This window comes from Phaeovulum molybdatiresistens (assembly GCF_023544865.1).
Taxonomy (GTDB): domain Bacteria; phylum Pseudomonadota; class Alphaproteobacteria; order Rhodobacterales; family Rhodobacteraceae; genus Pontitalea.
This window is the reverse complement of the sequence record NZ_JAMJFX010000013.1, coordinates 1-56304: the sequence shown is the minus strand read 5'-3', so window position 1 is coordinate 56304 and position 56304 is coordinate 1. Positions and strand designations below refer to the sequence as shown.

The 56304-nt window shown below is 64.4% G+C and carries 51 protein-coding genes, 3 tRNA genes and 1 pseudogene (1 of these 55 only partly in view); 27 read left to right on the top strand and 28 right to left on the bottom strand.

Annotated features, from left to right (window positions below):
* The 8 genes from MXB90_RS10515 to nadC all read left to right on the top strand — a co-directional run.
* A protein-coding gene (locus MXB90_RS10515) for a TRAP transporter permease (protein WP_250044486.1) crosses the window boundary here: on the top strand, positions 1-451 show its end. Its footprint begins 1622 nt before the window's first position; only the last 451 of its 2073 coding nucleotides appear in the window; its start codon lies beyond the left edge, outside the window; the stop codon is at positions 449-451.
* Positions 448-810: a DUF1850 domain-containing protein gene (locus tag MXB90_RS10510; protein WP_250044396.1), complete on the top strand. Its 363-nt coding sequence runs from the start codon at positions 448-450 to the stop codon at positions 808-810. Before MXB90_RS10515 ends, MXB90_RS10510 begins: the two co-directional genes overlap by 4 nt.
* A 2-nt stretch (positions 811-812) precedes the next feature.
* Complete coding sequence (gene lhgO, locus MXB90_RS10505) at positions 813-2012, top strand: L-2-hydroxyglutarate oxidase (RefSeq protein WP_250044395.1); 1200 nt, start codon at positions 813-815, stop codon at positions 2010-2012.
* Positions 2009-3784, top strand: coding sequence for a sensor histidine kinase (locus MXB90_RS10500; protein WP_250044388.1), 1776 nt, complete (start codon positions 2009-2011; stop codon positions 3782-3784). The genes lhgO and MXB90_RS10500 overlap by 4 nt, the downstream gene beginning before the upstream one ends.
* Positions 3781-5085, top strand: a complete 1305-nt coding sequence (locus MXB90_RS10495; RefSeq protein ID WP_250044385.1) for a sigma-54-dependent transcriptional regulator — start codon at positions 3781-3783, stop codon at positions 5083-5085. The genes MXB90_RS10500 and MXB90_RS10495 overlap by 4 nt, the downstream gene beginning before the upstream one ends.
* A gap of 108 nt (positions 5086-5193) precedes the next feature.
* Entirely contained in the window at positions 5194-6246 is a 1053-nt protein-coding gene (nadA, locus tag MXB90_RS10490; protein ID WP_250044383.1) for a quinolinate synthase NadA, read from the top strand.
* Positions 6243-7805, top strand: coding sequence for an L-aspartate oxidase (locus MXB90_RS10485; RefSeq protein ID WP_250044381.1), 1563 nt, complete (start codon positions 6243-6245; stop codon positions 7803-7805). Before nadA ends, MXB90_RS10485 begins: the two co-directional genes overlap by 4 nt.
* Positions 7802-8647: a carboxylating nicotinate-nucleotide diphosphorylase gene (nadC, locus tag MXB90_RS10480; RefSeq protein ID WP_250044379.1), complete on the top strand. Its 846-nt coding sequence runs from the start codon at positions 7802-7804 to the stop codon at positions 8645-8647. Before MXB90_RS10485 ends, nadC begins: the two co-directional genes overlap by 4 nt.
* Before the next feature lie 12 nt (positions 8648-8659).
* Here nadC and MXB90_RS10475 read toward each other — a convergent pair whose 3' ends face one another.
* From MXB90_RS10475 to rsfS, 6 genes are all read right to left on the bottom strand, one after another.
* The gene (locus tag MXB90_RS10475; RefSeq protein WP_250044378.1) at positions 8660-9145 is read right to left on the bottom strand and encodes an RNA pyrophosphohydrolase; all 486 of its coding nucleotides are present in this window, start codon (positions 9143-9145) and stop codon (positions 8660-8662) included.
* Between the two features lie 57 nt (positions 9146-9202).
* Entirely contained in the window at positions 9203-10558 is a 1356-nt protein-coding gene (locus tag MXB90_RS10470) for a S41 family peptidase (RefSeq protein WP_250044375.1), read from the bottom strand.
* 3 nt (positions 10559-10561) lie between these two features.
* A complete protein-coding gene (locus MXB90_RS10465; protein WP_250044374.1) occupies positions 10562-11707 on the bottom strand; it encodes a murein hydrolase activator EnvC family protein in 1146 nt (381 codons plus the stop codon).
* 2 nt (positions 11708-11709) lie between these two features.
* Complete coding sequence (gpmI, locus tag MXB90_RS10460; RefSeq protein ID WP_250044373.1) at positions 11710-13230, bottom strand: 2,3-bisphosphoglycerate-independent phosphoglycerate mutase; 1521 nt, start codon at positions 13228-13230, stop codon at positions 11710-11712.
* Between the two features lie 123 nt (positions 13231-13353).
* Positions 13354-13821 carry a 23S rRNA (pseudouridine(1915)-N(3))-methyltransferase RlmH gene (gene rlmH, locus MXB90_RS10455; protein ID WP_250044372.1) on the bottom strand — a complete coding sequence of 156 codons (468 nt, stop codon included), beginning with the start codon at positions 13819-13821 and terminating at the stop codon, positions 13354-13356.
* Positions 13821-14192, bottom strand: coding sequence for a ribosome silencing factor (gene rsfS / locus MXB90_RS10450; RefSeq protein ID WP_250044371.1), 372 nt, complete (start codon positions 14190-14192; stop codon positions 13821-13823). Before rsfS ends, rlmH begins: the two co-directional genes overlap by 1 nt.
* A gap of 68 nt (positions 14193-14260) precedes the next feature.
* On the opposite strand from rsfS, the gene MXB90_RS10445 reads away from it, so the two are divergent.
* From MXB90_RS10445 to MXB90_RS10425, 5 genes are all read left to right on the top strand, one after another.
* Entirely contained in the window at positions 14261-14548 is a 288-nt protein-coding gene (locus MXB90_RS10445) for a hypothetical protein (RefSeq protein ID WP_250044370.1), read from the top strand.
* Between the two features lie 72 nt (positions 14549-14620).
* Complete coding sequence (gene leuC / locus MXB90_RS10440) at positions 14621-16039, top strand: 3-isopropylmalate dehydratase large subunit (protein WP_250044369.1); 1419 nt, start codon at positions 14621-14623, stop codon at positions 16037-16039.
* A 12-nt stretch (positions 16040-16051) separates the two neighbouring features.
* Positions 16052-16657 (top strand): 3-isopropylmalate dehydratase small subunit, encoded by a 606-nt coding sequence (leuD, locus tag MXB90_RS10435; protein WP_250044367.1) that lies wholly within the window; start codon positions 16052-16054, stop codon positions 16655-16657.
* A gap of 292 nt (positions 16658-16949) precedes the next feature.
* Positions 16950-17750 (top strand): hypothetical protein, encoded by an 801-nt coding sequence (locus tag MXB90_RS10430; RefSeq protein WP_349665903.1) that lies wholly within the window; start codon positions 16950-16952, stop codon positions 17748-17750.
* A gap of 11 nt (positions 17751-17761) precedes the next feature.
* Positions 17762-18751: an endonuclease/exonuclease/phosphatase family protein gene (locus MXB90_RS10425; protein WP_250044364.1), complete on the top strand. Its 990-nt coding sequence runs from the start codon at positions 17762-17764 to the stop codon at positions 18749-18751.
* Here MXB90_RS10425 and MXB90_RS10420 read toward each other — a convergent pair.
* Positions 18738-19595: a Rossmann-fold NAD(P)-binding domain-containing protein gene (locus MXB90_RS10420; protein ID WP_250044363.1), complete on the bottom strand. Its 858-nt coding sequence runs from the start codon at positions 19593-19595 to the stop codon at positions 18738-18740. The two genes, MXB90_RS10425 and MXB90_RS10420, sit on opposite strands and share 14 nt — an antisense overlap.
* Positions 19596-19818: 223 nt before the next feature.
* On the opposite strand from MXB90_RS10420, the gene leuB reads away from it, so the two are divergent.
* Positions 19819-20925, top strand: a complete 1107-nt coding sequence (gene leuB, locus MXB90_RS10415) for a 3-isopropylmalate dehydrogenase (RefSeq protein ID WP_250044362.1) — start codon at positions 19819-19821, stop codon at positions 20923-20925.
* A gap of 48 nt (positions 20926-20973) precedes the next feature.
* On the opposite strand, the gene MXB90_RS10410 is transcribed toward leuB, so the two are convergent.
* Positions 20974-22518 (bottom strand): Na/Pi cotransporter family protein, encoded by a 1545-nt coding sequence (locus MXB90_RS10410; RefSeq protein ID WP_250044357.1) that lies wholly within the window; start codon positions 22516-22518, stop codon positions 20974-20976.
* A 141-nt stretch (positions 22519-22659) separates the two neighbouring features.
* On the opposite strand from MXB90_RS10410, the gene MXB90_RS10405 reads away from it, so the two are divergent.
* Positions 22660-22736: transfer RNA gene (locus tag MXB90_RS10405), tRNA-Pro, on the top strand.
* Positions 22737-22794: 58 nt separating this feature from the next.
* On the opposite strand, the gene mtgA is transcribed toward MXB90_RS10405, so the two are convergent.
* The 7 genes from mtgA to MXB90_RS10370 form a co-directional block, all read right to left on the bottom strand.
* The gene (mtgA, locus tag MXB90_RS10400) at positions 22795-23529 is read right to left on the bottom strand and encodes a monofunctional biosynthetic peptidoglycan transglycosylase (protein WP_250044354.1); all 735 of its coding nucleotides are present in this window, start codon (positions 23527-23529) and stop codon (positions 22795-22797) included.
* Between the two features lie 30 nt (positions 23530-23559).
* Positions 23560-24486: a Hint domain-containing protein gene (locus MXB90_RS10395; RefSeq protein ID WP_250044351.1), complete on the bottom strand. Its 927-nt coding sequence runs from the start codon at positions 24484-24486 to the stop codon at positions 23560-23562.
* Positions 24487-24643: 157 nt separating this feature from the next.
* Complete coding sequence (gene gltB / locus MXB90_RS10390) at positions 24644-29185, bottom strand: glutamate synthase large subunit (RefSeq protein ID WP_250044349.1); 4542 nt, start codon at positions 29183-29185, stop codon at positions 24644-24646.
* A 9-nt stretch (positions 29186-29194) separates the two neighbouring features.
* Positions 29195-29911, bottom strand: a complete 717-nt coding sequence (locus MXB90_RS10385; protein ID WP_250044347.1) for a hypothetical protein — start codon at positions 29909-29911, stop codon at positions 29195-29197.
* 60 nt (positions 29912-29971) lie between these two features.
* Positions 29972-31405, bottom strand: coding sequence for an NAD(P)-dependent oxidoreductase (locus tag MXB90_RS10380; RefSeq protein ID WP_250044343.1), 1434 nt, complete (start codon positions 31403-31405; stop codon positions 29972-29974).
* A 147-nt stretch (positions 31406-31552) separates the two neighbouring features.
* Positions 31553-32350: an undecaprenyl-diphosphate phosphatase gene (locus tag MXB90_RS10375; protein ID WP_250044340.1), complete on the bottom strand. Its 798-nt coding sequence runs from the start codon at positions 32348-32350 to the stop codon at positions 31553-31555.
* Complete coding sequence (locus MXB90_RS10370) at positions 32351-33340, bottom strand: complex I NDUFA9 subunit family protein (RefSeq protein WP_250044338.1); 990 nt, start codon at positions 33338-33340, stop codon at positions 32351-32353.
* 161 nt (positions 33341-33501) lie between these two features.
* Here MXB90_RS10370 and MXB90_RS10365 point away from each other — a divergent pair.
* The 3 genes from MXB90_RS10365 to cysN all read left to right on the top strand — a co-directional run bounded on the left by MXB90_RS10365 (position 33502) and on the right by cysN (position 36732).
* Positions 33502-33586 (top strand) — tRNA-Leu (locus MXB90_RS10365).
* A gap of 294 nt (positions 33587-33880) precedes the next feature.
* A complete protein-coding gene (cysD, locus tag MXB90_RS10360) occupies positions 33881-34810 on the top strand; it encodes a sulfate adenylyltransferase subunit CysD (RefSeq protein WP_250044336.1) in 930 nt (309 codons plus the stop codon).
* Complete coding sequence (gene cysN / locus MXB90_RS10355) at positions 34810-36732, top strand: sulfate adenylyltransferase subunit CysN (RefSeq protein ID WP_250044334.1); 1923 nt, start codon at positions 34810-34812, stop codon at positions 36730-36732. The genes cysD and cysN overlap by 1 nt, the downstream gene beginning before the upstream one ends.
* A gap of 45 nt (positions 36733-36777) precedes the next feature.
* On the opposite strand, the gene msrA is transcribed toward cysN, so the two are convergent.
* Together msrA and msrB are read right to left on the bottom strand one after the other, a co-directional pair.
* The gene (gene msrA, locus MXB90_RS10350) at positions 36778-37284 is read right to left on the bottom strand and encodes a peptide-methionine (S)-S-oxide reductase MsrA (protein WP_250044314.1); all 507 of its coding nucleotides are present in this window, start codon (positions 37282-37284) and stop codon (positions 36778-36780) included.
* A complete protein-coding gene (gene msrB, locus MXB90_RS10345) occupies positions 37281-37733 on the bottom strand; it encodes a peptide-methionine (R)-S-oxide reductase MsrB (protein WP_250044313.1) in 453 nt (150 codons plus the stop codon). The genes msrA and msrB overlap by 4 nt, the downstream gene beginning before the upstream one ends.
* 252 nt (positions 37734-37985) lie before the next feature.
* Between msrB and MXB90_RS10340 the strand changes: the two genes are divergently transcribed.
* The 7 genes from MXB90_RS10340 to MXB90_RS10310 all read left to right on the top strand — a co-directional run bounded on the left by MXB90_RS10340 (position 37986) and on the right by MXB90_RS10310 (position 42703).
* Complete coding sequence (locus MXB90_RS10340; protein ID WP_250044312.1) at positions 37986-38600, top strand: ribonuclease D; 615 nt, start codon at positions 37986-37988, stop codon at positions 38598-38600.
* Positions 38581-39546, top strand: a complete 966-nt coding sequence (locus tag MXB90_RS10335; RefSeq protein WP_250044311.1) for a KpsF/GutQ family sugar-phosphate isomerase — start codon at positions 38581-38583, stop codon at positions 39544-39546. The genes MXB90_RS10340 and MXB90_RS10335 overlap by 20 nt, the downstream gene beginning before the upstream one ends.
* Positions 39546-40151, top strand: coding sequence for a hypothetical protein (locus tag MXB90_RS10330; protein WP_250044310.1), 606 nt, complete (start codon positions 39546-39548; stop codon positions 40149-40151). Before MXB90_RS10335 ends, MXB90_RS10330 begins: the two co-directional genes overlap by 1 nt.
* 7 nt (positions 40152-40158) lie before the next feature.
* Positions 40159-40644, top strand: coding sequence for a lipopolysaccharide transport periplasmic protein LptA (gene lptA / locus MXB90_RS10325; RefSeq protein ID WP_250044309.1), 486 nt, complete (start codon positions 40159-40161; stop codon positions 40642-40644).
* Positions 40644-41405: an LPS export ABC transporter ATP-binding protein gene (lptB, locus tag MXB90_RS10320; protein ID WP_250044308.1), complete on the top strand. Its 762-nt coding sequence runs from the start codon at positions 40644-40646 to the stop codon at positions 41403-41405. The genes lptA and lptB overlap by 1 nt, the downstream gene beginning before the upstream one ends.
* A 224-nt stretch (positions 41406-41629) precedes the next feature.
* Positions 41630-42205: a ribosome hibernation-promoting factor, HPF/YfiA family gene (gene hpf / locus MXB90_RS10315; RefSeq protein WP_250044302.1), complete on the top strand. Its 576-nt coding sequence runs from the start codon at positions 41630-41632 to the stop codon at positions 42203-42205.
* Between the two features lie 33 nt (positions 42206-42238).
* Positions 42239-42703 (top strand): PTS sugar transporter subunit IIA, encoded by a 465-nt coding sequence (locus tag MXB90_RS10310; protein ID WP_250044295.1) that lies wholly within the window; start codon positions 42239-42241, stop codon positions 42701-42703.
* On the opposite strand, the gene MXB90_RS10305 is transcribed toward MXB90_RS10310, so the two are convergent.
* From MXB90_RS10305 to cysQ, 9 genes are all read right to left on the bottom strand, one after another.
* A complete protein-coding gene (locus tag MXB90_RS10305; protein ID WP_250044293.1) occupies positions 42691-44085 on the bottom strand; it encodes a sulfotransferase family 2 domain-containing protein in 1395 nt (464 codons plus the stop codon). The genes MXB90_RS10310 and MXB90_RS10305 overlap by 13 nt on opposite strands.
* A gap of 4 nt (positions 44086-44089) precedes the next feature.
* The gene (locus tag MXB90_RS10300; RefSeq protein WP_250044291.1) at positions 44090-45787 is read right to left on the bottom strand and encodes a beta-1,6-N-acetylglucosaminyltransferase; all 1698 of its coding nucleotides are present in this window, start codon (positions 45785-45787) and stop codon (positions 44090-44092) included.
* A 10-nt stretch (positions 45788-45797) separates the two neighbouring features.
* The gene (locus MXB90_RS10295; protein ID WP_462982282.1) at positions 45798-46784 is read right to left on the bottom strand and encodes a glycosyltransferase family 2 protein; all 987 of its coding nucleotides are present in this window, start codon (positions 46782-46784) and stop codon (positions 45798-45800) included.
* A gap of 72 nt (positions 46785-46856) precedes the next feature.
* Entirely contained in the window at positions 46857-48080 is a 1224-nt protein-coding gene (locus MXB90_RS10290; protein ID WP_250044288.1) for a glycosyltransferase family 4 protein, read from the bottom strand.
* On the bottom strand, positions 48070-49056 hold the full coding sequence (gene galE, locus MXB90_RS10285) for a UDP-glucose 4-epimerase GalE (protein WP_250044287.1): 987 nt from the start codon (positions 49054-49056) through the stop codon (positions 48070-48072). The genes MXB90_RS10290 and galE overlap by 11 nt, the downstream gene beginning before the upstream one ends.
* Positions 49057-49060: 4 nt before the next feature.
* A complete protein-coding gene (gene galU, locus MXB90_RS10280) occupies positions 49061-49954 on the bottom strand; it encodes a UTP--glucose-1-phosphate uridylyltransferase GalU (RefSeq protein ID WP_250044286.1) in 894 nt (297 codons plus the stop codon).
* 150 nt (positions 49955-50104) lie between these two features.
* Entirely contained in the window at positions 50105-51346 is a 1242-nt protein-coding gene (locus MXB90_RS10275; RefSeq protein ID WP_250044284.1) for a glycosyltransferase family 2 protein, read from the bottom strand.
* On the bottom strand, positions 51343-52143 hold the full coding sequence (locus tag MXB90_RS10270) for a 3-deoxy-manno-octulosonate cytidylyltransferase (RefSeq protein WP_250044484.1): 801 nt from the start codon (positions 52141-52143) through the stop codon (positions 51343-51345). Before MXB90_RS10270 ends, MXB90_RS10275 begins: the two co-directional genes overlap by 4 nt.
* Positions 52143-52937, bottom strand: a complete 795-nt coding sequence (gene cysQ / locus MXB90_RS10265) for a 3'(2'),5'-bisphosphate nucleotidase CysQ (protein WP_250044283.1) — start codon at positions 52935-52937, stop codon at positions 52143-52145. The genes MXB90_RS10270 and cysQ overlap by 1 nt, the downstream gene beginning before the upstream one ends.
* A 138-nt stretch (positions 52938-53075) precedes the next feature.
* On the opposite strand from cysQ, the gene MXB90_RS10260 reads away from it, so the two are divergent.
* Positions 53076-53897: an ABC transporter permease gene (locus MXB90_RS10260; RefSeq protein WP_250044282.1), complete on the top strand. Its 822-nt coding sequence runs from the start codon at positions 53076-53078 to the stop codon at positions 53895-53897.
* Positions 53898-53920: 23 nt separating this feature from the next.
* On the opposite strand, the gene MXB90_RS10255 is transcribed toward MXB90_RS10260, so the two are convergent.
* On the bottom strand, positions 53921-54952 hold the full coding sequence (locus tag MXB90_RS10255; protein WP_250044281.1) for a LacI family DNA-binding transcriptional regulator: 1032 nt from the start codon (positions 54950-54952) through the stop codon (positions 53921-53923).
* Between the two features lie 225 nt (positions 54953-55177).
* Between MXB90_RS10255 and MXB90_RS10250 the strand changes: the two genes are divergently transcribed.
* Positions 55178-55254: transfer RNA gene (locus MXB90_RS10250), tRNA-Arg, on the top strand.
* A 340-nt stretch (positions 55255-55594) separates the two neighbouring features.
* Here MXB90_RS10250 and MXB90_RS10245 read toward each other — a convergent pair.
* A pseudogene (locus MXB90_RS10245) lies at positions 55595-55879 on the bottom strand (IS5/IS1182 family transposase); the annotation flags it as partial.
* Positions 55880-56304: the final 425 nt, after the last annotated feature.

Here is a 56304-nt window from a genome sequence, read left to right as displayed (position 1 = left end):
GCACATGTTCGTGTTCTACTTCGGCATCCTTGCCGATCTGACGCCGCCGGTGGCCCTGGCCTGTTTCGCGGCGGCACCGATTGCCAAGGAAAACGGCCTTCGCATCTCGCTTGAGGCGATCAAGGTCGCGGCGGCCGGTTTCGTCATCCCGTTCATGGCGGTCTATACCCCGGCTTTGATGCTGCAACCCGGCGGCCCCTTGGCCGAGGCCATCGGCTTTGCGCCTGCGGTGGCCTACATTGTGTTGAAGGCCGTGCTGTCGATCGGGCTTTGGGGTGCTGCTGTGATCGGTTGGCTGGGTCGCGATCTTGCCTTCTGGGAACGTTCGCTGGCGATGGCGGGGGCGTTCACCTTGGTCGCGGCGATGCCGATTACCGATGAAATCGGCTTTGCCCTTGTTGCCCTGTTTGCCGCGGCGCTTTGGTTCCGGCGCGGTCGCGTGGCGGCATGACCGCCTGCCTGATGATCGGGGCCACGCTTCTGTCGCTGTCGGGCGATGCTTTCACGCTGGAATGGGAACATTCGGTGGAAAGGATCGCCTGGCAAGAAGCGTGGCAGATCACGCCAGTTGGCCTGAAGCTGACCCGCGCCGCCGTGAAAGGTTCTGGCGCGGGGATGGATCCGGGCCCCGACGCCCGCCTGGTCGATGGCTGGTGGGTCTGGGCCCCGTCCCTGCCGCCGCTGCCAACCCTGACGCTTGCCGCCTCTGGCGCAACGCGGGCAGGGTGGCGGCTGTGTGACGGGGATGACTGTCGCGAACTGGGCGCAGCCCCCGGCGATGCAATCACGCTTGCCCCCTGCGGAGGCTAGATATGGAAACGGCGGATTTCGTGGTGGTCGGCGGCGGCATCGTGGGGCTTGCCACGGCCTTGCGCCTTCAGGCGCTGCACCCGCGCGCGCGCATCCTTTTGCTGGAAAAAGAGGGGGCGGTCGCCCAGCATCAGACCGGGCGCAATTCGGGCGTGATCCATGCCGGTGTCTACTATGCCCCCGGCAGCCTGAAGGCGCGGTTCTGCCGCGATGGCGCCGCGGCCACGCGCGTCTTTTGCGACGAACACGGCATTGCGCATGAAACCTGCGGCAAGCTGATCGTCGCAACCGACCCCGCGGAACTGCCACGCATGCAGGCGCTGTTTCAACGCGCCAGCGCCAATGGCATCCGCATCGAGCAAATCCCGGGTGACACCGCCCGCAAGTGGGAGCCGAACATCCACAGCCTGGCTGCGCTATGGTCCCCAGATACCGGCATCGTCGATTTCGGCGCGGTCGCGGCCCATATGGCGCGCCTGTTTGCCGAACGCGGCGGCACAATCCGCCTGGGTGTCCGTGTCCTTGGTGGAGTTGAAGCGGAAACGGGCGTCACGATCCGCACAAAAACAGGCTCTATTTCTGCAGGAAAGGCCGTTTTCTGCGCGGGGCTGCATGCCGACAGGATGGCCGGTGCCTTTGGCCTCGACCCGCAATTCCGTATCATCCCGTTTCGTGGTGAATATTTCCGTATTCTGAACCAGCCCAAGGATCTGGTGCGTCGGCTGATCTATCCGGTGCCCGATCCGGAACGCCCCTTCCTTGGTGTGCATCTGACGCGCAAGATGGATGGCGGGTTTACAGTTGGGCCGAATGCGGTGCTGGCGATGAAGCGCGAAGGCTATGGAAAGATGGATGTTTCGCCATCCGATCTGGCACAAAGCCTTGCCTGGCCGGGGTTTTGGCGGGTGTTGGCCCGCAATTTCGGACCGGCGATGGGGGAACTTGCCGCCTCGGTCGCGCGCCCGTTGTATTTGCGCAAGGTGCGGCGTTATTGCGACCGGATCGGATTGCGCGATCTTGCGCCATATCGTGCCGGGGTGCGCGCGCAGGCCGTCGCCCGCGATGGCCGCCTGATCGACGATTTCCTGTTCATGGACGGGCGCCACAGCCTTCATGTCTGTAACGCGCCCTCACCCGCGGCCACCTCGGCCATTCCGATCGCGGATCATATCGTCGCGCGTCTGCTTGGGCCGGGCGGATGATGGCGCGGCGCGGCATCCTTTGGCTGTTTCTGGCGGTGGCGGTGCTTGCCGTCCTGGCCTTTGTGACCGCGCAACGAATTGGCATGTCACAGCTGGACCTGCGGCTGGATCAGTCGTTGATCCTGACCGCCCGCGCCGTTGAAAGCGAGATTGAGCGGTTCCGATCCCTGCCCGCCGTCGCGGCCGAGGATGCGCGTATCCGCGATGCGATCCGCGCGCCCGAAAGCCCCGCGGCGATTGATGCCGCAAACCGCTATCTGGAAACGCTGGTGCGGCACACCGGGGCCACGCATCTGTATCTGATGGATGCGCAGGGCCGGACCCTTGCGGCCTCGAACTGGGATCAGGCGGATAGTTTCGTGGGCCAGGATTACGGCTTCCGCCCCTATTTTACCGATGCCTTGGCCAATGGCCGCGGTGGTTTCTATGCCATCGGCGTGACCACACGCTTGCCGGGATATTTTTTGTCCACACTGATTGAGGGTGGCGCGCGCGGTCCCGGGGTTCTGGTGGTCAAGATCGACCTGATGCCGCTGCAACAAACCTGGGCCTCGGCGCGGTCATCAACCGCGTTGGCGGATGCCGATGGCGTGGTCTTTCTGTCGGGCGACCCGTCCTGGCTTTATCGCCCGCTGCGCCTGCTGGGGTCGCAGGCGCAGGCGCGGTTGGCCGAACAGCGCACCTATGATGGCACCGATCCCGCCAGCGCCGCACCGCTTCTGGTCGGTGCGGCGGATGCATTTGCGCTGCGGGACGGGGTGGGCCGCATGATGCGCGTGCGCACCGCCGATATTCCCGGTGAAGGCTGGCAGCTGCTGGCGGCCGGTCCGGTCGCGCCGGTGCAGGGTGCTGCGGCGGCCTGGGCGCTGGCTGTGGCTGTTCTGGCTTTGATCGCTGCTGGTGTCGCGAAAATTCAGCGTCAGCGCAGGCAGTTGGTCGCACTGCGCCTGCGCCAATCGGACCTGCTGGAGGAAAAGGTGACCGAACGAACCCGCGCCCTTGCCCGCGAGATTGAGGCCCGCCGCCAGACCGAAGCCAGTCTGCGATCGGCGCAAGAGGTGTTGGTCCATTCCGAAAAAATGGCCGCGCTGGGCCGCATGTCTGCCGCGATCGTCCATGAAATCAGCCAGCCACTTGCGGCGATGGAGGCGACGCTTGCCGCCGCCGAAATGTCCCTGCCGCAGGGCGATACCGCGCGCACCGCCACGCGCATCGAAACCGCGCGCGGGCTGATCCGCCGGATGCAGCGCACGACCAAGCATCTCAAGACCTTCAGCCGGAAAGAGCCGAATACCCTGGACGTCATTGCGCTTGCGGCCCCGGTGGAAAACGCGCTGGAACTGGTGCAGCCCCGTGCCCGCGCGGTTGGGGTCTACCCCACGTCTTCTGGCGGAACAGAGCCTGTTTTGGTGCGGGCCGGGGCGGTCCGGCTGGAACAGGTCTGTGTCAATCTGCTTCTGAACGCGCTGGACGCGGTCGATGGCCGAGCCGATGGCGCGGTATCCATCGGCATCACGACGACCGGGCCCGAAGCCCGCATCACCGTGCAGGATACCGGCGCCGGGATCGCGCCCGATCACCTGAAACGCGTGGCCGAGCCGTTCTTTTCCACCAAGGAAAGCGGCGAGGGGCTTGGCCTTGGGCTTGCCATCTCTCAGGCAATCATTGCCGAATTCGGCGGCCGCATCGAGATTAAATCCACCTTGGGCGTCGGCACCACGGTCACGGTAATCCTGCCGCGCGCACAATCCGGCCAGGAGGCCGCCGAATGAACGCGCTTGTCCATGTTGTCGATGATGATGCCGACCACCTGGCCGCCCTGTGCGATCTGATCGAGGCGGGCGGCCATCGGGTGCAGGGGTTCACATCCGGCGCGCAGGCCCTGGCGGCCCCGGATCACCCCGATGCGCTGATCACCGATCTGCGGATGCCCGGCATGGACGGGTTCGCCCTGCTAGAGGCACTTCGCGCCCGCGGTGGCGACCTGCCCGTCATCATGCTGACCGGGCATGGTGATGTGCCCCATGCGGTGCGCGCGATCCGCATGGGCGCCGAGGATTTTCTGGAAAAGCCCTATGATGCGGCCCATCTGCTGATGGTGCTGGATCGCACCCTGCGCGCCCGCGCCACGCGCGAAGAACTCGCGCGCCTGCAGGATGCGGTGCGGGTTCGGGAAAGCGGCGCGATCCTGGGTGACTCTGCGGCGATCATCGCCCTGCGCGACCGTGTTGCCGCGCTGGCCGTGCTGGATGTTGATGTCGTCGTCACCGGGGAAACGGGCACCGGCAAGGAACTTGTGGCGCGCGCCCTGCACAGCCAGGGCCCCCGTGCCCAGGGCCCCTATGTCGCGATCAACTGCGCCGCCCTGCCCGAAGCACTGTTTGAATCCGAAATGTTCGGCCATGCCGCCGGTGCCTTTCCCGGGGCGCCGGAAAAGCCGGGCAAGCTTGAGTCGGCGCACGGCGGCACCCTGGTTCTGGATGAGGTCGAAGCCCTGCCGCCCCCGCTTCAGGCCAAGTTGCTGCGCGCGCTGCAGGAACGTCAGGTGGAACGGCTGGGCGAAAACCGTCTGCGCCCGCTGGCGCTTCGGGTCGTGGCAACGTCCAAGGCCGACCTGCGGGCGATGACGCTGGACGGCAGTTTTCGCCCGGATCTTTTCTACCGCCTGGCGGGTGCCGAAATCGCCACACCCGCGCTGCGCGAACTGGGGGATGATATCACCCTGATCTTTGCGCATTTCGCCCGCCTTGCCGCAAGCCGCTATGGCCGCCCCTTGCCTGACCTTCCCTTTGCCTTGCGTGGGGCCCTGCTGCGCCGACCCTGGCCCGGCAATGTGCGCGAACTGAAGGCAGCCGCCGAACGTTTTGCGCTGGGCCTGGACCTGCCCGATGTGCCGCCCGCCGCGGCCGCGCCCGCCGAAACGCTGGCCGATCGGGTGGCACAGTTTGAGGCGCGCGAAATCCGCGCCACGCTGGAACGCTGCCGCGGCAATACCGAACGCGCCGCGCAGGCGCTTGGGATGCCGCGGCGGACGTTGAACGACAAGATGAACCGCTATGGAATTCGTGCCTGACCGTGCCCGCCCGGCAGAAAAGTGACCCAAGGTGCACTTTTCCCGTGGAACTCGGCCCCCGCAATCCTTAAATGGCATCCGTCTTCGGTCTTGGGGGGAGGATTACCCATGCTGGACTTCGCCACGATGCGCGCCACCCTGGCCGAGGCCTATGACCTCGCGCCCTCTGTCACGCTGGCCGAGGAGATGCGCGACATCCATGCGCGCATGGATCGCGTGGTTCCGTTCCCGGATTTCGCCCGTTACGCGCCCTATATCCGGGCGATCAACGCCCTGAAACGGGATCGCAATGCCGTGATCCTGGCCCATAACTACATGACGCCGGAAATCTTTCACGGCGTTGCCGATGTGGTGGGCGACAGCCTGCAGCTTGCGATCGAGGCGACCAAGGTCGAAGCCGATGTGATCGTGCAGTGCGGCGTGCACTTCATGGCCGAAACTTCCAAGATCCTGAACCCCGCAAAGACGGTTCTGATCCCGGACATGGAGGCCGGCTGTTCGCTGGCGGAATCGATCACTGCCGAAGGCATCGCCGAAATGCGCGCCAAATACCCCGGCGCGCCGGTGGTGTCCTACGTCAACACCACCGCCGAGGTGAAGGCCGCGTCTGACATCTGTTGCACCTCCTCCAATGCCGCGCAGATCGTGGCGGCAATGGAAAGCGATCTGGTGATCATGACGCCTGACCAGTACCTGGCGCAGAACGTGGCCAAGCAGGTGCCGCAGAAAAAGGTCGTCTGGTGGGCCGGGTCCTGCATCGTGCATGAACAATACACCCCCCAGGACCTGCGTGATTTTCGCAGCCACTGGCCCGACACCCGCATCATTGCACACCCCGAATGCCCCCCCGATGTGGTGGCCGAGGCGGATTTTTCCGGCTCGACCTCGGGCATCATCGACTATGTGCACCGCGAAAAGCCGGGCCGGGCGATGCTGGTGACGGAATGTTCGATGGCCTCGAACATCGCCGACGCCCTGCCCGAGGTGGAATTCGTCGGCCCCTGCAACATGTGCCCCTACATGAAAAAGATCACGCTGGAGAAAATCCTGTGGTCGCTGCACACGATGACCGAAGAGGTCGTCGTCGATCCCGCGATTTCGGAAAAAGCCCGCATTTCGGTGCAGCGGATGATTGACCTGTCGCGGAACCTGTCCAAGTGACCACGATCCGCACTGATCGCGTGATCATCGTGGGCGCAGGTCTGGGCGCGCTTTATGCCGCGCTGAAGCTGGCGCCCCATCCGGTTCTGGTTATCTCGCCGGAAATTCTGGGTGTCGGGGCCTCATCCGCCTGGGCGCAGGGGGGTGTTGCCGCCGCGATGGCCGCTAACGACACGCCCGAGGCCCATGCCCAGGATACCGTGCGCGCCGGTGCCGGCACGGTGGATGCGGCAATCGCGCAGATGGTCACCGCCGAGGCGCGCCAACACATCCTTGACCTGACCGATCTGGGCACCCCCTTCGACCGGGATGCCAAGGGCGGCTATGTCATGTCGCGTGAGGCTGCCCATTCGACCGCGCGCGTGGTCCGGGTCAAGGGCGATCAGGCGGGGCATGAAATCATGCAGACGCTGATCGCCGCGGTTCGGGAAACCCCGTCCGTGCAGGTCGCCGAAGGTGTCCTCGCCTCGGGGCTGGACCTGCGCGATGGCCAGGTGGCCGGGGTATGGGTCGAACGTGCCGGGTTCCCGTCGGGACGGATTCTGGTCGAAGGCACCGCGGTGCTGCTGGCGGGTGGCGGTTCCGGCGGCTTGTTCGCGGTGACCACCAATCCGCCGCGCATCCGGGGCCAGGTGATCGGCATGGCCGCCCGTGCCGGTGCCGTCATTGCCGATGCGGAATTCGTCCAGTTCCACCCCACCGCGATCGCCTCGGGCGAAGATCCCGCCCCCCTGGCGACCGAGGCGTTGCGCGGCGAAGGGGCCACGCTTATCAACAGCGCGGGTGAACGCTTCATGCTGACGGTCCACCCCGATGCCGAACTTGCCCCGCGCGATATCGTTGCCCGCGCGGTCTATAGCGAAACACAGGCCGGGCGGCGCCCCGCGCTTGACACACGTTCCGTGCTGGGCGCCGAGGTTCTGACCCGCTTTCCCGCGGTTGCCGAAGCCTGCAAAAGGGCCGGAATAGACCCTGTTTCGCAGCCCATTCCCGTCGCCGCAGCCGCGCATTACCACATGGGCGGCGTTGCGACAGACCCGCAGGGCCATGCCAGCCTTGGCAATCTTTGGGTCTGTGGCGAGGCCTCATCCACGGGGCTGCACGGGGCGAACCGGCTTGCGTCCAACGGCTTGCTGGAGGCGCTGGTTTACGCCCGCCGCTGCGCGCTGGACATTGCCGCGATGCTTCCCGCCCCGGTCGATGCGCCGCCGGTTGTGCTGGATTTTCCGCAAGGCGGCGCGGCGGTAGATGAGGTCGCCGTGGCTCGGTTGCGTCAGGCGATGACCGATGGTGTCGGGGTCGTGCGCACCGCACAGGGCCTGCGCCAGGCGCTTTCTGTCATTGCCGAGATTGAGCTCAACGCGACCTCGGAAACGTTGCGCAATATGACCGCTACCGCTACGCTGATCGCCGCCGCCGCCTATCTGCGCCGCGAAAGCCGGGGCGGGCATTTCCGCGCCGATTATCCGCAGGCCGATCCGGCGCAGGCGCACCGTTCGCGCCTGACCCTTGCCGAGGCGTTGCAAATCCGCGCCCAAGCCCTGGAGGAAACCGCATGACCGCCCCCCTGCCCGATTTCCTGCTGGAACCGCTGGTCCGCGCCGCGCTGACCGAAGATCTGTCGCCGATGGGCGATGTCACCACCCGCGCGGTGGTTCCCGCGGGCGCGCGCTACAAGGCGCGGCTGAACGCACGCGAACCGGGCGTGGTGTCGGGCATGCAGATCGCGGCGCTTGCGTTCCGGCTGATCGATCCGGTGCTGCAAATCCGCGTGCTGGTTGCCGACGGCCAGCCCTGCACCCCCGGCGCGACCCTGATGGAGATTGAGGGCGCGGCCAGCTCGATCCTGATGGCGGAACGGGTCGCGTTGAATTTCGCGGGGCGGCTTAGCGGCATTGCCACCCTGACCGCCGCGTTCGTGGCGCAGACCAAGGGCACCAAGGCCCGCATCACCTGCACCCGCAAGACGACGCCGGGCCTGCGCATGGTGGAAAAGCTGGCGGTGCAGCATGGCGGCGGGTCGAACCATCGCTTTGGCCTGTCGGATGCGATCCTGATCAAGGACAATCACATCGCTGCTGCCGGCGGGGTGCGTCAGGTTCTGCAGGCTGCCCGTGCCGCCCGCAGCCACATGATGCGGGTTGAGCTGGAGGTGGACAGCCTGCGCCAGTTGGAAGAGGCGCTTGGCGTCGGCGGGGCCGATGTCATCTTGCTGGATAACATGGACACCCCCACCCTGCGCGCCGCCGTCGCCATCAACGCCGGTCGCTTGGTGCTCGAGGCGTCGGGCAACATGCGCCTGGACCGCATCGCCGAGGTTGCCGCGACCGGGGTCGATTACATCTCCAGCGGGGCGCTGACCCATTCGGCGCGCACGCTGGACCTTGGTCTGGATTTCTGAACCCCTGCCCGGTCAGGCCAGGTGGTCACGAAAGGCGCCGACCACCTGTTCATAAACCGATCGCTTGAACGGCACGATTGAGGCGACCATGTCGTCGGCGTCGATCCAGCGCCATGTGGAAAATTCCGGGTGGTCGGTGTCGATGCGGATCTGGTCGTCGCGGCCAAGGAAGCGGAACAGAAACCATTTCTGCCGTTGGCCACGGTATTTCCCGCCCCAGACCTTGCCCAGAAGGTCGGGCGGAAGGTCATAGGTGACCCATTCCGGCGTCTTGGCGACGAATTCCACCAGGTCGTCGGTGACGCCGGTTTCTTCCCACAATTCGCGCAGCGCCGCCGCGCGGGGCTTTTCACCATCATCAATACCGCCCTGGGGCATCTGCCAGGCGGGTGTCGGGCTGTCGATGCGCTGACCGGCAAAGATCAGTCCCACGCGGTTCATCAGAACCACGCCGACACAGGGACGATAGGGTAGCAAGGTCGGGTCGGTCTTGGTCATCACGTTCTCATGGCTGTAAAAAAGGGGGCCCTGCGGCCCCCTTGGCGTTCAGGTTGGTTACTTGCCCTGGCTGTAGGCGGGGGCAAGTGCGCTGAATCCGCGCAGGATATCCAGTGCATAGGCCAACTGATAATCCTGTTCGCGCAGCTTTGCCGCGGCCTCGGCGCGCGCAAGCTCCTCATCGGCCAGACGCTTTTCATCCTCGGTCATGGAGTCGTTGGACAGTGACCCGCGCAGATCCGCCTCGGACCGGTCATGCGCCCCGTTCGCCTCATCGGTTTCCTCCTCGCCTGTGACGGGCGGGCGAACCGGCTGTTGCACGATGATGTCGGGGGCGATCCCCATCGCCTGGATCGACCGCCCCGAAGGCGTGTAATACCGCGCGGTGGTCAGGCGCATTGCCGCCTCGCCCCGGATCGGCATCACCGTCTGAACCGATCCCTTGCCGAAGCTTTTCGTGCCCACGACAATGGCGCGGCGGTGATCCTGCAGCGCCCCGGTGACGATTTCCGAAGCCGAGGCCGAGCCGCCGTTGATCAGCACCACGATCGGCTTGCCTTCGGCCAGGTCCCCGGGTGTTGCGTTGAAACGTTCGCTTTCCTCGGGGTGCCGGCCGCGGGTTGAAACGATTTCGCCCGCGTCAAGGAAGGCGTCGGACACCTCGATCGCCTGGTTAAGCAGGCCGCCGGGGTTGTTGCGCATGTCCAGAACAAAGCCATTGACCTTGTCCATGCCGCCGACCTCATCCACGGCTTTCTTCAGGCTTTCCTGAAGGTTGGCAAAGGTCTGGTCGTTGAAGGTGGTGATGCGCAGCACAACGGTTTCACCCTCGGTCCGGCCGCGCACGGCGGTCAGCTTGATCGTGTCGCGGATGATCGACACGTCAAAGGGCTCTGCCACGCCTTCGCGGACCACGGTGATGATGATTTCCGACCCGACCGGACCGCGCATCCGGTCCACCGCCTGATCCAGCGTCAGGCCCAGAACGGATTCGCCATCGACATGGGTGATGAAATCGCCCGCCTGGATGCCCGCCGCCGCCGCTGGCGTTTCATCCATGGGCGCCACGACCTTGACGAAACCTTCTTCCTGGGTGACCTCAATCCCCAGACCGCCGAACGATCCGCGGGTCTGGACGCGCATGTCATCGTAATCTTCGGGCGGCAGATAGCCGGAATGCGGGTCAAGCGAGGACAGCATCCCGTTGATCGCCGCCTCAATCAGCTCGGCCGCATCCACCTCTTCGACATAATCGGCGCGGACGCGTTCAAAGATGTCGCCGAAAAGGTCCAGCTGTTCATAAACCGAGGACGGCTTGGTCGCTTCCTGCGCCAGCAGCGGGGCCGCCACCTGTGTGGTCATCAGCGCCCCGGCGACGGTTCCGCCCAACGCGGCCATGAGGAATTTTTTCATCGTCTAACCCTGGTCTTCCCTTGTTTCGCTGAACCACCCGGCCGGGTCCACGGGCTCTCCGTCGACCCGAAGTTCAATATAAAGCGTTTCCGACCGCCCCGCGCCACCGCCTTGTGTGGCGGCGGCCACAAAAAGGGCCCCGAATTCCTGCGCCGACAGCTCTGTCCCGCCCATAAGGCCCAGCGGCGCCCCTGCCGGCAGGACGTCGGCCGTTTCACCATAAACGGTTCCAAGCCCCGCCAGGATCAGAAGATAGCCCTCTGCGGGCTCAATGATCATCACATTTCCGTAGTCCAGCAGCGGGCCGCGATAGCGGATCGTTGCGGGCCAGGGCGTGGTGACCAGCGCGGCGGGTGCGGTTGCCAAAATCATTCCGGGCCGGCGGATGCCCGCCGCGTCCGCCTCGTTGAAGCGGCGCAGCACCGTGCCCATGACCGGCAGGCGCAGCGTGCCCCTTGCCGCGGTGAAATCCTCCAGCGGCGCGCCAATGTCACTGTCCAGCCCCGCCAGACCCGAGGCGAACCCTTCAAGCGTATCGGCGCTTTCGACCAGTTGGCGCAGCTCGGCCGGGTCTTCCAGATAGCGGCGCGGAAGGTCGGTCCGGTCGGCCATCGCCTGGCTTAGCGCGGTGCGCGCCGACTGGACCGAGGCCAGCCCCTCCTCCAGCACATCCGCGGCGCTTTGCTGCAACGCCCGCAGGGTCGAGATTTCTTCCAGTGCCAGGCGCATCGTCTCGGCCTCGGCCTGCAGCGCGGGCGTGACCGATGACAGGATCATTCCCGACCGCGCGGACCCCTCGGCCCCGGACGGATGCAGCATCAGAAGCGGGCCTTCCGATTGCTCCATGGTCGACATCACACCCAGCAGACGCCCGACATGATCGCGCCGGGCCTCGAATTCGGTCCGGATCTCATTCTCGCGGATGGCGGCGCGGCGCAGACCATCGCGCATCGCGGCCAGACCTTCTTCATAGGCGCGGATCGTCTCGGTCAGCGCATCCACCCGATCCCGCCGGCTTTGCGCGGCATCCAGCTGCCCGATCGCTGCACGCAACCCTTCGGCGGCACGCAAGGCACCGTCGGTCGCGGGGTTTTCGGCCAGCGCCGCGCCCGCGGCAAGAAATACAAGGGCCAGAAGGGCTGCGCGCATCCTTACCGCTCGATCAGGGTCTTGCCGGTCATTTCGGGCGGCACCGGCAGGTCCATCAGGTCCAGCAGCGTCGGCGCCAGATCGGCCAGCCGCCCATGCCGCAGCCGCACCCCTGCAGGCCCGCCGATCAGCGCGACCGGCACCGGGTTCGTCGTATGCGCGGTATGCGGCCCGCCGGTTTCGGGGTCGATCATCGTTTCGCAATTGCCGTGGTCGGCGGTCAGGATCATCGCGCCCCCCGCCGCCTGCAACGCCTCCAGCACTCGGCCCAGATCGCGGTCGATCTCTTCGCAGGCGGCGATGGCGGCGGGCAGGCTGCCGGTGTGGCCCACCATGTCGGGGTTGGCATAGTTCACCACGATCAGGTCATAGCCGTGGCGGATCGCCTCGACGAACCGGTCGGTGACCTCGGGCGCGGACATTTCCGGCTGCAGGTCATAGGTCGCCACCTTGGGCGATTTTGGCATGAAGCGGTCTTCGCCCATCTCGGGCGTTTCCTTGCCGCCGTTCAGGAAAAAGGTGACATGGGGGTATTTCTCGGTCTCGGCCAGCCGGAACTGGGTCTTGCCCTGCTTGGCCACCCATTCACCCAGCGTGTTGACGATTTCGCGCTTGGGAAAAGCGGTGGCCATGAAGGCGCTGTGCGCGGCGGAATATTCAACCATCCCCAAAAGCGCGGCCCAGTCCGGGCGCTTGCCGGTGTCAAACCCGTCAAAGCCGGGCGCCGCCAGCGCCGCCAGGATTTCGCGCGCCCGGTCGGCCCGGAAATTCAGGCAAAAGAAGCCGTCGCCATCCTTGGCCCCAGCATAATCCCCGATCACGGTGGGGGCGATGAATTCATCCATCTCGGCCTTGGCATAGCTTTGCGCAACCGCCTCGGCCGGGGTTGCGGCGCGTTCGCCCGCGGCATTCACCATCGCCTGATAGGCGCGCGACACGCGGTCCCACCGATTGTCGCGGTCCATTGCCCAATAGCGGCCGATCACCGTGCCGACCCGCGCCCCTTCGGGCAGATCGCGCACCAGCCGCTCGATGAACCCGCCGGCGCTGTCGGGCGCCACATCGCGTCCGTCGGTGATCGCATGCAGCACCACCGGCACGCCTTGGCGCAGCAGCGCATGACAGGCCGCCAGCACATGCACGATATGGCCATGCACACCGCCATCCGACACCACACCCATCAGATGCGCCACCCCGCCCGAGGCTTTCAGCTTGCCCGCAAATGCCAGCAGTGCGGCGTTTTCAAAGAACGACCCGTCCTCGATCGCCAGGTCGATCGCGCCAAGGTCCATCGCTACCACGCGGCCCGCACCGATATTGGTATGGCCAACCTCGGAATTGCCCATCTGTCCGCTGGGCAGGCCGACGTCCGGGCCATGCGTGATCAGCGTAGACTTCGGGCAGGTCGCCATGATCCGGTCGATATTGGGCGTATGGGCCAGTGCGGGGGCATTGCCCCGCGTCTCGGCGCGCTCGCCCCAGCCGTCAAGGATGCACAGCACAACGGGTTTCGGACGGGTCATCGGCGCCTCCTGGACTTATTTGGTCCTACATACGGTGGCGCCCACCCAACGGCAACAAGGCCCCCTTCGGCTTTGCACAAATATCCCGGGGGATTCGCCGCAAGGCGACGGGGGCAGCGCCCCCTACACCCGATGATAGGGTGTGCCGGCCAGGATCTGGCCTGCCCGGTAAAGCTGTTCGGCCAGCATCACCCGCACCAGCATGTGGGGCCAGACCATCTTGCCGAAGCTGATCGAGAAATCGGCTCTGGCGCGCAATGCCGGGGCGATCCCGTCGGCGCCGCCGATCACCAGGCAAAGGTTGCGCCCCGCATCGCGCCAGCCGCCGATCCTTTCGGCGAATTCCGGCGAGGACAGCATCGCCCCGCGCTCATCCAGCGTCACCAGAACCGCGCCCGGCGGAATCGCGCGGGCCAGAGCCGCGGCTTCGGCCTCTGGCCCAAGGTTCTTCTTGTCCTCGACCTCGACAACAACGGCAGGGCCAAGGCCAAAGGCCCGCCCCGCCTTGCCGAAACGGTCAAGATAGTCGTTCACCAGCGTCAGTTCCGGCCCCGCGCGCAGCCGGCCCACCGCCGCGATCGTCACCCGCATCAGACCTGGGTCGCCCCCGCGGGCATCCACATCTTTTCCAGCTGATAGAATTCGCGCACTTCGGGGCGGAACACATGGACGATCACGTCATTGGTATCGATCAGAACCCAGTCGCCCTGATCCTTGCCCTCGATCTTGCAGATGCGGCCAAAGTCCTGCTTCAGCCGATCCATCAGCTTTTCGGCGATGGCACCCACCTGACGCGATGACCGCCCCGAGCAGATCACCATGTAATCGGCCATGGACGACCGGCCCCGAAGATCGATCGAGACGATGTCTTCCGCCTTGTCATCTTCGAGGGACTCGATGATCCGGGCAAGCAGCTGTTCGCTTGTCACGTCGGATCCTTGCGCGCTGACGTCGGCCGTCATGGGCGCCGCCTTTGCGGCCGGGGTGCTGGCCGCCGATGGTGTCTGAGACAGGACATAGTCCTCCTGGGTTGCGCGCCGATACCGAACCCCGGCGCCGGGAATATGACAAGCCTAACACCGGGCGCGCGAAATCTCAACGTTGGCACGATGCTGCTGTCGTGGTTTTCAGCCGCCCGCCTTATCCCCCGGTTTGGCGCGCGGCAAGGGCCGTTTTCCGTTTCAGCACAGTTTCGATTGCCAGACTCGATCCGCTGGCTTATTTAGCGGGCATGATCCGTTTTTTTGACATGGACGATCGCGCCCGTCTGCCTTGGCGCTTTTACGGCGAAAGCCGGTCCATCCTCGCGCGACTTTGACGCCGGGGCGTGCCTTGGCGCGTCCAGTTACGCGTTAACCGATCATCAGCCATCCTTCAGAAAGTGAGAGCCATGTCCGCTCCGAAGACCCTCTATGACAAGATCTGGGATGCCCATGTCGTGGATACCCAGCCCGACGGCACCTGCCTGCTGTATATCGACCGCCATTTGGTCCACGAAGTGACCAGCCCGCAGGCCTTTGAAGGGCTGCGCATGTCGGGCCGCAAGGTGCGCGCGCCGGAAAAGACCATCGCCGTGCCGGACCACAACGTCCCCACCACCGCGGGCCGCGAAACCCATATCGACAATGAGGAATCGCGCATCCAGGTCGAGGCGCTGGACAAGAACGCCAAGGATTTCGGCATCAACTATTATCCGGTGACCGACATCCGTCAGGGCATCGTGCATATCGTCGGCCCCGAACAGGGCTGGACCCTGCCGGGCATGACCGTCGTTTGCGGTGACAGCCATACCGCCACGCATGGCGCCTTTGGTGCGCTGGCGCATGGCATCGGCACGTCGGAAGTGGAACACGTTCTGGCCACCCAGACGCTGATCCAGAAAAAATCCAAGAACATGAAGGTGGAAATCACCGGGAAACTGCGCCCGGGCGTCACCGCCAAGGATATCACCCTGTCGATCATCGGTCAGACCGGCACCGCTGGCGGCACCGGCTATGTCATCGAATATTGCGGCGAGGCGATCCGCGATCTGTCGATGGAAGGCCGCATGACCGTGTGCAACATGGCGATCGAAGGCGGTGCACGTGCCGGCCTGATCGCGCCGGATGAAAAGACCTTTGAATATGTCAAAGGCCGCCCGCACGCCCCCAAGGGTGCCGCGTGGGAAGCCGCGCTGGCCTGGTGGAAGACACTTTACACCGATGAAGGCGCGCATTTCGACAAGGTCGTGACGATCCGCGGCGAAGACATCGCCCCCGTCGTGACCTGGGGCACCAGCCCCGAAGACGTGCTGCCGATCACCGCCACTGTCCCCGCAGCGGAAGATTTCACCGGCGGCAAGGTTGATGCCGCGCGCCGCAGCCTGGACTACATGGGCCTGAAGCCGGGCATGAAGCTGACCGATATCAAGATCGACGCGGTTTTCATCGGGTCCTGCACCAACGGCCGGATCGAGGATCTGCGCGCCGCTGCCGAAATCCTGAAGGGCAAGCATCTGGCCCCGGGCGTGCGCGGCATGGTGGTGCCGGGGTCTGGTCTGGTGCGTTTGCAGGCCGAGGAAGAGGGTCTGGACAAGATCTTCAAGGACGCGGGCTTTGAATGGCGTCTTGCGGGCTGCTCGATGTGCCTGGGCATGAACCCCGACCAGCTGGCCCCGGGTGAACGCTGCGCGGCCACCTCGAACCGCAATTTCGAAGGCCGCATGGGCCGCGGTGGCCGCACCCATCTGATGAGCCCCGTGATGGCGGCCGCCGCCGCGATCACCGGCCATCTGACCGATGTGCGCGACATCATGGCCGAAACGGTCTGAGGAGACAGAACGATGGAAAAATTCGAAAAGCTGACCGGGATCGCGGCGCCGATGCCGCTGGTCAATATCGACACCGATATGATCATCCCGAAACAGTTCCTCAAGACGATCAAGCGCACCGGCCTTGGCGTGAACCTGTTCGACGAGATGCGCTATAACCCCGATGGCAGCGAAAACCCCGATTTCGTGCTGAACCAGCCGGCCTATCGCCAGACCGAGATTCTGGTGGCGGGCGACAACTTTGGCTGCGGGTCGTCGCGCGAACATGCCCCTTGGGCCATGAAGGATTTCGGGATCAAGGCGGTCATCTCGACCAGCTTTGCCGACATTTTCTTCAACAACTGCTTCCAGAACGGCATCCTGCCGATCGTTCTGCCGGCAGAGGCGGTGGCGGTTCTGATGGAAGATGCGAAAAAGGGGTCGAACGCGCGCATGACCGTCGACCTTGAGGCGCAGACCGTCACGTCGTCCGACGGGCAAAGCTTCCACTTTGAGGTGGATGCCTTCAAGAAACACTGCCTGCTGAACGGGTTGGATGATATCGGGCTGACGCTGCAGAAGGTTCCGGCGATCGACAGCTATGAAGCGCAGATGGCGCAGGCCCGCCCCTGGGTCTAAGCCTATGGGCCCGCGCGGCCCTGTCCACAAGATCTTGGCCGCCCCCAACGGGCGGCCATTTTTTTGCACCAGAATTGATGCAAAGTCGCACCAGTTTTCCCGCGAAATCGCCCGAATACTTACGCTAACGTGATGCTTGGTTGCGTGATCGACAGGATTGGTCAAAGTGACAAAGACGAGTGATAAAGCCGCGGAAACAGGCGGCGTGTTCATGGGACAAGGGCCCGGCAGCGTATCGGGCCCGACCGAAAGTGGGGCTGAGGCAGTGGTTTCTCGATTCTCCGGGGCGCTTTTGCGCGCCTGTTTGGTGGTGTTGCTGGTGGTCATGCCATCGCTGATGCTGCCATCGGTCACATCGGATGCGGCGCAGGTGGTCGCACTGCTGGCGCTGTGCGCCGCGGCTCTGACGATGTTCGAATATGGCTCGGTCTATCCCGGCCTGGTTGAATTTCGTGATGCCCCGCCGTTCAACCGCATCCGCTTTGCATCCTTGTTCCTGACGGTGTTTCTGCTGTCCGTCGTGGTCATGGCCGAATTTCAGCCCACCACCCTGACCCGCTTCCTGGAGGTGTTGGGCGCCGCGGTGGCACGGTCCATCGACTTTCCCTACAGCCCGGTGCGGGTTCTGGTGCTGATGCTGCCGGCCGATGTCGGGGCCGCACATCTGGAACGCGTCCGCACCGCGGCCGGGGTCAGCTATCTGATTTCCCTGACGACGCTGGGCTATTTCGTGGTTCTGCTGCGCACCATGGGCTGGCCGCAATGCCGGACGGGGTTCAATGTCTGGGTGAACCTGCCCACCTTTGACCCGGCGGCGGGCGGGGATGTGGTGGAACGTCTGCGACGGGATGCCTGGTTCAACGTGGCGCTTGGCTTTGTCTTGCCGTTCATTATACCTGCGGTTGTAAAGGCGATCTCGATGACGTTGACCCCGATCACGCTGACCTCGCCGCATACGATGATCTGGACGGTGACGGCATGGGCATTCCTTCCGGCAAGCCTGCTGATGCGGGGCATCGCCATGGGGCGGGTCGCCAGCATGATCGAGGCGAAGCGCGCCGAAAGCCGGGACGAATCCTTCGCGCCGGCCTGATCGCTGCGGCCTTGGCCGCGCTGGCCGGTCCGGCCTTGGCCGAGACGCTGCGCATCGCCACATTCAACGCCGATCTGAACCGCCGTGGTCCGGGGCTTTTGCTGCGTGACATCCGGTCCGGCAAGGACGCCCAGGTCGAGGCTGTTGTAACGGTCATCGCCAGCGCCGGGGCGGATGTGATCGTGTTGACCGGGATGGATTGGGATCATGACGCGCTGGCGCTGCAGGCGCTGGCGGCGCGGCTTTCCGAACGCGGGGCAGGGTATTCGCATCTGTTCACCGCGCGCCCGAATACCGGCATGTCGACCGGCCTTGACCTGGATGGAAACGGCAGGCTGGGCGAGGCGCGCGATGCCCAGGGCTATGGCCGGTTTACGGGTGAAGGCGGCATGGCCGTCCTGTCGCGTCTGCCGATCCTGGATGATCGGTTGCGCGATTTTTCCGCGCTGTTGTGGGACGATCTGCCCGATGCGCTGATCGACGGCGCCGGGCTTGCGCCGCCTGCGCGCGCGGTGCAGCGGCTGTCGTCCACCGCGCATTGGGATCTGCCGCTGGCGCTGCCGGGCGGCGGCGCGCTGCATCTGTGGGCCTATCACGCGACGCCGCCTGTCTTTGACGGCCCCGAGGATCGCAACGGGCGCCGCAACCATGACGAAACCGCGCTTTGGCTGCGCTATCTGGAAGGGCGGTTGCCGCAGGTGCCTGCCGACGCGCCCTTTGTCATTCTGGGCGATGCCAACCTTGACCCGGAAAAGGGCGAGGGCCGGCACGAGGCCCTGCGCGCGCTTTTGGCGCATCCAGCGGTGCAGGACCCCCTGGCCGGTCTGCCCACGGTGGACTGGCCCGACACCGGCCCGCGACGGGTGGATTATGTCCTGCCCGCCGCGGAATTGCAGGTCACGGGCGCGGGCGTGTTATGGTCAACAGAGGGCCTCCTGGCCGGGGCGGTGGCCAAAGCCTCGCGCCATCGGCTTGTCTGGGTTGACGTCACCCTACCCTGAGCCCGCGCATGAACAGATGTTCCTTTACCACCCGCTCCAGCGGCTTCAACGGCGTGTCCGGGAACAGGGTGCGAAAGTCGGACCCGTCGATGTCATGGTCGATGTCATACAGATAACGCATTTCGCGCAGCTCGCGGCCCAGTTCCCAGACCGGCGAGGTCAGTGACAGCGCCCACCACGGAAATTTTCCGACGGTCATCGCGCGGTTCAGTTGCTGGCCCGCTTCGGCGACCAGCTCTTCGGTGGAAAAGACGGTGCCGGGATAGCCAAGATCCAGGAAATCCGGCAGCCCGTCGCCGGTTTCGGCCAGCGCAACGGCGGTGCGGGTCAGATCGCCCAGATCGGCATAGACGCGTCGCGCCGCCGGGCGGCCCATCGCGGTGATGCGCCCCTTGGCGACATGTTTCAGCATTACACGGTTCAGGATTGTCGCAGGTGCATCGGCCTGAATGAAATCGCCCGCCCGCAGGATCAGGACGCGCGCGCCTTCCTCGGCCACGGCGCGGCGATAGCGTGCCTCCATGTCGGCGCGCACGCGGCCCTTGCGGGAACAGGGGTCGTGTGGGGTTTGCGCGCCCCAGGGGCCGGGCTGGCGGCCAAAGACATAGACGTTGCCCGGCACCAGAACCCGTGCGCCATTGGCCCGGGCTGCGGCCAGAACCTGTTCTGTGATCTCGGGGATGAACCTGTCCCAGGCGTGGTAATCGGGCGGGTTCATTGCGTTGATGATCCACTGCACCCCGCGCGCCGCCAGCGCCATGTCGGTGCCGCGGTGATAGCGCGCCACATCCCAGCCCGCCGCGCGAAAGGCGCGCGCCGCCGCCGTGCCAAATGTGCCGCTCATCCCGGTGATAAGAACCCTGCGTCCCATGCCCTGCCCATCCTGCCATCTTTTGGCGCAGCATGGACCGCCCGGCCCGGCGGGGCGAGGGGGCCGTTTGCCTACGCGCGGAACCTTGCCGGCCCTTCGGCCAAAGCCCGCCGACCGGGCCGTTACCGCAAGCGCGCTTGACCCCGCGTCCCCCTTTGGCTACGCCGCTTGCGACCCCATTTGACCGGAGATCCCCATGGCGAACCCCTCCCTCCTTATCCTCGCCGGTGACGGCATCGGCCCCGAAGTCATGGCCGAGGTGAAAAAGATCATCGGCTGGTTCGACGCCAAGCGCGGCATCACCTTTGACGTGTCCGAAGATCTGGTGGGCGGCTGCGCCTATGATGCGCATGGCACGCCGCTGCATGATGACACGATGGCCAAGGCTCAGGCGGTGGATGCGGTCCTGCTGGGCGCCGTGGGCGGCCCGAAATACGACAACCTCGATTTCAGCGTGAAGCCCGAACGCGGCCTGCTGCGCCTGCGCAAGGAAATGGACCTGTATGCCAACCTGCGCCCTGCGCAGTGCTTTGACGCGCTGGCCGATTTTTCCTCGCTGAAAAAGGACGTGGTCGCGGGTCTTGATATCATGATCGTGCGCGAACTGACCTCGGGCGTCTATTTCGGCGAACCGCGCGGTATCTTCACCGAGGGCAATGAACGCGTGGGCATCAACACCCAGCGCTACACCGAAAGCGAAATCGCCCGCGTCGCCCGCTCGGCGTTTGAACTGGCCAGCAAGCGCGGCAACAAGGTCTGCTCGATGGAGAAGGCCAATGTGATGGAATCCGGCATCCTGTGGCGCGAGGTGGTGCAGAAGGTCCACGATACCGAATACCCGGATGTGGAATTGTCGCACATGTATGCCGATGCGGGCGCGATGCAGCTGACCCGCTGGCCCAAGCAGTTCGACGTGATCGTGACCGACAACCTGTTCGGCGATTTGCTGTCGGACCTGGCCGCGATGCTGACCGGCAGCCTTGGCATGCTGCCCTCGGCCAGCCTTGGCGCGCCGATGGCCAACGGTCGCCCGAAGGCGCTGTATGAACCCGTGCACGGGTCTGCCCCCGACATCGCGGGCCAGGGCAAGGCCAACCCGATCGCCTGCATTCTGTCCTTCGCGATGGCGCTGCGGTATTCCTTCGACTTGGGCGACGAAGCCACCCGCGTTGAAAAGGCCGTGGAAAAGGTTCTGGCCGATGGCGCCCGCACCGCCGATCTGATGGGCCCCGAAGGCGGTGTGCCCGTTTCGACCACAGAGATGGGCGACAAGATCATCGCGGCGCTGGACGCCAGCCTCTGATCCGCGACACATCCGGTCAAAGGCCCGCGCATCACGCGCGGGCCTTTGTCATTTATGCAGGGCCTTTTCGGCGTAAAGGGTGACGCGGGCGGCATGGTGGGCCACACGTTCCAGCCAGCGGATCGCATCGGTCAGGGGAAACAGGTCCGACACCGGGATAAGCCCGGCATGTTCGCGCAACAGAACCCCGCGACGATGCCGCTTGGCGCGGTTGGTGATCAGCACGGCCAAACGTTCGCGCCGGTCCGCCGGCAGGTCGCGGATCAGTGATGCCGCAAGCGCCGCCCCGGGCCGCAACAGCTGGTGATCCACCGTTAATGTGGCGATGCGGTTGTGTTCCCCCGAACGGGCCAACAGGCGCGACAGGTGGTCAAATGCGTGCAGCAGCGCCGAATAGCGCGCCAGATCGGTCTTGCGATCGGGGGGCACGCGGATCCGGGCCAGATAATCCTCAAGCTCTGCCAAGGCGGGCTGCACCTGCGCGCCCAGCGTCGAAAGACCGCGAAAATCGCGCGCCGGGCCAAGCGCGCTGGCCAGCGCGGCAAAGACCGCGCGTGCGATTGCCTGAACCACCGCTTGCGCGGCATCCATCGCGGCGCCCTCATCCGGCAACAGCCGCGGGTCCAGCGGTGCGGCAAGCGCTACGCGCCGTTCCGGCACCAGCCATTCGACAAAGGCCGCGAAACGACTGGTCAGGGGAAGGAAGACCAACGTTCCCAGAAGGTTGAACCCGGTATGAAACAGCACCAATGCGGTCTGGTCATCGCGTCCCAGCGCAGTGCCATGCAGCAGCGGCGCGGCGGCATCCAGCAACGGAAAGGCCAGAAGCGCGGTGCCCAGGTTGAACAGCAGGTTCGCCAGCGCCGTCATGCGCATCGCACGCCCGCCGCCGATGGCCGCGACCACCGCTGTCAAAGTGGTGCCGATGTTCATCCCGATCATCATCGCGGCGCCTTGCGCGAAAGTGACCGCGCCTGAGCCAAGCATCACCAGGATCATCGCCGTCCCCGCAGATGATGATTGCGTCAGCGTCACCAGCACGATCCCGATCCCCACCAGCGCCAGCCGGCCAAGCCAGCCATCGCCGGGCAGCATGTCGGGTGTCAGCCGCCCCTCTAGCCCCACCATCGCGCCCTGCATCATGTCCAGCCCGATGAACAGCAGGCTGAGCCCCGCCAGAACACGGCCCGCGCGTTCGATGCGGCCATTGCCCAGCACGGCCATCAGGCTGGCCACGAACAGGCCGGGCAGGGCGGCAAGGCCCAGCTTCAGCTTGAAGCCCACCAGCATCACGATCCAGCCGGTCACCGTTGTGCCGATATTGGCACCGAACAACACGCCCAAGGCTTGCGAAAAGCCGATCAGCCCGGCGCCGACAAAGCCGATCGTCGTCAGCGTGATGGCGGTGGAACTTTGCACCACGACCGTGGCCGCCGCGCCGGTGATCGTGCCTTTCAGCGGGGTTTCGGTAAAGCGCGCCAGCATCCGGCGCAGGCTGCCCGAGGCGATTTCGCGCAGGGAAACGGTCATCACCTCCATCCCGAAAAGGAACAGCCCGATTCCACCCAGAAACTGCAGCAACGCCTGATTCATCCCGCCCTCCAAAGCCCGCCAATCTTCGCGGGGGTGGCCCGGTTTCGCAAGCGGATGCGGCTGCATGTGTCTTGTGGCCTGTCATGCTGCAAAAGCCGCTTGCAAAAGCCGCTGCGAAGCGGTAACCCCCGCCCACACGGTCGGAGCGTAGCGCAGCCTGGTAGCGCACCTGCTTCGGGAGCAGGGGGTCGGAGGTTCGAATCCTCTCGCTCCGACCAGTTTTCCCGCATATTTCAAATGGTTTGGGTCAGGCCACGGGGCAGGGCGCCCGTTCGGTCATTCAAAGCAATCTGCGCGCCCGTCCCTGCGGATGGTCGCTGCCCCATCCTCGATCGACTGCGCGCGGCGCGACACAAAGGCCGAGGGCTTGGCCGCGCTGCGTTCCTTGGGGTTGGGCAGTACAGCCGCCAGCAGCGCCGCCTGTCGCGCCGTCAGCTTGTCGGGCGTGGTGCGGAAATAGCGGAAGGCCGCGGCATTCACGCCAAAGACGCCTTCGTCGAATTCCGCGACGTTCAGATAAACCTCAAGGATGCGCCGCTTGGACCAGACTGCCTCGACCGCCGGGGTCAGGGCCGCCTCCATCGCCTTGCGCAGCCAGCTGCGGCCCTGCCACAGGAAGACATTCTTCACCACCTGCTGCGTCAGCGTTGACGCGCCGCGGTTCGCGCCTTCATCCAGCGCCAGCCGGATCGCGCGCATGTCAAAGCCCCAGTGGCGACAGAAATTCGCATCCTCGGCCGCCACGACCGAACGGGCCATGACGGGGGCGATGTCTTCTAGCGGGGTCCATTGCCGGTCAACCCCGCCAAGGCGCCGCGCCTCGGACCAGATGGTCAGCGTGGTGGGCGGGTTGACCACGGTGTAAAGCACGACCAGCGCCAGATAGACCGCCGCAACCCCGACCAGCACGCGCAGCCCCCAGCGCAGCGCCCAAGCCTTGGGTCGCCGCCAGAGAAGCGCCGGCAGGCCGGGCTTTGCAGCCGTTTTCTTCAAGGACTTCTTGCGCGCCATGCCGCCATAAGTCACGCGCCGCCGCGATGGTCAAGCCGACAGAAGCTGTGCGAGCGACCCATGAGCAAGCGGCCGCGCGAGCCGCCAGTGCGGTGCCGCGCGGCCATCTGCCATCAACGCGCCAATGGCGACCAGTTCGGCCCGCAGCGCGGGATCGGATTCAAGGATGGTGTCGCCGGGGAAAAAGCTTTCGCTGGCGGCGCCATTGGCGGTCAGGATTTCGTGTCGGTCCAGCAGCAGGTGGACATAGGTCACGTTCGCGCGCGGCGCGCGGCGGACGCTGTGGCCGTTGATCAGATGCTTGGCCGCAATCAGCACCTCTGGCGCGCCCAGATGGATTTCGGCCCGCCAGCCGCACAACAGCATGCGGTGCTGCGGGGAAACCTCGATAGCCTCGGGGTTGTCGATGGCGCCGGGTTCAAAACGGATGGGGGCGTGGTCGCGCCAGGCGTCAACCTTTCGCTTGCCGACCCAGCGCAGGGGTTGCGCGCCATGATCGCGCGTGCTGACCAGATCGCCCGGGCGCAGCCATTCCACCGGCTTTCGCCCTTCGGGCGTGTCGATCAACGTGCCCGCGGTGAAGCAGGGAATGCCAAGTGCGTCTGGGGAAATCTGTGTCGAATTCGGCACAGAGGTGGAGCTGACAAAGACCGCAGGGTTCAGTTTTGACCCGTCAATGGGCGTGAAAAGCCGCCGCCCGTCCGCCAGATGAAAGGTCACGCCCGTGATGGTCTGCGTTTCGCCGTCCACCTCGACCGTGATCGTATCGTTCACGTAAACCCCTATAACGCGGACGCCATCGATCAGATCGCGATTTGAGGCGTTGTCCGATGGGGTCGTGTTCAGAAGGTTGTTGTTGTTGTCATCGATTGTCAGGAACAGAACGGAAAGCGTGGTTCCGGCGGGTGGGGGATTGGCCGGGTCCAACAAATAGAACTGATCCTGAAAAATCGCCATAATTACCGCCCGCTTACATTTCCCCACCAAACATGCTGCCACGGAAGTCTGGCCCGGCAAAGGGAAATATTAACCTTTTGGATGGTCGGTGTATCTTTGGGATAATGCAGAGGGGCGGGACCATTGGCCCCGCCCCTTGACAGTCTTTGGTGCCGCGTCACTCGGCCGGGATGGCGCGTTCGGCCTCGGCGCTAAGCGGGTGGGGCAGGTGGATCAGCATCTCCTTGGGGCAGACCTGCAGGAAATTGCCGCGCTCGGCCTGCCAGTTCTGCACGATCTCGGCGGCCTTGCGGCTGCCGGTTTCGGCCGCGTGACGTTCGATCAGGCCCTTCAACTGTGCTTCCCAATGCGGATGCGACACCGCACAGGTCACCAAGCTTTCCAGGTTCATGTAATCCAAGGCAACGCCTTCGGGATCATACAGATAGGCCATGCCCCCGGTCATGCCCGCGCCAAAGTTCGCGCCTATCCGGCCCAGGATCACCGCCACACCGCCGGTCATGTATTCGCAACCGTTGGTGCCACAGCCCTCGACCACGACCTTCGCGCCCGAATTGCGCACGGCAAACCGCTCGCCCGCACGGCCCGCCGCGAACAGATGGCCATCGGTCGCCCCGTAAAGCACGGTGTTTCCGATGATCGTGTTGTCCGAGGCGGTCAGCGGCGAATTCATCGGGGGCCGCACCACGATCATCCCGCCCGACAGGCCCTTGCCGACATAGTCGTTCGCATCGCCCGACACCTCGATCTTCAGCCCCGGCGCGGCAAAGGCACCCAGCGATTGGCCGCAAGACCCCGTCAGCTTGACCGTCAGATGGTCGGGCTGCAGGTTGTTGCGCATGCCAAAGCGCTTGACGATATGGCTGGACGCGCGTGTGCCGATGGTGCGGTGGGTGTTGCGCACGGCATAGGACAGCTGCATCTTTTCGCCATCCTCGAAGAAGCGCGCGCCGTCGCGGATGATTTCGGCATCCAGCGTGTCGGGCACGAAGTTGCGGGGCTTGGACCGATCATAGACGATCTTGTCCCAGCCATCGACGGTGATCAGCAGCGGGTTCAGGTCCAGATCATCCAGATACGCGGACCCGCGGCTGACCTGGGTCAGCAGGTCGGCCCGGCCGATCACCTCATCCAAGGACCGCGCGCCGATTGAGGCGAGGATTTCCCGCACCTCTTGCGCGTAGAAGGTGATCAGGTTCACCACCTTGTCGGCGCTGCCGCTGAAGCGCGCGCGCAGGGCCGGATCCTGCGTGCAGACGCCCACCGGGCAGGTGTTCGCCTGGCACTGGCGCACCATGATACAGCCCATCGCGATCAGCGCGGCGGTGCCGATGCCGAATTCCTCGGCCCCCATCATCGCCGCCATCACGATGTCGCGCCCGGTGCGCAGGCCACCATCGGTCCGCAGGGTGACGCGTTCACGCAGGTTGTTCATTGCCAGAACCTGATGCGCCTCGGTCAGGCCCATTTCCCAGGGCAGGCCCGCATATTTGATGGACGTGGCGGGGCTGGCCCCGGTGCCGCCGTTGTGGCCGGAAATCAGGATGATGTCGGCCTTGGCCTTGGCCACCCCGGCCGCGATCGTGCCCACGCCCGAAGACGCCACCAGCTTGACCGTCACCTTGGCGCGCGGGTTGATCTGTTTCAGGTCATAGATCAGCTGCGCGAGGTCTTCGATGGAATAGATATCGTGGTGCGGCGGGGGCGAGATCAGCGTCACACCCTTGGTCGAATGGCGCAGCCGGGCGATCAGCTCGGTCACCTTCATGCCGGGCAGCTGGCCACCCTCGCCGGGCTTGGCGCCCTGGGCCACCTTGATCTCCAGTTCCTCGCAGGCGTTCAGATATTCCGCCGTCACGCCGAACCGGCCCGAGGCGACCTGCTTGATCTTGGCGCTGGGGTTGTCGCCATTGGGCAGCGGCATGTGGTGCGCGGGATCCTCGCCACCCTCGCCGCTGTCGGATTTCGCGCCGATGCGGTTCATGGCGATGTTCAGCGTCATATGCGCCTCGGGCGACAGGGCCCCAAGCGACATGCCCGGCGTCACGAACCGCTTGCGGATCGAGGTGATGCTCTCCACCTCCTCGATCGGCACGGGTTTGCCCAGCGACTTGATGTCCAGCAGGTCGCGGATGTGGATCGGCGGGTTGGCCCGCATCGCGGCGGAATATTGTTTCCACAGGTCATAGCTGGCGCGGTCGCAGGCCGATTGCAGCATGTGCATCGTCTGCGCTTCCCAGGCGTGCTTTTCGCCGGTGCGGCGCGCCTTGTAGAAGCCGCCGATCGGCAGCACGTCTTGCCCGCCTTTCCAGCCCTTGGCGTGAACCTCTTCCAGCTTGTGCTGGATGCCGTGCAGGCCGATGCCGGAAATGCGGCTGTGCATGCCGGGGAAATATTCCGCCACCATCGCGCGCGACAGGCCCACGGCCTCAAAGTTCAGGCCGCCGCGATAGGACGACAGCACCGAAATCCCCATCTTGGCCATGATCTTCAAAAGGCCCGCGTCGATCGCCTCGCGGTAACGGCGGATGGCCTCGACCAGGCTGCCCTCCAGCAGACCGCGTTCGATCCGGTCGGCGATCGAATCCTGCGCCAGATAGGGGTTCACCGTGGTCGCGCCACAGCCGATCATTACCGCGAAATAATGCGCGTCGATGCATTCCGCCGACCGCACGTTAAGTGAGCAGAACGTCCGCAGCCCCTTGCGGGTCAGCCAGCTGTGGACCGCACTGGTCGCCAGGATCATCGGCATCGCCACCCGATCCGCGCCCTGATGCTGATCGGTCAGCACCAGATGGCCGGCACCGGACCGCACGGCATCCTCGGCCTCGGCCCGGATGCGTTCCAGCCCCTCGCGCAGCGCTTCCTGATCGGCCCCTGCGGGGAAGGTGCAGTCGATCATGCTGACATTGGCGCCGAAATATTTCAGCATCTCGTCGAATTCGGCATTGGCGACGAAGGGGCTTTCCAGAACCAGGATTTCGGTCTGGCTGCTGTCCTCATCCAGCACGTTCTTGAGATTGCCGAACCGCGTCTTCAGGCTCATCACGCGGGTTTCGCGCAAGCTGTCGATCGGCGGGTTGGTGACCTGGCTGAAGTTCTGGCGGAAGAAATGGCTTAGCGGGCGATATTGCCGCGACAGGACCGCGGGCGGCGTGTCATCGCCCATCGAGGCGATGGCCTCTTTCGCATCCTCGGCCATGGGGGCCAGGACCTGTTCCAGTTCCTCGACCGAATAGCCCGCGGCGATCTGGCGCTTGCGCAATTCCGCGCCCGAAAACATCGCGGTTTCGGGCAGTTCGTCCAGCGGCGGGCTAAGGTTGACGACCTTGGACACCCAGTCGCCAAAGGGCTGGCTGTTGGCCAGCCGGTCCTTGATCGCGGTGTCGTGGAAAAGTTTGCCCTCGCGCATGTCGACGGCGATCATCTGGCCCGGGCCAAGGGCGCCCTTTTCGCGCACCGTCGCCTCATCCACCGGCACCATGCCGACCTCGGACCCCGCGATCAGCAGGCCGTCGCCGGTCACGACATAGCGCATTGGGCGCAGGCCGTTTCGGTCCAGCCCGCCGCAGACCCAGCGGCCATCGGTCATCGCCAGCGCGGCGGGGCCGTCCCAGGGTTCCATCACCGCGTTGCAATAGGCATACATGTCCTGCCAGGCCTTGGGCATGTCGGTCGTGGCCTTGGACCAGGCTTCGGGCACCAGCATCGTCTTGGTCATCGGTGCGCTGCGGCCCGACCGCACCATCACCTCAAACACCGCATCCAGCGCGCCGGAATCGGACGTGCCTGACGGGATGATCGGCTTGATCTCGTCCGCCATCTCGCCAAAGGCGGCCGAGGCCATGCGGATTTCGTGGCTTTTCATCCAGTTGACGTTGCCCTTGAGCGTGTTGATCTCACCATTATGGGCCAGCATGCGGAAGGGCTGCGCCAGCCACCACTGCGGGAAGGTGTTGGTGGAATAGCGCTGGTGATAGATCGCAAAGGCGGATTCGAAGCGCGCATCCATCAGGTCGGGGTAGAAGACCGCGACCTGTTCGGCCAACATCATGCCCTTGTAGATGATGCTGCGACAGGACAGCGAACAGAAGTAAAGGCCCGCGATCTGCGCGGCGATGGCCGCCTTTTCGATGCGGCGGCGGATGATATACAGCTCGCGCTCGAACGTTTCCTCATCGATGTCCTTTTCGCAGCGGATCAGGATCTGTTCGATTTCGGGACGCGTGGCATTGGCCTTGTCGCCCAGAACGGATGTATCCACCGGCACATGCCGCCAGCCATAGATGTAATGACCCATCCGCAGCACTTCGGTTTCCACGATGGTGCGGCAGCGTTCCTGCGCGGCGAAATCGGTGCGCGGCAAAAAGATCTGGCCCACGGCGATGCGCTTGGTCAGGTCGGGTTCATGGCCGGTGCGGCGGACCTGATCGTAGAAGAAGGGCACCGGGATCTGGACATGGATGCCCGCGCCGTCGCCGGTCTTGCCGTCGGCATCCACCGCGCCGCGGTGCCAGACCGCCTTCAGCGCATCAATGCCGTTTTCCACGACCTTGCGGCTGGGCTTGCCGTCGATCGACACCACCAGCCCCACCCCGCACGAGGCATGTTCGTCATCCTCTTTGTAGAGGCTGTTTTCCGCCATCCATTTGCGCTTGGCTTCTTCGGCGGCAACCCAGGTTTCGTCGTATTTCGTCATAAGTGCCTCCTACAGGATGGGTCTTACAGGGCGGGCGGGCGTGCCGGTCATCAGCGCGTCGCAATCAAGGATCGGTTCTGCCGCGCCGAAACCTTCATCGCCCGGGAAGGCGAACAGGACGGGCGGCTGGGTCGTGGTCACGCGGTCGCCGACCGCGTTTTCAATGGTTTCGCTATCGGACAGGAACAGGCGCATGTCGCGGTTGATGAATTGCATCCCCGTGCGGCGCGACAGGAAATTGCCGGCCGCGTCAAAGGCGCTCAGGTCGAATTCGCAGCGTTCCAGCGGGACACCGTCGATCGTCACGCTCTCACCGGTCAGCCGGTCAAAGCCGCGATAGCGGGTCTGCGCGCCGGTGTTGCTGTCGGTGACGAAATCATAATCGTCCCGCCCCGTCGCCAGAAGCGCGCTGAAGGATGCGTGATCCGCCGATCCGCCTTCGTTCAGCCAGTCAACCTCGCCGGTGGCATGGCTGATCGATTCCATCCAGCGGGTTTCGGTGTCGATGCGGCTGGTAAAGAACAGGCCCTGCCCGTCGGCATAGGCGATCCAGCGGTCGCCGGGGGTGTCGCTGGCGCAGCTATAGTGATTGGCGACCGTGCATTGGCGATATTGCACCGTCACCAGAAGCGTGCAGCCCGGCGGCGGGGTGAAGGTCGCGCCATGCGCGGGCAGGGCGGCCAGAAGCCCGCCCATCATTGCCGCCAGGGTGCGAAAGCCCAACATCTTGCGATCCTTCCAGAAAAGCGGGTCACGGGGCCCCGCAAGGCACATGTTCAGGTGACGCTATTCCGCGGCGACCATCGCGGGCTGGCCCAGGAACGCCAGGATCGAGGCCCCCGCTTCGCGCCCGTCGCGGATCGCCCAGACCACAAGGCTTGCGCCGCGCACGATGTCGCCCACGGCATAGACGCCCGGCAGGCTTGTGGCATGGGTGCCGAAATCGGCGCGGACGGTGCCCCAGCGGGTGACCTCCAGCCCGTCGGTGTTCCACAGTTTGGGCAGGTGTTCGGGTTCAAACCCAAGCGCCTTGATCACCAGATCGGCGTCTTCCAGATAGTCGGCGCCTTCGATCACCTCGGGGGCCTGGCGGCCGGTCGCATCGGGGGCGCCAAGGCGCATCTTTTGCACCTGAACCCCCGTGACCGGGTTTCCGACAAAGCCCTTGGGCGCGGCCATCCAGACGAATTCGACGCCTTCTTCCTCGGCATTCTGCACCTCGCGTTGGCTGCCGGGCATGTTGGCGCGGTCGCGGCGATACAGGCACTTCACGCTGGTCGCCCCTTGGCGGATCGCGGTGCGCACGCAATCCATCGCCGTGTCGCCGCCGCCGATCACCACCACGCGCTTGCCCGCGGCGTTCAGCGTGCCATCGTCGAATTCGGGCACGTCATCGCCAAAGCTTTTGCGGTTCGAGGCGGTCAGATAGTCGATCGCCCGAACGATGCCGGCGGCATCCGCCCCCGGATCGGTCAATTCGCGGGTCTTGTAGACGCCGGTGGCGATCAGCACCGCGTCATGCTTGCCACGGATCGCGTCAAAGGAGATGTCGGTGCCCACGTTGCAGTTCAGCACGAACTGGACACCGCCCTGTTCCAGCTGGCCGATGCGGTTCATAACCACATCCTTTTCCAGCTTGAAGCCGGGGATGCCATAGGTCAGCAGCCCGCCCGCGCGGTCGTAGCGGTCGTAGACCGTGACCTGCACCCCGGCCCGGCGCAGCACGTCCGCCGCCGCAAGGCCCCCGGGCCCCGCGCCAATAATGCCGACGCTTTCGGCCCGTTCCGTCGCGGGCTTGATCGGCTGCACCCAGCCCATGTCCCAGGCGGTATCGGTGATGTATTTTTCCACCGCGCCGATCGTCACCGTGCCGTGGCCGGATTGTTCGATCACGCAATTGCCTTCGCACAGGCGGTCCTGCGGGCAGATGCGACCGCAGATTTCCGGGAAGGTGTTGGTGGCCTGGCTGATTTCATAGGCCTCTTGCAGGCGGCCCTCGGCAGTCAGGCGCAGCCAGTCGGGGATGTTGTTGTGCAGCGGGCAATGCGCCTGGCAATAGGGCACGCCGCACTGGCTGCAGCGGCTGGCCTGTTCGGCGGCCTTGGCATCGGCGAATTCGCGGTAGATTTCTTGGAAATCATGGGCGCGCTGGGTGGCATCCCGCTTCTCCGGCATTTCCTTCGGAGTCGAGACGAATTTGAGCATGCGTTGCTGAGCCATGGCTGCGCCCTCCATTCTGGTGGGGCAGTGCTACATCGGCGCTGATCCGATTAAAAGTCAGTAGTGCTGACCTAAATGTCGGAATTTTTCGTTACAGGATCCGCTAGGCCAAAAAATTCTCAAAAAATAGGTCAGTTATTTTTACCTTTATACCGCCAGGGCAATCAGAACGACGCTACCAACGATGATTCGCCACCATCCGAAGGGCGCGTAGCCGTGCCGTGACACGAAGGCCAAGAGCCCACGCACCACGAAAACCGCGGCAACAAAGGCGGTGACGAAGCCCACAGCGATCAGATTCAGATCGTCTGCGGATAGAACGTCGCGATTCTTGTACAGGTCATAGGCAAAGGCGCCGGCCATCGTCGGCATCGACAGGAAAAAGGAAAACTCGGCCGCGGCGCGCTTGGATACACCAAAGGCCATCGCGCCAACGATCGTCGCACCGGACCGCGAAACCCCCGGCACCATCGCAAGGCATTGGCACAGACCGATCCTGAAGGCCGTGCCAAGCGGCAGGCGCATCGCATCATCTTCGGTGACGGTCAGGTTCATCCGGTCAACCATCAGCAGGATCAGCCCGCCAATGATCAGCATCACCGCGATCAGGACCGGGGTTTCAAACAGCACCGTCTTGATGAAGCCATGTGCCATCACCCCGATCACGACAGACGGCAGGAAGGCCAGCAGAACCGACAGGATGAAACGCCGGGCGGCGGGGTCGCGGGGGGCGGCGCCGAACACCTCGATCAGGCGTTTGGCATAGACCCCTAGGATCGCGAGAATGGCGCCCAGCTGGATCACCACCTCAAAGGCGCGCCCGGTGCTTTCAAACCCCAGGAAATGCCCGGCCAGCAGAACGTGCCCGGTCGAAGACACGGGAATGAACTCGGTCAGCCCTTCAAGAAAACCCAGAAGCGCCGCGACAAGCGTGGCCTGTTCCATTCAGGACGGCTTGCGCAGGTTCTTGGCCGAGGCATGGATTGCGTCATATTGCCCGCTGGGGCGGAACCGCCACAGATAGTCGGGCAGAACCGCCGCCATCGGCGTGGGCGTGATGCCCAGATCGGCAAAGCCACGGGCACCTTCGGCCACGACGTTGTCGGTCCGCAGGTTTTTCACCTGATCGCGGGTCAGCACCCGGTTTGTGACAAGACCGCCGGTGATGAACTGGATGAAATCGAACAGGCCGCCAATGATCGAGGCCGCGAAGAACGGGGTATTGATCACCAGCCGGCGACGGTTGATGACCTTCAGCATGTCCGCCATCAGATCGCGGAAGCTGCGCACATCCGGGCCGCCCAGTTCATAGATGCCGGGGCTGGCGGTGCCCAGAACGCCGGCAACGGCGGCGCGGGCGACATCGTCCACATAGACCGGCTGGAACCGCGTCCCGGCGCCCACGACCGGCAGGATCGGGCCAAAGCGGGTCATGCCGGCGAAGCGGTTGAAAAAGCCATCCTCGGGTCCGAAGATGATTGACGGGCGCAGGATGACCGCATCGGGATAGGCGGCCAGCACGGCGGCTTCGCCATCGGCCTTGGTGCGGGCATAGGCGCTTTCGGACCCGGCATCCGCGCCGATCGCGGAAATCTGCACAAGCCGCGGCACGCCGGTTTCGGCTGCGATCCGCGCAACCCGGCCGGCACCTTCGGCCTGCACGGCGTCAAATTTGTTGCGGCCTTCGTTGACCAGGATGCCCACGCAATTGACCACCGCATCCGCGCCGCGCATCGCGGCCCGGACGCTGGCATCATCACGGATATTGCACAGAACGGGTTCCACCTGGCCGACCGCGCCATAGGGTTTGACGAAAAGCGCCTCATTCGGGCGGCGCACGGCGACGCGGACGCGCCAACCCTCTTTCGCCATCCGGCGCGCAATATAGCGCCCGACAAACCCCGAACCGCCGTAGATCGTGACCAGCTTCGTCATGGCAGACTGCCTTTCGTTCCCGAAAATCCGCCCCCTGATTAGCGCCAAGGCCCAAGCGGAACAAGGGCAAAGGGGGGGTGGCGGATCGCTGCACAAAAAATCTTGCACAACCCCCGTTGACACTGTCACGGCGGCTCTGTAAATCGCCCCTCACGACACCTGCCCAGGTGGCGGAATTGGTAGACGCGCACGGTTCAGGTCCGTGTGCCGCAAGGCGTGGAGGTTCGAGTCCTCTCCTGGGCACCATAAAAAAACCGCGCGGTGCAAACCGCGCGGTTTTTTCGTTTTTTATTCCGGATCGACGCCGCGGCACAAATCGGGCCGTCTTTCCGGGCGGCGGGCGCCGGGCCAAACGCCGCGCCCCGCCGTGCAAAGCCATCGGAACCCGTGTTTCGCCTTTGCATGGCGCCGGGGAATATCTGCCCTGCAAAAGGGCGCGAAAACCGGCTGCGACACCCGTCTGGCGGGAATTATTCCTTGGAAGGCGGGGGGAAATCTGCGAAGCCCTGCACGCAAAATGCACGTTTGCGGAAGATGCCGATGACATTTGATGAACGCCCGCCGGTCAGCCAGCAAACGCTGACCCATCTGCAACGGCTTGAGGCCGAAAGCATCCACATCCTGCGCGAGGTTGTGGCCAATGCCGACAACCCGGTGATGCTGTATTCGGTCGGCAAAGATTCGGCCTGCATGCTGCATCTGGCGAAAAAGGCGTTCTATCCAGCGCCGCCGCCCTTCCCGCTGTTGCATGTGGATACGACCTGGAAGTTCCGCGCGATGTATGAGCTGCGCGACAAGGCCGCGCACGATGCGGGGATGGAGCTGATCATCCACCAGAACCCCGAGGCGCTGGAACAGGGGATCAACCCCTTTGACCACGGCAGCCTGCATACCGACATGTGGAAGACCGACGGTCTGAAACAGGCGCTGACGAAATACAATTTCGACGTGGCCTTCGGCGGCGCGCGGCGGGATGAGGAAAAATCCCGCGCGAAGGAACGGGTGTTCTCGTTCCGCTCGGCCAACCACCGCTGGGACCCCAAGAACCAGCGCCCGGAGTTGTGGAAACTTTACAATACCCGCAAGGCCAAGGGCGAATCGATCCGCGTCTTTCCGCTGTCGAACTGGACCGAGCTGGACATCTGGCAATACATCCACCTGGAAGGCATTGAAATCGTGCCGCTGTATTTCTCGCAGCCGCGCCCGGTGGTGGAACGGGGCGGGCTGTTGCTGATGGTCGATGACGACCGCTTCCCGCTGGCCCCGGGCGAGGTGCCGCAGATGCGGTCGATCCGGTTCCGCACGCTGGGCTGCTATCCGCTGACCGGCGCGGTTGAATCCACCGCCGCCACCCTGCCCGAGGTGATTCAGGAAATGTTGCTGACCACCACATCGGAACGTCAGGGCCGCGCCATTGACCACGATCAGGCCGCCAGCATGGAGAAGAAGAAGCAAGAGGGGTATTTCTGATGACCGCCGATCTGACCCCCAAGTCCCCCGCCTATGTCGCCGACCGGCTGATCGCCGAGGATATCGACGCCTATCTGGAACAACACCAGCACAAGACCATGCTGCGCTTCATCACCTGCGGCTCGGTCGATGATGGCAAGTCCACGCTGATCGGGCGGCTGCTGTATGACAGCAAGATGATCTTTGAAGATCAGCTGGCCTCGCTGGAAAAGGACAGCAAGGCGGTGGGCACCCAGGGCGGTGACATCGACTTTGCCCTGCTGGTCGACGGGCTGGCGGCGGAACGCGAACAGGGCATTACCATTGACGTGGCCTACCGCTTCTTTGCCACCGACAAGCGCAAGTTCATCGTGGCCGACACGCCGGGCCATGAACAATACACGCGCAACATGGTCACCGGGGCTTCGACCGCGGATCTGGCGGTGATCCTGATCGATGCGCGTCAGGGCGTTCTGACGCAGACGCGGCGGCACAGCTATCTGGTTCATCTGCTGGGCATCCGCAATGTGGTGCTGGCGATCAACAAGATGGATCTTGTGGGCTATTCCCAGGAACGGTTCTATGAAATCGTTACGGATTATTCGCATTTTGCCCAGCAGATCGGGATGGAATCGTTCCTGCCGATCCCGATTTCCGGGCTGAAGGGCGACAATATCGTGGCGCATAGCGCCAATATGCCCTGGTATCAGGGGCCGACGCTTCTGGCCCATCTGGAAGAGGCGCCGGTCAATGATGCGCGGATGCAGGACTATGCCTTCCGCATGCCGGTGCAATGGGTGAATCGCCCCAACCTCGATTTCCGCGGCTTTGCCGGGCAGATCGGGGCCGGCACGATCCGACCGGGCGATGCGATCCGGGTGCTGCCCTCGGGCAAGACCTCGACCGTCAAATCCATCGTCACCTTTGATGGCGATCTGGATCAGGCGGTGGCGGGGCAATCGGTCACGCTGACATTTGCCGATGAAATCGACTGTTCGCGCGGCGATGTCATCGTGCAGGCCGATGAACCCTGCGAGGTCGCCGATCAGTTCGAATGCACGCTGGTCTGGATGGCCGAGGCCGAGATGCTGCCGGGCCGGCCCTATCTGCTGAAACTGGGCACCCAGACCGTGACCGCCAGCGTGACCGAGCCGAAATACGAAATCAACGTCAACACGCTGGAACATCTGGCGGCGCGGACGCTGGGGCTGAACGCGATCGGGGTGTGCAATATTTCGACCGACCGTCCGATTCCGTTTGAGGCCTATACCGCGAACCCCGATCTGGGCGGCTTCATCCTGATCGACCGGATTACCAATGCCACGGTCGCGGCCGGGATGATCCATTTCGCCCTGCGGCGCAGCCAGAACATCCACTGGCAGGCGTTGGAAATCGACCGTCAGGCCCATGCCGCGCAAAAAAACCAATCGCCCAAGGTGGTCTGGTTCACCGGCCTGTCCGGTTCCGGCAAGTCGACGATCGCCAACCTGGTGGAAAAAAAGCTCTACGCGCTGGGCAAGCATTCCTTCCTGCTGGATGGCGACAACATCAGGCACGGGTTGAACCGCGATCTGGGCTTCACCGATGCCGACCGGGTGGAAAACATCCGCCGCGTCGGCGAGGTGGCGCGCCTGATGGCGGATGCCGGGCTGATCGTTCTGACGGCCTTCATTTCACCCTTCCGGTCGGAACGGCGGATGGTGCGCGAGCTGATGCCCGAAGGCGAATTCATCGAAGTTTTCGTCAACACCCCGCTAGCGGTGGCCGAGGCCCGCGACGTGAAGGGTCTTTACAAAAAGGCCCGTGCCGGCGCGCTGAAGAACTTTACCGGCATTGACAGCCCCTATGAGCCGCCCGAACAGGCCGAGATCGAGGTTGATACCGTCAGCATGACCGCCGAAGAGGCCGCCGAACGGATCGTCAGCTATCTGCTGAACCGCTGAACGCCGATCCGGCCCGCGCGTGGGTGCGTGGGCCGGGTTGCTTGATCACTCGGCCGCGCGCCTGGGCAAGACCCAGCCGGGGCGCGGGAAGTGGCAGGTATAGCCGTTCGGGTGGCGTTCCAGATAATCCTGATGTTCCGGCTCTGCCTGCCAGAAATCACCTGCCGGCTCTACCTCGGTCACCACCTTGCCGGGCCACAGCACCGAGGCGTTCACATCGGTGATCGTGTCCAGCGCGATGCGCTTTTGCGTCTCATCGGCATAGTAGATCGCCGAACGATAGGACGGGCCAAGATCATTGCCCTGCCGGTTGGGTGTGGTCGGATCGTGGATCTGGAAGAAGAATTCCAGCAATTCCCGATAGCTCAGGCGCGCGGGATCAAAGACCACCTCGATCGCCTCGGCATGGGTGCCGTGGTTGCGGTAGGTGGCATTGGGCACATCGCCCCCGCTATATCCCACCCGGGTGCGGATCACGCCGGGGCGCTTGCGGATCAGATCCTGCATACCCCAGAAACATCCCCCCGCCAGAACGGCGCGTTCCTCGGTCATTTCGTGGTCCCCCTGACAAGATCGACATAATCGCCATAGCCCGCGGCCTCCATATCCTGCAGCGGGACAAAGCGCAGCGCGGCCGAATTGATGCAATAACGCAGCCCCCCCCGGTCGCGGGGTCCATCGGGAAAGACATGGCCCAGATGGCTGTCGCCGTGGGTTGAACGGACCTCGGTCCGGATCATGCCGTGGCTGGTATCGGTCAGTTCGCGCACATGGGCCGGCGCGGCAGGGCGGGTAAAGCTGGGCCAGCCGCAGCCCGATTCGAATTTGTCGGCCGAGGTGAAAAGCGGCTCACCCGACACGACATCGACGTAAAGGCCGGGCGCGTCGTTGTGCAGATATTCGCCGGTGCCGGGCCGTTCGGTGCCGTTCAGCTGTGTCACGCGGAATTGTTCGGGGCTAAGCGCTGCAAGGGCGTCGGGGGTTTTGGCGTAGGGTGTCATCATCCTCTCCTGCGCGGCGGGGCGGGTGGTGGTTCAGGGGCAAAGATGGGCCTTAATGCCGGCTTGTCCAGCCCTGTCGCCCGCGTGGCGTCGTTGACGCGCCTGCGGGCGGCGCCTACAAGCAAGCCATCCGGGCGCGGCCAGTGGTGCGCGCCAGCAGTGCCGGACTGACCGGAGACATCGGCCCGAAAGGGCCATCACGGCGGGGGTTGCCGTCCCGGGCGCCGGACCCCTCGCAGCCAGGGGTTTGAAGTGACCGTATATCTGCACAAGCACGACCTTCCCGAAGGTCTGGATCTGGGCCCCGTCGTGGCCATCGACACCGAAACGATGGGCCTTGACCCGCGCCGCGACCGGCTGTGCCTGGTTCAACTGTCTTCGGGCGATGGCAACGCCCATCTGGTCAAGATCGCCAAGGGCCAGACCCAGGCGCCGAACCTGTGCCGGATGCTGGCCGATCCGGACACGGTCAAGCTGTTCCATTTCGCCCGGTTCGACATCGCCGCACTTTACGCAGCCTTTGGCGTTGTCACGGCCCCGGTCTTTTGCACCAAGATCGCGTCAAGAATGGTGCGCACCTTCACCGACCGGCATGGCCTGAAATACCTGCTGCAGGAACTGGTCGGGGTGGATATTTCCAAGCAACAGCAGACCTCGGACTGGGGTGCCGATGAACTGACCCCGGCGCAGATGGAATATGCGGCCTCGGACGTGCTGCATCTGCACCGGCTGAAAGCGGAACTGGAAACGCGCCTGGCGCGTGAAGGGCGCACCGGGCTTGCGCAGGCCTGTTTCGATTTCCTGCCCACGCGCGCCCAGCTGGACCTTTTGGGATGGGAGGAACCGAATGACATCTTCCACCACTGATTATCTGGCCACCGCACGCCGCGTGATCGGCATTGAGGCCGAAGGCCTGGCGCAGCTTGCCCAGACGCTGGACGACAGTTTCGCCCGCGCGGTCGAACTGATCCTGAAGGCGCGGGGTCGCGTCATCGTGTCGGGCATGGGCAAATCGGGCCATATCGGGCGCAAGATCGCGGCGACGCTGGCCTCGACCGGGACGCCCGCGCAATTCGTCCATCCCGCCGAGGCCAGCCATGGCGATCTGGGCATGGTGACGCAGGACGACGTGGCGCTGGTTCTGTCGAATTCCGGCGAAACGCCGGAACTGTCGGATATCATCGCCCATACGCGCCGCTTTTCGATCCCGCTGATCGGGGTGGCCAGCCGCGCGGAATCGACCCTGTTGCGGCAATCCGATGTGGGGATCGTGCTGCCGCAGGCGGCCGAGGCCTGCGGGTCGGGGATCGTGCCCACCACCTCTACCACGATGACACTGGCGCTGGGCGATGCGCTGGCGGTGGCGCTGATGGAACATCGCAGCTTCACGCCCGAACATTTCCGCACCTTCCATCCCGGCGGCAAGCTGGGTGCGCGGCTGGCACGGGTGGCCGATCTGATGCATCTGCAGATGCCGCTGGTCGATGAGGCCACACCGATGGGCGAGGCGCTGCTGGAAATCAGCCGCAAGGGCTTTGGCGTGGTGGGGGTAACCGATCCGGCGGGGCGGCTGACCGGCATCATCACCGATGGCGACCTGCGCCGCCACATGGAGGGGCTTTTGTCCCATACCGCCGCCCAGGTGATGACGCGCGATCCGCGCACCATCGACCCCGGTGCGCTGGCGGAACGGGCCGTCGCGGTGATGAATGAGCGCAAGATCACCTGCCTGTTCGTCGTGGCGCCCGAAGGTGATGGCCAGCCGGTCGGCATCTTGCACATCCACGATTGCCTGCGCGCTGGGGTGGCCTGATGACCGCCTATGACAACGGCCATTCGTGGTTGGTGGCAGGCGCCAAGATCGCCCTGCCGCTGGCCGCGCTTGCGCTGTTGTCGACCCTGTTCCTGCTGGCGGAACGCGTGGACCCCACCGCCGCCATTCCCTATGCGCGCATCAATGTCGAGGAACTGGCCCGCGAACAGCGCGTCACGGCCCCCCAGTTCGCCGGCATGACCGAGGATGGCGCCGCGTTAAGCATCACCGCCGAAACCGCGCGCCCCGATCCCGATGGCGGTCCGGGGGCCAGTGCCGCGAAACTTCTGGCGCATATGGAAACTGCGGGCGGGCTGGTGGCGGACCTGTTTTCGCTGTCGGGGCGGATCGACCCGTCGGCGGGGCGCGTGATTCTGTCGGACGGGGTGCGGATCGAAACCTCGACCGGCTATCTGCTGACCACCCAGCGCCTTGAGGCGCGCACCGACCGCTCCGAGATGGTCGCGCCCGGCCCGGTGCAGGCGCAATCGCCGCTGGGCAAGATCGAGGCCGGTTCCATGACGCTGATGTCGAATGACGGGGGCGTGACGCATCAGCTTGTTTTCAAGGATGGCGTCAAGCTGATATACCTGCCCGAGAAATGAGGTTCCGATGCGCCGCCTGATCCAGACCCTTGCCCTCTGCCTGTGCCTTGCCCCGCTTGCCGCGGCGGCGCAGCAATTGGCCTTTGGCGGCATCAAGGCCGATACGACCGCCCCGGTCGAGATCGTTTCGGACACATTCGCGGTCGATCAAACCGACGGCACCGCCACATTCACCGGCAATGTCATCGTGGCCCAGGGCGACATGCGCCTGCAGGCCGAGACGGTGGTGGTGGATTATGTGGACAACGACAACAGCCGGATCGACCGGCTGCATGCCACGGGCGGGGTGACGCTGGTATCGGCCAGCGACGCGGCCGAATCTGCCGAAGCGATCTATGAGGTGGCGGCAGGCCGGGTCACGATGACCGGCAACGTTCTGCTGACGCAGGGGGTCAACGTGATGTCGGGCCAGCGGCTGACGGTCGATCTGAACAATGGCACCGGCCAGATGGATGGCCGCGTCCGCACGATCCTGCAGCCGGGGGGCAATTGATGGCCCCCGCGCCCGATCTGCGCCTTGCGCCGGGCGATGGCGGCCTGCGCGTCATCGGCCTGCGCAAAAGCTATCGGCGGCGGCCGGTGATCCGCGATGTCTCGCTGGATCTGAACCGGGGCGAGGTCGTGGCCCTGCTGGGGCCGAACGGATCGGGCAAGACCACATGTTTTTACAACATCGCCGGCCTGATCCCGCCTGATTCCGGGCAGGTGCTGATTGACGGGCGCGATGTGACCGCGCTGCCGATGTATCGCCGTGCCAAGCTGGGCATCGGCTATCTGCCGCAAGAGGCCTCAATCTTCCGCGGCCTGTCGGTTGAGGGCAACATCATGGCGGTGTTGGAAATCGCCGTGCCCGAACCCCACAAACGGCGCGAACGGTTAGAGGAATTGCTGGGCGATTTTTCCATCGGCCACCTGCGGCAGGCCCCGGCGCTGGCGTTGTCGGGGGGCGAACGGCGCCGCGTCGAAATTGCGCGCTGCCTTGCGGCGGACCCGAAATACCTGCTGCTGGATGAACCCTTCGCCGGCGTCGATCCGATCGCCGTCGCCGAGATCCGCCACCTTGTCGCGCAGCTGAAGGACCGCGGCATCGGGGTGCTGATCACCGACCATAACGTGCGCGAAACGCTGGAAATCGTCGACCGCGCCTATATCCTGCACGACGGCAAGGTGCTGATGTCGGGCACCACCGAAGAGGTCGTGCGCGACGAAAACGTCCGCCGGGTCTATCTGGGGCAGAACTTCCGCATCATCTGACGGCAGGGTTCCGCGCTGCGGCGAAGGATGGCCGTTGACACCCCCGCCGATCCGTTCCCAAATAAGACAAATGCGTGAACACCGCCCCCTTGCCAGAGCGACCGCGCCGCACGATTCCCGGCACCCGTCAGGCATTGCACGGATCACGCCCTTTCCGAATTTAACCGGTCCGAAATCCGCGCCATGCAAGGCTCGGGCTTGGCCATACACGTGAAGGAGAAGCCATGCGTTACCAGATCAGCGGAAAACAGCTTGACGTCGGTGAAGCGCTGCAAACCCATGTCAAATCCGAACTGGGCGAGACGGTGGAAAAATATGCCCAGCGCCCGACGGATGCGATCGTGGTGTTCTCGCGCAATGCGCATGAATATCTTTGCGAAGCGACGGTGCACCTGTCCACCGGCCTGACCGCGACGGCCAAGGGGCACGCGACGGAAATCTATGCCGCCTTCGAATCCTGCCGCGAAAAGATGGACAAGCAGATGCGCCGCCACAAGCGCCGCCTGAAGGACCATCACCGCGACCGGGTAGAGCCTGTTGAATTCGGCCCGGCGGGGATGTATGTGCTCGCCGCAGAAGAAGATGAGACAGAGCACAACGGCACCAGCCTGGCCCCCGTCATCGTCGCCGAGATGGAAGCCAAGGTTCCCACCCTGTCGGTCGGCGAGGCGGTGATGCAGATGGAACTGGCCGGTGCGCCGCTGCTTGTCTTCCGCAATGAAAAACATGGCGGTGTCAATGTTGTCCACCGCCGCGATGATGGCAATGTGGGCTGGATCGACCCGCGCAACAGCAAATAAGCGCCTGCATCGGGCGCGGAAGTGACAGGACTCATGGAACTTTCCAATCTGCTCAAGCCGGCGGCCGTAAAGGTCTTGGCACATGTCACGAGCAAGAAGCGCCTTTTTCAGGATCTTGGTGAAATCGCGCATTCAGTCTACGGGCTGAATGCGCCCGAAACAGTGGATGCGCTGCAGGAACGCGAAAGCCTTGGGCCGACGGGCGTGGGGCATGGCGTTGCCCTGCCGCATGCCCGCCTGCATGGGCTGGGCCAGGTCGTCGGCGTGTTTCTGCGGCTGGAAAAGCCGCTGGATTTCGACGCGGTGGACCGCCAGCCGGTGGACCTTGTGTTTTCGTTGTTCGCGCCCAAGGATTCCGGGGTGGAACATCTGAAGGCGCTGGCGCTGGTGTCGCGCACGATGCGCAACAGCGAAACCTGCGCCAAGCTGCGCGCCAACAGCGACCCTGCCGCGCTGCATGCGGTGCTGACCGATGCGACCGGCGTTCAGCTCGCCTGAGCCTGCCAATCCGTGAAACCGAACTGGACAAAGTCGCGCGCATAGGCCTCACGTGCGGCTTTTTCCATTTCGGGGGTCCAGATTTCCGCCAGACGTTGGGCTGCGGGGTCAGGCTCTGCCAGAAAGGGCGGCGCGGTGACACCGGCCGCCCGCGCCAGATAATCCAGGTCGTGGGCCAGCCGGTCTTCGCGCGCGATCAGGTCGGGCGGCGATATCTGCGCCAACCCCTGCAGCGCCACCGACTGGCTGGCCCAAAGCGGGTTGACCGGCAGGCTGGTCTGCGCGTTCAGATTCTGTTTCAGCCAGCGCAGAAAGGCCAGAAAGGCCGCGCCGTGATCGGCCGCGGGCGCCTGCCCGTCGGGGATGTCGATGCCATACTGTTTGCCTAGAACCTGTCGCTGATCGGCCATCGCGGGATTGGCGGCGAAGGCCTCAAAGGCCAGAAACGCGCGCAGCAGCGGGTGGCGCAGGATGGTAAAGCTGCGATGGCCGGGATGGGCGCGGCGCCACTGCCGCAGGGTCTTTTGCGAAAAGCCTTCCGCGACGCCGCCTAGGGATGCCAGCCAGTCTCGCACCGACGCATCAAGGCCCGACCGGATCGGCATATACAAAAGCCCCGCATCCGCAGCGGCCACAAAGCCCGGCACATTGGGCCCGCGCCGCGGTTCGAAATTGGGGGAGCGTGACAGGTTGAACCGATCAAGCCGCGCCAGAGAGGCCTCCATCTCGGCGAAATTTTCGACCTTTTCCTCTAGCGCCTCGGGGTTCTGCGGCACCAGCGTGTCGGGCAGGCTGTCCAGGCGGCCCTCGACGCCAAGCCAGGCGGCAAGCCCGTTCAGCACGCCAAGATCCTGCGCATCTTCATAATCCAGATAGAAGGCGGTCTGGCCCGATATCTGCAGCGCGCGCAGGATGCGCAGCTGAAACCCCTGCAGCATGCCAAGGTGGTCTTCGAATTCCTGGGGGTCAAAGCGGGCGCGGGCGGCTTCGCGGTTGCGGGCATCGCGCAGCTTCCACTGCCCTGTGGCGCGGGCGATCTGCAGGCTGACATAGCTTTCGGCCGGGTTGCGGGTCAGCACGATCTTGGCGCAGGACCGATCAAACAGCAGCGCATCCAGCATGCGCGGGTCGTGATCGTGGAAATAGCGGCAGCCGTTCAGCCCGTCCGCCGCCACGATCCGGGCCCATAACGCAAACGGGTCGGAATCGCGTTCCTGCAGGGTCAGGCCCAGCAGCGCCGATGTGCCAGGATAGCCGATCATCACGGGGTTGAACGCCTCACCGTGGCAGGCCACGCCCGGCAGGCGGTTCAGGGCAGCTTCGACCAGGTTGGACCCGGTGCGCATTTCCGCCAGAAGGACAAAGCTTTCAAACCGCGCCATCGGATCACTTTACGACATAGGGGCGCCCGCGGCGCAGGCCTTGGGTGGGCAAGGCATCGTTGACCGTGAAATCACCCATCAGCCGCGGCTGCATGCCCTGATTCTTGAGGTTTTGAAGGAACCGGCCAAAGCCTGTCAGGTCAACCATCTGCGGCACCTCGGTCAGCCGGCGCAGGGCGCGGGGGCTGATTTCGTCGATGATGGCCTGCAGCGGTTCCATCGGGTTTTCGATGAAATCGGCCAGGGTCCAGATCCGCACACGGGCCTTCACATACATGGATTGCAGGATCTTCAGCTGCTCGATTTCAATCTGTTGCAGGCGCGCGGCTTCGCGGCGGATCGTGGCAAAGTTCTGGTTCGCGCGAAACAGCGGGATCGCCCAGGCCCCGGTGACGACCGAAATCTGCGCGTTCGGATCGGTGGCCATGAACCAGTTCAGGGCCTGCGTATCGCGGGGCGAGAACATAAAGCACTGCCGTTCGCCGCGGGCATTCCAGATCAGGTTGGTCAGAAACGCCTTGGGGTCATAGTCGCGCAGCGTTGCGCTGTCGGTCAGGGCGCCGTTGAAGACGGTTTCAGCGGCCGCGAAATGCGCCCGGTCGGGGGCGAACAGATGGCCATGCACCCGCGCGCCCACATGTTTGGACAGCCAGCCATCAAAGTTTTCGAACAGCTCGGAAAAGCCCTGAAACACCGAATAGGGCGCCGAGGTCTTGCCATTTTCGCGGTCTTGCCAGGGAAAGCGGCTTTGCATGTAAAGACCCGGCCGGCCGCGGGTGCGCCGTTCTACCGCCTTGGCGAACAGGCGGTCGATCTTGGACGGGTTCGGTTCGGCCAGCACATCCGCGCGGGGGCGGGGCGCAAGGAACGTGTCGTAAAGCCGGTCGGCCCGGTGCCAGATCTTGCGCGCGACGAAACAGTCCGACCGGCGCAGAAGCTGCAGATGGTCATCGTAGAAGATGTGCGGTTTGCCCTGAAAGTCGAATTTCGACAGCGTCAGCGACCGGCTTTCGATCGAGGTCGCATAAAGCCGGGCGAGCGTCTGGAAATAGCTTTCATCCGGGATCCAGACCTTGCGGAAATAGCGGTCAAAGCGCGCGCGTTCCGGGTCTTGCAGGATCGCGCTCAGCGTCTGGCGGGTCAGGCACCACCACTGGCTGCCCAGATGCGGGACAATCCCCTTGGGGATGGTGCGCCTGAACCCCACGCGCCGCTGCAGCCGGACATATCCGTCGAACAGGCGCCGACGCTTCTTCCAGGAAAAGGGGAAGCGCAGGGTAAAGCGTTCCATGTCGATGCCGCCGACGGTCCATTCCACCTCGGCGGTGGTGACGCTTTCGATGAAATCGGTATAGGGCCGGGCATCAAGATAGGCGCGCAATTCCTCTAGCGGGCGCAGGGGCAGGCAGGACCCCGAGGCAAGAAAGACATGGCGCACATTGGCGTGGCGGGCCAGCATGTCTTCGGCGGCGGATTGCGCGGCCGCGACAAGCGACCAGGTGCCCCATTCACAGCGATACCGTTGCGAAAAGCTGACGATGGCCAGATCGGCCAGGCTTTCGGCAAAGGCGGCGAATTCGGGCGCGGGGACGCGTTGATCGACATGGATGACCACCGGCGCGCCGCCTTCGGCCCAATGGCGGGCGACCTGGGCGGCACGGTTCAGGGCCGTGTGGCACATCATGATGAAGCCGACGGTCATCCGCGCGCCCTCATGCCCAGTTGCCCTTGGACATCAGGCCCAGAATTTCCAGCTGGCGCCAGTTGATGTATTTCTCGGACCACTTGCACCACAGGTCCGGCCTTTCCGGTATCCGTTCGGCATAGGCGCGGTATTCGCGCGATCCGGCAAAATGCTGCTTGCGGGTCAGTTCTTCGGTGACCTTGTCGGTCAGCGTCGACAGAAACTTGGCATGCAACAGGCAACCGCTGGCCTTTTCGCCGCCCCATTCGTCATAAACCGCATTAAGCCCGCGCGGCAAAAGCGAATGGGTTGAACTGACATAGACAAAACCGCGTTCCCACTTCACCAGCGGGATCTTGTTCAGCGAGGGCGCCTCGGCGGGCCGGTCGGAAAAGAACACGCGCGCGCGCGGCCCGCCCTGTATCCACAGGTTCTGCAATTTTGGGTTCTTTGAGATCATGTAGTTCCCGCTGTCGAACCAGCAGGCAATCTCAAACGGGTTTTGGCCTTCGGCATAGGGGACGGCATCGACCGGGCCCTTGGGATACATGTCCACCAGCATCGCCGGAAAGGACCGGATGTCGTAGGTATCCAGCCAGTCGGTCAGCGCTTCAAGCGGGCGGGTATCGCAGAAGGGGTAGATGAAGAATTCGTCCGGATCGACCGTCAGCGTCCAGTGACCCGTGCCGTATCTGCGCAACAGCCGGTTCATCCAGTCCATCCCGAACCGCGCGCGCCGATAGCTGGCCTGCGTCCGCCAGACCGAGACGTCGGGCTGCTGCGCCAGATAGTCTGCGCTGCCATCCTCTGACGCGTTGTCGACGATCAGGAAATGCCCGATCCCAAGACCGCGGTAATAATCCAGGAAATAGGGCAGGCGGATGCGTTCGTTGCGAAGGGTGGCGAACAGCAGGATATCCTTGCGCGCGATCATCGCGGTGCGGTCGCAAAAAGCGGTCAGTTCACGCCTTTTCCGGAAAGCGCGGATCAAAAGACGCTTGCGCCGAAGCCGCAGGCGATATTTTTCCCTGATACGCAACCACACCCTTTCGAACCGATACGGCACATTCACACGCGGAACATCTTGTCAGATCAAGGTAAAGACCTTGTTGAAATGGTCTTCCCAACTGGGCACGACGATTGTGCCATGATCAGGTTGATCCTGTGGTCCCTGGCTGATCATCCGAAGGAGTTCCGCGCCCCAAGCATATCGATCCGGTGATTCGGGGTAAATGGCTGCCGCGCCCAACAGTTCTTTTGTTGCGGGCAGTGGCGTTGCGATCACGGCGGTGCCAAGCGCTGCCGCCTCAAGTGTGGGCAGGCCGAACCCCTCGGCCAACGAGGGGGCCAGCAGGGCGCGCGCGCCGGTCAGCAGGCTGGCAACCGCGCCATCGGGCAGGTCGGGCAGTTCATGCACGACCCGGCCCATATAGGGCGCCGTGTCCAGCCGTTCGAACAGCGCCTGGTTGCGCCAACCGCGCCGGCCCAGGACCAGCAGGCGCGGCGCCTGATCCGCGGGCATCCGGGTTAGCAGGTCTTCCCACACGTCCAGCAGCAGGGCGTGGTTCTTGCGCGGCTCGATCGTGCCGATGGTGACGAAATACTGCGGCAGCAGGTCAAGATCGGCGGGCACCAGATCGGGGGCAGGCTGTGGCACATCAAGCCCCAGATGCGCCACCAGCAGCGGTGGGGTTCGGCCGCGCGCATGGCGCCTGACGTCGGCGGCGGTGGCGTTGGAATTGCAGATCACCAGATCGGCATGGGCCAGAACGGCGTCGAACGCGGCGCGGAACCTTTCGGGCTCGGACCTGCTGGCGAATTGCGGGAAATCGAGCGGGATGGTGTCGTGGATCATCACCGCGATGTGCAGGCCGGGCACCCGCTTTAGCCGCGCCAGCGTGTTCGGGCGCGCCGTGGTCTGGCCCACGTTGATATAGCTGACCGGCGCGGGCAGGTTGCGCCCCACCAGGGCGGCCAGCCGCGCATGGGGTGCGCGCGCCAGGGCCCGCGCGCGCAGCCCCGCCTCAAGCCGGGGGCGCGGCCCGCCGCGCCCGCGCAGCCGGTCGATCAGGCCGGCACGGGGCAGTGTGTCCGGGGCGCTGAGCCCGGCAAACAGGAATTCCGCCGTCGCCCCGGGCAGCAGCAGAAAGCCATAGGCGGTGCGGCACAGCAGATACAGCGGCACTGGCGCTGCGCGCAGAGCCCGAAGGTAGGCGGCCTCGACCCGGTCGACACCCGTCAGCGGGCCTTGGCCCACACGCGACACAAGCCGCGTGATGTCCAGCAGCCGTGAGGCTGGCCTAGCGCCCATATCCGCCGGCCTGATGCCAGCGCCAGGCATCGGCGATCATGGTGCGCAGGTCCGACCGTTTCGGCCGCCAGCCCAGGTCACGTTCGGCCCGGGTGGACCCCGAAACCAGCACCGCCGCATCGCCGGGCCGCCGCGCGCCTTCGGTGATCGGAACGGCGCGGTTGGTGACGGCGGCAGATTGGTCGATCACCTCGCGCACAGAAAACCCCTTGCCCGAGCCCAGGCAGAACACCGACGATCCCTTGCCCGCCCGCAGCCATTCCAGCCCCAGCACATGGGCATCGGCCAGGTCGCAGACATGGACATAGTCGCGGATGCAGGTGCCATCGGGTGTGGGATAATCGGTGCCAAAGATGGTCAGCGCTGGGCGCTTGCCGTCGATCGCGTCCAGCATCAGCGGGATCAGATGGGTTTCCGGCTGATGAAATTCGCCCACCTCGGCCTCGGGATCGGCGCCGGCCACGTTGAAATAGCGAAAGATCACATGGCGCAGGCCGTGCGATCCGGCGAAATCGGCCAGCATGTCCTCGATCGCGCGTTTCGATGCGCCATAGGCGTTGATCGGCGCCTGACGGGTGGTTTCATCCAGGATTACGCCGTCCTGATCGCCATAGGTCGCGCAGGTCGAGGAGAAGATGAAATCCAGGCACCCCGCCGCGCAGGCCGCCTCGATCAGGTTCAGCGAGGCCAGCACATTCCCGCGCCAGTATTTGCCCGGGTCCTTCATCGATTCACCCACCAGGCTGAGCGCGGCGAAATGCATCACCGCGACGGGCTTCCAGCGGGCGAACACCTCATCCAGGCGCGCGCGGTCGGTCAGGCAGCCTTCCTCGAAGGGGCCGAACTTCACCGCCTCGCGCCAGCCGGTGGACAGGTTGTCGAAGGTGACGGGCACATAGCCCGCCGCCTTCAACGCCTTGCAGGCATGCGAGCCGATGTAGCCCGCCCCGCCCGTGACCAGAACGTGATCTGTCATCCGGTCACTCGGCCGCAGAACGCATCGACATCAGGTCCGACAGGTAATCCGAGAATTCATCCCGAAGATCTTCACGCGCAAGGCCGAAGGCGACGGTTGCCTGCAGGAACCCCGCTTTCGAGCCACAGTCATAGCGCTGGCCGCGGAAGCGATAGCCATAGACCTTGTCGCCCGCGGCGATTTCCGCGGCGATGGCGTCGGTCAGCTGAATTTCGCCGCCCGCGCCGGTCTTCATCTTGTGCAGATGCTGCATGACATTGGGTGTCAGGATATAGCGGCCGATCACCGCCAGATTCGACGGCGCATCTTCGGGCTTGGGCTTTTCCACCATGCCCCGTGTCTCGACGATGGCGCCCATGTCGTTTGCGACATCCAGAATCCCGTAGGACGAGGTCTTTTCGCGCGGCACTTCCATCGTGGCGACCATGCTGCCGCCGGTTTCGGCATAGGCTTCCATCATCTGCTGCAGGCAGGGCTTTTCGGCCGCGATCACGTCATCGGTCAGGATCACGGCGAAGGGTTCGTTGCCAACCAGCCGGCGGGCGCACCAGACTGCATGGCCAAGGCCCAGCGGCTGGTTCTGGCGGACATAGGCGATGGTGCCGGAATCCATGTTCGTGGTTTTCAGGGTTTCCAGCAGCGCCGTCTTGCCGGATTTGCGCAGCGCGGATTCCAGTTCCGGCGCCACGTCAAAATAATCCTCAAGTGCCGATTTCCCGCGCGAGGTGACAAAGATGAATTCCTTGATGCCGGCGGCGCGTGCCTCGTCGATCGCATATTGGATCAGGGGGCGGTCAACCAGCGTCATGATCTCTTTCGGGATCGCTTTCGTGGCGGGAAGGAAGCGGGTGCCAAGCCCCGCAACAGGAAAGATCGCTTTCGTGACCTTGCGTTTCATAATTCACCTATCAAGGCCGGGCAAAAGGCCCGGGCGGCCGGACATTAGTCTGGAACGTGCCGCAAACTCAATAGTTGCCCATGAACGCGGTGAATGGGCGGCGGGGTTTGCGGCGGCTTGACGACCGGATATTTCAGGACTTTGGCAAATTTATGCCGGTTTCGCCTGAACCGGGCGCAGGGCGGCGATGCGGGCGGTTTCCTGCCGGATGCGCGCGCCAAAGCCGATCATCCGAAGCCGTGGTTCCTGCCGATCCGCCGGGCCCCAGATGCCGCCGCGCTGTTCCCAGTATCCGGCCGGGTCAAAGCGCATCCGATGCGGCCGCGCCGAGGGTTCCAGCAGGATCAGGGTCACGATTGCGCCCTCGGCTGCGGCGTGGGCGGCGGCGCGGCGTAGGGCACGGGCCTGCCATATACGCCCGGCAATCACCCGGCCGGGGCGGGCTGTGGCAGGAAACCGCAGGAAGGGCGCCGCAGGTCCGGGCAGCGGCGGCAGGGTGTTCAGGGGTCGCACCCGACCGTCGGGAAGGCCGTCTTGCAGGCTGCGCAGGATCTGGGGCACCTCGCGCGGTTCCAGCCCGCCGCTGACCATGTGCCGGATCAAGCGCGCCCGTTCCGAGGCGATCAGCGCGCGCTCTGCCAACGACAGATCCATCCCGGGTGCTGCGTGCTTGCGCCAGAACACCGCGGTCGAGGCGCCGATTTCATGCAGGTCGCGTGGGGCGCGGTCGGATGCGCGGATCACCGAGGGGGCAAAGCCGTGATGCACCTGTGCGCCCGGCACGATGGCGGTGATCTGCCCGGTCGCGGCAAGGCGCAGGTTCACATCGGTTTCGTCCAGAAAGAACCGAAAGGCCGGATCAAACCCGCCCATGCGCGCCAGAACATCTCGCCGAAAGGCGCAATTCGTGCCTTCGGTGCGGATCGCGCGTCCCGGCTGGCCGCGATGCAGCGTGGTGGCAGTTTCATCCACCGCCAGCGGGGCGCTGTGGCCCAGGGCATCGGCGGTTCGCGCCTTCCACTGGAACGACAGGCCGTTACGCCCCCGCACAAAGCCCGCCGCAGCCGCAACGGCGGGGTCGGAAAAGGGCGCGCACAGCCGGGACAGCCAGGTGGGTTCGGGCACGGCATCGTCATCGATGAAGGCCACCACCGCGCCCGCCGCCACCTGTAGCCCGGCATTGCGTGCTGCCGAGATATTGGCCTGATCGAAGGCCACGCGCTTGACCGGCAGGTCGCCGGTCGCCGCAAGGCCCGCGGCATCGGCGACGACGATCACCTCAAAGTCGGGATGGTCAAGCTGGGCAATCCCGGCAAGGCATCGGGTCAGGTGCTGCGGGCGATGGCGCGATACGATGATCACGCTGCATCGCGCCGCAGCGGCCTGCGTCATTCCAGCCCCATCTCGGCCATCATCGCCTCAATCCGGGCGACGTCCGAGGGGTTGTTCAATTCCCAGAACTGGCGGCCACGCGCCTCGACCTCAACGCAAAGAACGGCGCGGCCGTTTTCCAGAAAGCGCAGCTGTTCCAGCCCTTCCAGGGTTTCCAACGGGCCGACAGGCCAGGTGGGGTAGGCGGCCAGCGTGTCGGGGCGGTAGGCATAGACGCCGACGTGGTGAAACACCGGCGTCGGATCAGCGGGGCCATAGCTGGTGGGGGTGAAGGGGATCACCTCTTTGGAAAAATACAGGCCCCGGTTGCCCGCACCGAACACCGCCGTGGTGCCGCCCACCCGCCCCTGCGCGCGATCTTCGCGCAGCGAGGCCAGCATCGCGCCTTCGCAACGCAGAACGGGGGTGGCAAGTTCGGCCCAGGGGTTGGCGCGCAGGCCCGCGACCAGATCCTCGATGAACCAGGCGGGTGTCAGGGGCGCATCACCTTGCAGGTTGACCACGATGTCATGGCCACCCCCCAGGTTCGCCAGCGCCGCGGCGCAGCGTTCGGTGCCGTTCTGGCATGCCTGCGAGGTCATCACCACATCCGCCCCGAAGCCCCGGGCGTGATCGGCGATGCGGTCATCATCGGTGGCAACGACGACGCGATCAGCGCCCTGGACGGCCATCGCCGCCTCCCAGCTGCGCTGGATCAGGGTCTTTTGCGCGCCCTTGGCCCCTGTCAGCGCAACCAGCGGCTTGGCCGGGTAGCGGGTCGAGGCATAGCGGGCGGGGATAACGATCAGAACGGACATCATTTCACCAGAAGAACGCCGGGGGCATAGGCGATGAAGAAGGGGTTTTCGAACCCGGGTTTGCCATAGGTGAAGGGGCCGTGGTCGTCAAAGCGCACCATTTCCCCGCCTGCGCCGCGCAGCACGGCATCGCCTGCGGCGGTGTCCCATTCCATGGTGCGACCAAGGCGCGGGTACAAATCGGCCTCGCCCGTCGCTACCAGGCAGAATTTCAGCGACGATCCCGCCGAGGTCATGTCGCGCACCGCATATTGCGCGATGTAATCATCCGTCGCCTGATCGCGGTGCGATTTCGAGGCAACGACCATCAGCCCGCGATTGTCGGGCACCGAAACGGTGATCGGCCGTTGTTCGCCGATGGCGTCCTTGTCGAAGGGGCCGGTTTCTTCGACCGCGCGTCCATCGGCCAGGGTGTAGAACAGCCGCCCCTTGGCCGGGGCATAGACGACACCGCGCAGCGGAACACCATCTTCGACATAGGCGATGTTCACCGTGAAATCGCCGCGGCGCTGGATGAATTCCTTGGTTCCGTCCAGCGGATCAACGATCAGGAAGGTCGTGACGGTCTGGCCGTGGCTGGCGGCCTGTTCTTCGGTCACCAGGGCAATCTGCGGAAAGGCCTCGGCCAGCCCTTCCGAGATCAGCGCATCGGCGGCCTCATCGGCCTCGGTCACGGGGCTGGCGTCGGATTTCACGCGGACTTCGAAATCGGGGGCATTGTAGATCTGCATGATCCGGTCCCCCGCTTCCAGCGCCAGACGGCGTATGACGGTGACAAGGCGATCGTGATCCATGTTCCTCTCCTGTCCTGGCCGCAAGCGGCCGGATTGCCATGATTGTTGCCCCCCCTTATGATCGCGCGTCAAGGGAACGGCAAGTTTTCCGGGCGACACTGGGCAAGACGCAGCCTTTCACGGCGGGAACCGGACGCGATGTTCAAGGCAAGACGCAGCAATTCCACGCTCGGCTCGGGCTTTGCCCTGCTGGAACTGATCTATCACGCCACCGTGCGATCGGTGCGCAAGACGCATGGCAACGCGGTGATCGGGCTGTTGCTGAACATGCTGCAGACGGTGATGTTGGTGCTGGTGTTCTATTTCATGCTCGACATCCTCGGGATGCGCGGCGTGGCGATCCGGGGGGATTTCCTGCTGTATATCATGAGCGGGATCTTCCTTTACATGACCCACACCAAGACGCTGACGGCCGTCACGATGGCCGAAGGGTCGACATCGCCGATGATGAAGCATGGCCCGATGACCACAGCCGTTTCCATCGCATCGGCGGCGCTGGGCGCGCTTTACCTGCAGATCCTGTCCATGGTCGTGGTGCTTTACATCTATCACGCCGGCTTCAACCCGATCGAGATTGAAAATCCGATCGCCGCGATGGGCATGGTTTTGCTGGCATGGTTCAGCGGGGTCGCGATGGGCCTGGTCTTCATGGCGCTGAAACCCTGGGCGCCTGATGTGGTGCAGGTGATCCAGCTGATCTACATCCGCGCCAATATGTTCGCCTCGGGCAAGATGTTCGTGGCCAACATGCTGCCCGCCTTCATGCTGGGCATGTTCGACTGGAACCCGCTGTTTCACATGATCGATCAGGCCCGCGGCTTTACCTTCATCAACTACAACCCGCATTTTTCATCGGTGAGCTACCCGCTTTACGTCGGGCTGGCCTTCATGGTCATTGGCCTGATGGGGGAATTCTATACCCGCCAGTACAATTCGATCAGCTGGAATGCCAAGCGCTGATCCCGGGTGGCCTGCGCGCGCGATCAGGGTTTGCGGATCGTGTCGCCTGGCTGCAGAAGGGGCTGCAGTTCGATGATCTCGCCGCCGATCAGGCCCGATGGGCTGCGGCCCGCGATGATCGCGGCGGCGCGTTGGCCGATTTCGCGCCGACAGGCATCCATCGTGGCCAGACGGCGGGGCAGGCCCTCTAGCAGATCGACGCCATTGAACCCGGCAAGCCCTATCTGATTGGGCACATCAATGCCGTTTTCCAGACACCACAAAAGCCCACCCGCACCGATCATGTCATTGGAATAATACAGGAAATCAAGGTCGGGGCTGCGCCTCAGGATCGCTTCGGTCATCTCGCGCCCCTTCAAAAGCGCCGACCCGCCGGCATAGAATTCCTGATCGGCCAGGGACAGGCCCGCGGCCTCCAGCCCCTCTTTGAAGCCTTCCAGACGTTTGCGCGCGCGGTGATCCTCGGGCATCTTCGTGCCCAGAAAGCCGATGCGGCGGTATCCGGCGGCAATGATCGCCTCGGCCATCTTCAACCCCGCCCGGCGATGCGAGATGCCGACGACGGAATCGATGCCCTTGCCATCGACATCCATGATCTCGACTATCGGAATGCCCGCGTTTTCCAGCATGGCGCGCGCCGCATCCGTATGTTCCAGCCCCGCGATGATCACCCCCGAGGGGCGCCAGGACAGCATTTCGTAAAGAACCGTCTCTTCCTTTTCCAACGAGTAGTTGGTGACCCCGACCACCGGCTGCAGCCCGGTATCTTCCAGTTCTTTCGAGATCCCCGTCAGAACCTCGGGGAAGACCAGGTTCGACAGTGACGGGATGATCACCGCCACCAGGTTGACCCGCTGCGAGGCAAGCGCGCCTGCGATCTTGTTGGGCACATATCCCAGCGCCTTCGCCGCCTCGAGCACCTTTTCCCGCGTGGCATCGGACACATCGCCCCGGTTGCGCAGCACGCGGCTGACCGTCATTTCCGATACACCCGAGGCTTCGGAAACATCGCGCAGCGTCAGGGTTCGGCGGGAATCTGTGGGAGAACGGGACACGCTGGGCACCTTTCGATGGGGCTTTCACAAGGTTTAGCGCCAAAACTTTCCCCTGCGCAAGCGCCGCGATCTGGGGTTGTTAGCGATAACCGCCCGGCGCCTGCCGGGTTCCGCAACAGTTGCGAACGCCCGGATCCATGCGGAACGACCGCACCCGTCCATCAACGGTCCCCTCGTTTTCATTGCGGTTGCATGGCGCGCAATTGCCCGCGATAAGGGGACCGTGGCCCCGTGGCTCAACTGGATAGAGCAGCCCCCTCCTAAGGGGCAGGTTGGTGGTTCGAATCCACTCGGGGTCACCAGAAAACCCAATAAAATATGGCGTTTTGTCAGGGGCTTGTGAAAGCAGCCGCGGAAACGCCCGTTTGATTTCCCGGGCTTTCGGGCGCTGCAGACGGGATTTCTGTACAAAACCTGTACAACTTGAGGCCCCGGAATGAGCTGGCGCGTCGCGAACGAATGCGCCGAACGCCGCTTTGGCAGCGCCGCGCGCAAGCAGATCATCATGTTCCTGGCCGACAAGGCGAGCGATGATGGCTCGGGCCTCTGGTGCTCCAAGGGCACGATCCAGCGCCACACCGAGCTGGGCGAAAGTACCGTGAAGCGGACGATGAGTGATTTCCTGAAAGAGGGCATCCTGGTCGTGCCTTTCAGCGGGCATCTGGTGAGGCGTCTGTCGGTTTTCCTGTGGCCGATTTCAGCTTCGATGGCACTGCGGCGGCTGGGGTCGACAATCAGCTTGAGCGTCCTGCGCAGCGGATGCCGCTGTGCAGGACGCGGGCCTTGTCTTCGTCCTGACCCTCTGAAACCGCGATCGATGACAGCAAGTTTGGGGCGTTGGTCGGTGAGGATCTCGACCTGAACCAACGTTTCCTTCAGGGAGTGACCGTCACGGGGGCTGCCCGGAAAGCTGCGCGTGCCGACCACGACATTGGTCGCCGTCTCGACGAGAGAAATGCGGTGGGACTGGTGCAGCTGCGTCTCCGGGATAAACCCCTGATCCTTTGCGGCGGTTCGTTCGTGGCAATCCAGGCTGCGGTCTTTCCTGTCGACAGCTCCGGTCGCCGCACGGCGACATCGCAGTAAACCGGGTCCAGCTCCACCGCGCCGCTCGGTGCGCACGGCAGCGATCAGCTCAGTGCCCGAGCCGCTGAAGGATTGAAACGCCAGGTTGCCGGTATCGGTGAATCCTTCCAGGGCCGCCTCGGCCAGCTTTACGGGGAACACGGCCGGGTGACGATCGTCGGATTAGCAGGCCGCTGAAGAAGTCGGCTGTGCAGAACGGTTTCCTTTCGGCGCAACTGTCCGGGTTTGGCTTCGGGCGCCTTGGCGCAGAAAGCATGCCTGTTTGG

What these genes read in the sequence shown, in the direction of transcription:
- leuD (WP_250044367.1), top strand. Translation starts at nt 16,052, where the DNA reads ATGGAAAAATTCGAAAAGCTGACCGGGATCGCGGCGCCGATGCCGCTG.
- msrA (WP_250044314.1), bottom strand. Translation starts at nt 37,284, where the DNA reads ATGACCGAGGAACGCGCCGTTCTGGCGGGGGGATGTTTCTGGGGTATG.
- MXB90_RS10335 (WP_250044311.1), top strand. Translation starts at nt 38,581, where the DNA reads ATGACATCTTCCACCACTGATTATCTGGCCACCGCACGCCGCGTGATC.
- MXB90_RS10380 (WP_250044343.1), bottom strand. Translation starts at nt 31,405, where the DNA reads ATGGCTCAGCAACGCATGCTCAAATTCGTCTCGACTCCGAAGGAAATG.
- nadA (WP_250044383.1), top strand. Translation starts at nt 5,194, where the DNA reads ATGCTGGACTTCGCCACGATGCGCGCCACCCTGGCCGAGGCCTATGAC.
- MXB90_RS10330 (WP_250044310.1), top strand. Translation starts at nt 39,546, where the DNA reads ATGACCGCCTATGACAACGGCCATTCGTGGTTGGTGGCAGGCGCCAAG.
- gpmI (WP_250044373.1), bottom strand. Translation starts at nt 13,230, where the DNA reads ATGACCCGTCCGAAACCCGTTGTGCTGTGCATCCTTGACGGCTGGGGC.
- leuB (WP_250044362.1), top strand. Translation starts at nt 19,819, where the DNA reads ATGGCGAACCCCTCCCTCCTTATCCTCGCCGGTGACGGCATCGGCCCC.
- galU (WP_250044286.1), bottom strand. Translation starts at nt 49,954, where the DNA reads ATGAAACGCAAGGTCACGAAAGCGATCTTTCCTGTTGCGGGGCTTGGC.
- MXB90_RS10370 (WP_250044338.1), bottom strand. Translation starts at nt 33,340, where the DNA reads ATGACGAAGCTGGTCACGATCTACGGCGGTTCGGGGTTTGTCGGGCGC.
- rsfS (WP_250044371.1), bottom strand. Translation starts at nt 14,192, where the DNA reads ATGACGGCCGACGTCAGCGCGCAAGGATCCGACGTGACAAGCGAACAG.
- lhgO (WP_250044395.1), top strand. Translation starts at nt 813, where the DNA reads ATGGAAACGGCGGATTTCGTGGTGGTCGGCGGCGGCATCGTGGGGCTT.
- MXB90_RS10385 (WP_250044347.1), bottom strand. Translation starts at nt 29,911, where the DNA reads ATGTTGGGCTTTCGCACCCTGGCGGCAATGATGGGCGGGCTTCTGGCC.
- MXB90_RS10495 (WP_250044385.1), top strand. Translation starts at nt 3,781, where the DNA reads ATGAACGCGCTTGTCCATGTTGTCGATGATGATGCCGACCACCTGGCC.
- MXB90_RS10305 (WP_250044293.1), bottom strand. Translation starts at nt 44,085, where the DNA reads ATGGCGCGGTTTGAAAGCTTTGTCCTTCTGGCGGAAATGCGCACCGGG.
- MXB90_RS10310 (WP_250044295.1), top strand. Translation starts at nt 42,239, where the DNA reads ATGGAACTTTCCAATCTGCTCAAGCCGGCGGCCGTAAAGGTCTTGGCA.
- nadC (WP_250044379.1), top strand. Translation starts at nt 7,802, where the DNA reads ATGACCGCCCCCCTGCCCGATTTCCTGCTGGAACCGCTGGTCCGCGCC.
- MXB90_RS10465 (WP_250044374.1), bottom strand. Translation starts at nt 11,707, where the DNA reads ATGCGCGCAGCCCTTCTGGCCCTTGTATTTCTTGCCGCGGGCGCGGCG.
- msrB (WP_250044313.1), bottom strand. Translation starts at nt 37,733, where the DNA reads ATGACACCCTACGCCAAAACCCCCGACGCCCTTGCAGCGCTTAGCCCC.
- rlmH (WP_250044372.1), bottom strand. Translation starts at nt 13,821, where the DNA reads ATGCGGGTGACGATCGCGGCGGTGGGCCGGCTGCGCGCGGGGCCGGAA.
- MXB90_RS10470 (WP_250044375.1), bottom strand. Translation starts at nt 10,558, where the DNA reads ATGAAAAAATTCCTCATGGCCGCGTTGGGCGGAACCGTCGCCGGGGCG.
- MXB90_RS10395 (WP_250044351.1), bottom strand. Translation starts at nt 24,486, where the DNA reads ATGGCGATTTTTCAGGATCAGTTCTATTTGTTGGACCCGGCCAATCCC.
- MXB90_RS10510 (WP_250044396.1), top strand. Translation starts at nt 448, where the DNA reads ATGACCGCCTGCCTGATGATCGGGGCCACGCTTCTGTCGCTGTCGGGC.
- gltB (WP_250044349.1), bottom strand. Translation starts at nt 29,185, where the DNA reads ATGACGAAATACGACGAAACCTGGGTTGCCGCCGAAGAAGCCAAGCGC.
- cysQ (WP_250044283.1), bottom strand. Translation starts at nt 52,937, where the DNA reads ATGGATCACGATCGCCTTGTCACCGTCATACGCCGTCTGGCGCTGGAA.
- leuC (WP_250044369.1), top strand. Translation starts at nt 14,621, where the DNA reads ATGTCCGCTCCGAAGACCCTCTATGACAAGATCTGGGATGCCCATGTC.
- MXB90_RS10290 (WP_250044288.1), bottom strand. Translation starts at nt 48,080, where the DNA reads ATGGGCGCTAGGCCAGCCTCACGGCTGCTGGACATCACGCGGCTTGTG.
- hpf (WP_250044302.1), top strand. Translation starts at nt 41,630, where the DNA reads ATGCGTTACCAGATCAGCGGAAAACAGCTTGACGTCGGTGAAGCGCTG.
- MXB90_RS10500 (WP_250044388.1), top strand. Translation starts at nt 2,009, where the DNA reads ATGATGGCGCGGCGCGGCATCCTTTGGCTGTTTCTGGCGGTGGCGGTG.
- MXB90_RS10375 (WP_250044340.1), bottom strand. Translation starts at nt 32,350, where the DNA reads ATGGAACAGGCCACGCTTGTCGCGGCGCTTCTGGGTTTTCTTGAAGGG.
- MXB90_RS10260 (WP_250044282.1), top strand. Translation starts at nt 53,076, where the DNA reads ATGTTCAAGGCAAGACGCAGCAATTCCACGCTCGGCTCGGGCTTTGCC.
- MXB90_RS10270 (WP_250044484.1), bottom strand. Translation starts at nt 52,143, where the DNA reads ATGTCCGTTCTGATCGTTATCCCCGCCCGCTATGCCTCGACCCGCTAC.
- MXB90_RS10275 (WP_250044284.1), bottom strand. Translation starts at nt 51,346, where the DNA reads ATGACGCAGGCCGCTGCGGCGCGATGCAGCGTGATCATCGTATCGCGC.
- MXB90_RS10300 (WP_250044291.1), bottom strand. Translation starts at nt 45,787, where the DNA reads ATGACCGTCGGCTTCATCATGATGTGCCACACGGCCCTGAACCGTGCC.
- galE (WP_250044287.1), bottom strand. Translation starts at nt 49,056, where the DNA reads ATGACAGATCACGTTCTGGTCACGGGCGGGGCGGGCTACATCGGCTCG.
- lptB (WP_250044308.1), top strand. Translation starts at nt 40,644, where the DNA reads ATGGCCCCCGCGCCCGATCTGCGCCTTGCGCCGGGCGATGGCGGCCTG.
- cysN (WP_250044334.1), top strand. Translation starts at nt 34,810, where the DNA reads ATGACCGCCGATCTGACCCCCAAGTCCCCCGCCTATGTCGCCGACCGG.
- mtgA (WP_250044354.1), bottom strand. Translation starts at nt 23,529, where the DNA reads ATGGCGCGCAAGAAGTCCTTGAAGAAAACGGCTGCAAAGCCCGGCCTG.
- cysD (WP_250044336.1), top strand. Translation starts at nt 33,881, where the DNA reads ATGACATTTGATGAACGCCCGCCGGTCAGCCAGCAAACGCTGACCCAT.
- MXB90_RS10420 (WP_250044363.1), bottom strand. Translation starts at nt 19,595, where the DNA reads ATGAGCGGCACATTTGGCACGGCGGCGGCGCGCGCCTTTCGCGCGGCG.
- lptA (WP_250044309.1), top strand. Translation starts at nt 40,159, where the DNA reads ATGCGCCGCCTGATCCAGACCCTTGCCCTCTGCCTGTGCCTTGCCCCG.
- MXB90_RS10410 (WP_250044357.1), bottom strand. Translation starts at nt 22,518, where the DNA reads ATGAATCAGGCGTTGCTGCAGTTTCTGGGTGGAATCGGGCTGTTCCTT.
- MXB90_RS10475 (WP_250044378.1), bottom strand. Translation starts at nt 9,145, where the DNA reads ATGACCAAGACCGACCCGACCTTGCTACCCTATCGTCCCTGTGTCGGC.